General features: G+C 60.6%; 66 protein-coding genes (2 of these 66 cut by a window edge). 56 read left to right on the top strand and 10 right to left on the bottom strand.

From position 1 onward, the window contains the following. The 47 genes from K5E37_RS00855 to recX all read left to right on the top strand — a co-directional run. Positions 1-573 carry the 3' portion of an XRE family transcriptional regulator gene (locus tag K5E37_RS00855; protein WP_085605233.1) on the top strand. Its footprint begins 162 nt before the window's first position, so 573 of the gene's 735 nt are visible here — the last part of the coding sequence; its start codon lies beyond the left edge, outside the window; it ends in the stop codon at positions 571-573. 614 nt (positions 574-1,187) lie between these two features. Continuing rightward, positions 1,188-1,610, top strand: a complete 423-nt coding sequence (locus tag K5E37_RS00850) for a tail fiber assembly protein (RefSeq protein WP_085605235.1) — start codon at positions 1,188-1,190, stop codon at positions 1,608-1,610. 133 nt (positions 1,611-1,743) lie between these two features. Then, positions 1,744-2,160 carry a tail fiber assembly protein gene (locus K5E37_RS00845; protein ID WP_221532909.1) on the top strand — a complete coding sequence of 139 codons (417 nt, stop codon included), beginning with the start codon at positions 1,744-1,746 and terminating at the stop codon, positions 2,158-2,160. Between the two features lie 135 nt (positions 2,161-2,295). Continuing rightward, positions 2,296-2,700: a tail fiber assembly protein gene (locus K5E37_RS00840; RefSeq protein WP_221532908.1), complete on the top strand. Its 405-nt coding sequence runs from the start codon at positions 2,296-2,298 to the stop codon at positions 2,698-2,700. Positions 2,701-2,877: 177 nt separating this feature from the next. Continuing rightward, positions 2,878-3,216: a phage holin family protein gene (locus tag K5E37_RS00835; RefSeq protein ID WP_064593815.1), complete on the top strand. Its 339-nt coding sequence runs from the start codon at positions 2,878-2,880 to the stop codon at positions 3,214-3,216. A gap of 72 nt (positions 3,217-3,288) precedes the next feature. After that, positions 3,289-3,810, top strand: coding sequence for a hypothetical protein (locus tag K5E37_RS00830; protein ID WP_221532907.1), 522 nt, complete (start codon positions 3,289-3,291; stop codon positions 3,808-3,810). Between the two features lie 3 nt (positions 3,811-3,813). Beyond that, positions 3,814-4,422, top strand: coding sequence for a phage baseplate assembly protein V (locus K5E37_RS00825; protein WP_221532906.1), 609 nt, complete (start codon positions 3,814-3,816; stop codon positions 4,420-4,422). A 14-nt stretch (positions 4,423-4,436) separates the two neighbouring features. Then, a complete protein-coding gene (locus K5E37_RS00820) occupies positions 4,437-4,769 on the top strand; it encodes a phage baseplate protein (protein ID WP_221532905.1) in 333 nt (110 codons plus the stop codon). Continuing rightward, the gene (locus K5E37_RS00815; RefSeq protein WP_085605253.1) at positions 4,766-5,761 is read left to right on the top strand and encodes a baseplate J/gp47 family protein; all 996 of its coding nucleotides are present in this window, start codon (positions 4,766-4,768) and stop codon (positions 5,759-5,761) included. Before K5E37_RS00820 ends, K5E37_RS00815 begins: the two co-directional genes overlap by 4 nt. After that, the gene (locus K5E37_RS00810) at positions 5,758-6,393 is read left to right on the top strand and encodes a phage tail protein I (protein WP_221532904.1); all 636 of its coding nucleotides are present in this window, start codon (positions 5,758-5,760) and stop codon (positions 6,391-6,393) included. Before K5E37_RS00815 ends, K5E37_RS00810 begins: the two co-directional genes overlap by 4 nt. Continuing rightward, entirely contained in the window at positions 6,394-9,333 is a 2,940-nt protein-coding gene (locus K5E37_RS00805; RefSeq protein WP_260403870.1) for a tail fiber protein, read from the top strand. Positions 9,334-9,342: 9 nt separating this feature from the next. Then, on the top strand, positions 9,343-9,888 hold the full coding sequence (locus K5E37_RS00800; protein ID WP_221532903.1) for a DUF4376 domain-containing protein: 546 nt from the start codon (positions 9,343-9,345) through the stop codon (positions 9,886-9,888). Positions 9,889-9,989: 101 nt separating this feature from the next. After that, positions 9,990-10,175 (top strand): hypothetical protein, encoded by a 186-nt coding sequence (locus K5E37_RS00795; RefSeq protein ID WP_039771239.1) that lies wholly within the window; start codon positions 9,990-9,992, stop codon positions 10,173-10,175. A gap of 2 nt (positions 10,176-10,177) precedes the next feature. Beyond that, positions 10,178-11,344, top strand: coding sequence for a phage tail protein (locus K5E37_RS00790; protein WP_115076745.1), 1,167 nt, complete (start codon positions 10,178-10,180; stop codon positions 11,342-11,344). Next, the gene (locus K5E37_RS00785) at positions 11,344-11,850 is read left to right on the top strand and encodes a phage major tail tube protein (protein ID WP_007954868.1); all 507 of its coding nucleotides are present in this window, start codon (positions 11,344-11,346) and stop codon (positions 11,848-11,850) included. The genes K5E37_RS00790 and K5E37_RS00785 overlap by 1 nt, the downstream gene beginning before the upstream one ends. A gap of 98 nt (positions 11,851-11,948) precedes the next feature. Then, entirely contained in the window at positions 11,949-12,530 is a 582-nt protein-coding gene (locus tag K5E37_RS00780; RefSeq protein ID WP_221532902.1) for a phage tail assembly protein, read from the top strand. A gap of 128 nt (positions 12,531-12,658) precedes the next feature. Then, positions 12,659-14,908, top strand: coding sequence for a phage tail tape measure protein (locus K5E37_RS00775; protein WP_221532901.1), 2,250 nt, complete (start codon positions 12,659-12,661; stop codon positions 14,906-14,908). Beyond that, positions 14,908-15,291 (top strand): phage tail protein, encoded by a 384-nt coding sequence (locus tag K5E37_RS00770; RefSeq protein ID WP_221532900.1) that lies wholly within the window; start codon positions 14,908-14,910, stop codon positions 15,289-15,291. Before K5E37_RS00775 ends, K5E37_RS00770 begins: the two co-directional genes overlap by 1 nt. Then, positions 15,284-15,496: a tail protein X gene (locus tag K5E37_RS00765; protein WP_085605268.1), complete on the top strand. Its 213-nt coding sequence runs from the start codon at positions 15,284-15,286 to the stop codon at positions 15,494-15,496. Before K5E37_RS00770 ends, K5E37_RS00765 begins: the two co-directional genes overlap by 8 nt. Positions 15,497-15,505: 9 nt before the next feature. Further along, on the top strand, positions 15,506-16,534 hold the full coding sequence (locus K5E37_RS00760; RefSeq protein ID WP_221532899.1) for a phage late control D family protein: 1,029 nt from the start codon (positions 15,506-15,508) through the stop codon (positions 16,532-16,534). Positions 16,535-16,595: 61 nt separating this feature from the next. After that, on the top strand, positions 16,596-17,180 hold the full coding sequence (locus K5E37_RS00755) for a hypothetical protein (protein WP_221532898.1): 585 nt from the start codon (positions 16,596-16,598) through the stop codon (positions 17,178-17,180). Beyond that, entirely contained in the window at positions 17,177-17,356 is a 180-nt protein-coding gene (locus K5E37_RS00750; protein ID WP_007954893.1) for a DUF2635 domain-containing protein, read from the top strand. The genes K5E37_RS00755 and K5E37_RS00750 overlap by 4 nt, the downstream gene beginning before the upstream one ends. Continuing rightward, entirely contained in the window at positions 17,356-18,852 is a 1,497-nt protein-coding gene (locus K5E37_RS00745) for a phage tail sheath subtilisin-like domain-containing protein (protein ID WP_007954896.1), read from the top strand. Before K5E37_RS00750 ends, K5E37_RS00745 begins: the two co-directional genes overlap by 1 nt. A 67-nt stretch (positions 18,853-18,919) precedes the next feature. After that, entirely contained in the window at positions 18,920-19,267 is a 348-nt protein-coding gene (locus tag K5E37_RS00740) for a phage tail tube protein (protein ID WP_007908779.1), read from the top strand. Further along, a complete protein-coding gene (locus tag K5E37_RS00735) occupies positions 19,264-19,560 on the top strand; it encodes a phage tail assembly protein (RefSeq protein WP_003222226.1) in 297 nt (98 codons plus the stop codon). The genes K5E37_RS00740 and K5E37_RS00735 overlap by 4 nt, the downstream gene beginning before the upstream one ends. A gap of 130 nt (positions 19,561-19,690) precedes the next feature. Next, positions 19,691-21,799: a hypothetical protein gene (locus tag K5E37_RS00730; RefSeq protein ID WP_221532897.1), complete on the top strand. Its 2,109-nt coding sequence runs from the start codon at positions 19,691-19,693 to the stop codon at positions 21,797-21,799. Continuing rightward, complete coding sequence (locus K5E37_RS00725; protein ID WP_221532896.1) at positions 21,786-23,021, top strand: DNA circularization protein; 1,236 nt, start codon at positions 21,786-21,788, stop codon at positions 23,019-23,021. Before K5E37_RS00730 ends, K5E37_RS00725 begins: the two co-directional genes overlap by 14 nt. Before the next feature lie 3 nt (positions 23,022-23,024). After that, positions 23,025-24,068, top strand: coding sequence for a phage baseplate assembly protein (locus K5E37_RS00720; protein WP_007954902.1), 1,044 nt, complete (start codon positions 23,025-23,027; stop codon positions 24,066-24,068). 27 nt (positions 24,069-24,095) lie between these two features. Then, complete coding sequence (locus K5E37_RS00715; RefSeq protein WP_011332728.1) at positions 24,096-24,605, top strand: phage baseplate assembly protein V; 510 nt, start codon at positions 24,096-24,098, stop codon at positions 24,603-24,605. Further along, positions 24,605-25,003 carry a phage GP46 family protein gene (locus K5E37_RS00710; protein WP_169429101.1) on the top strand — a complete coding sequence of 133 codons (399 nt, stop codon included), beginning with the start codon at positions 24,605-24,607 and terminating at the stop codon, positions 25,001-25,003. Before K5E37_RS00715 ends, K5E37_RS00710 begins: the two co-directional genes overlap by 1 nt. Further along, a complete protein-coding gene (locus K5E37_RS00705; protein ID WP_127797091.1) occupies positions 24,993-26,036 on the top strand; it encodes a baseplate J/gp47 family protein in 1,044 nt (347 codons plus the stop codon). The genes K5E37_RS00710 and K5E37_RS00705 overlap by 11 nt, the downstream gene beginning before the upstream one ends. Further along, positions 26,024-26,623: a YmfQ family protein gene (locus K5E37_RS00700; RefSeq protein ID WP_039771270.1), complete on the top strand. Its 600-nt coding sequence runs from the start codon at positions 26,024-26,026 to the stop codon at positions 26,621-26,623. The genes K5E37_RS00705 and K5E37_RS00700 overlap by 13 nt, the downstream gene beginning before the upstream one ends. Before the next feature lie 11 nt (positions 26,624-26,634). Further along, positions 26,635-27,255, top strand: coding sequence for a hypothetical protein (locus tag K5E37_RS29350; RefSeq protein WP_258712972.1), 621 nt, complete (start codon positions 26,635-26,637; stop codon positions 27,253-27,255). Between the two features lie 8 nt (positions 27,256-27,263). Then, on the top strand, positions 27,264-27,725 hold the full coding sequence (locus K5E37_RS00690) for a phage tail assembly chaperone (RefSeq protein WP_221532895.1): 462 nt from the start codon (positions 27,264-27,266) through the stop codon (positions 27,723-27,725). Between the two features lie 33 nt (positions 27,726-27,758). Next, positions 27,759-28,853: a phage tail protein gene (locus tag K5E37_RS00685; protein WP_221532894.1), complete on the top strand. Its 1,095-nt coding sequence runs from the start codon at positions 27,759-27,761 to the stop codon at positions 28,851-28,853. A gap of 7 nt (positions 28,854-28,860) precedes the next feature. Then, positions 28,861-29,427 (top strand): tail fiber assembly protein, encoded by a 567-nt coding sequence (locus K5E37_RS00680; protein ID WP_221532893.1) that lies wholly within the window; start codon positions 28,861-28,863, stop codon positions 29,425-29,427. Positions 29,428-29,449: 22 nt separating this feature from the next. After that, complete coding sequence (locus K5E37_RS00675) at positions 29,450-30,376, top strand: hypothetical protein (RefSeq protein WP_221532892.1); 927 nt, start codon at positions 29,450-29,452, stop codon at positions 30,374-30,376. Further along, on the top strand, positions 30,376-30,843 hold the full coding sequence (locus tag K5E37_RS00670) for a phage tail assembly chaperone (protein ID WP_221532891.1): 468 nt from the start codon (positions 30,376-30,378) through the stop codon (positions 30,841-30,843). The genes K5E37_RS00675 and K5E37_RS00670 overlap by 1 nt, the downstream gene beginning before the upstream one ends. A 41-nt stretch (positions 30,844-30,884) precedes the next feature. Further along, entirely contained in the window at positions 30,885-31,784 is a 900-nt protein-coding gene (locus K5E37_RS00665) for a phage tail protein (RefSeq protein WP_221532890.1), read from the top strand. Next, complete coding sequence (locus K5E37_RS00660) at positions 31,785-32,231, top strand: phage tail assembly chaperone (protein WP_221532889.1); 447 nt, start codon at positions 31,785-31,787, stop codon at positions 32,229-32,231. An 18-nt stretch (positions 32,232-32,249) separates the two neighbouring features. After that, entirely contained in the window at positions 32,250-33,410 is a 1,161-nt protein-coding gene (locus K5E37_RS29545; RefSeq protein ID WP_221532888.1) for a hypothetical protein, read from the top strand. Beyond that, positions 33,410-33,664: a hypothetical protein gene (locus K5E37_RS00650; RefSeq protein WP_221532887.1), complete on the top strand. Its 255-nt coding sequence runs from the start codon at positions 33,410-33,412 to the stop codon at positions 33,662-33,664. The genes K5E37_RS29545 and K5E37_RS00650 overlap by 1 nt, the downstream gene beginning before the upstream one ends. Positions 33,665-33,697: 33 nt before the next feature. After that, complete coding sequence (locus K5E37_RS00645) at positions 33,698-34,261, top strand: glycoside hydrolase family 19 protein (protein WP_221532886.1); 564 nt, start codon at positions 33,698-33,700, stop codon at positions 34,259-34,261. Beyond that, a complete protein-coding gene (locus tag K5E37_RS00640) occupies positions 34,243-34,773 on the top strand; it encodes a lysis system i-spanin subunit Rz (RefSeq protein ID WP_221532885.1) in 531 nt (176 codons plus the stop codon). The genes K5E37_RS00645 and K5E37_RS00640 overlap by 19 nt, the downstream gene beginning before the upstream one ends. Positions 34,774-34,841: 68 nt before the next feature. After that, a complete protein-coding gene (locus tag K5E37_RS00635) occupies positions 34,842-35,342 on the top strand; it encodes a CinA family protein (protein WP_221532884.1) in 501 nt (166 codons plus the stop codon). A gap of 83 nt (positions 35,343-35,425) precedes the next feature. Further along, complete coding sequence (gene recA, locus K5E37_RS00630) at positions 35,426-36,484, top strand: recombinase RecA (RefSeq protein WP_003222269.1); 1,059 nt, start codon at positions 35,426-35,428, stop codon at positions 36,482-36,484. Positions 36,485-36,492: 8 nt separating this feature from the next. Beyond that, on the top strand, positions 36,493-36,963 hold the full coding sequence (gene recX / locus K5E37_RS00625; protein ID WP_085605307.1) for a recombination regulator RecX: 471 nt from the start codon (positions 36,493-36,495) through the stop codon (positions 36,961-36,963). Between the two features lie 80 nt (positions 36,964-37,043). Here the strand turns inward: recX and K5E37_RS00620 are convergent, their stop codons facing one another. Further along, complete coding sequence (locus K5E37_RS00620; protein WP_115076770.1) at positions 37,044-38,162, bottom strand: TIGR00730 family Rossman fold protein; 1,119 nt, start codon at positions 38,160-38,162, stop codon at positions 37,044-37,046. Positions 38,163-38,515: 353 nt separating this feature from the next. Between K5E37_RS00620 and K5E37_RS00615 the strand changes: the two genes are divergently transcribed. After that, positions 38,516-38,710, top strand: coding sequence for a hypothetical protein (locus tag K5E37_RS00615; protein WP_007954932.1), 195 nt, complete (start codon positions 38,516-38,518; stop codon positions 38,708-38,710). Here K5E37_RS00615 and K5E37_RS00610 read toward each other — a convergent pair whose 3' ends face one another. Then, complete coding sequence (locus K5E37_RS00610) at positions 38,711-39,136, bottom strand: PA3611 family quorum-sensing-regulated virulence factor (RefSeq protein ID WP_064593873.1); 426 nt, start codon at positions 39,134-39,136, stop codon at positions 38,711-38,713. A gap of 189 nt (positions 39,137-39,325) precedes the next feature. Between K5E37_RS00610 and K5E37_RS00605 the strand changes: the two genes are divergently transcribed. From K5E37_RS00605 to K5E37_RS00595, 3 genes are all read left to right on the top strand, one after another. Next, complete coding sequence (locus K5E37_RS00605) at positions 39,326-40,069, top strand: tRNA-uridine aminocarboxypropyltransferase (RefSeq protein WP_085605309.1); 744 nt, start codon at positions 39,326-39,328, stop codon at positions 40,067-40,069. A gap of 224 nt (positions 40,070-40,293) precedes the next feature. Beyond that, positions 40,294-40,944 carry a response regulator transcription factor ErdR gene (gene erdR / locus K5E37_RS00600; protein WP_102686582.1) on the top strand — a complete coding sequence of 217 codons (651 nt, stop codon included), beginning with the start codon at positions 40,294-40,296 and terminating at the stop codon, positions 40,942-40,944. A 75-nt stretch (positions 40,945-41,019) separates the two neighbouring features. Then, positions 41,020-41,382 (top strand): diacylglycerol kinase, encoded by a 363-nt coding sequence (locus K5E37_RS00595; protein ID WP_003222276.1) that lies wholly within the window; start codon positions 41,020-41,022, stop codon positions 41,380-41,382. On the opposite strand, the gene K5E37_RS00590 is transcribed toward K5E37_RS00595, so the two are convergent. Further along, positions 41,379-42,305 (bottom strand): LysR family transcriptional regulator, encoded by a 927-nt coding sequence (locus K5E37_RS00590; RefSeq protein WP_007954941.1) that lies wholly within the window; start codon positions 42,303-42,305, stop codon positions 41,379-41,381. The genes K5E37_RS00595 and K5E37_RS00590 overlap by 4 nt on opposite strands. 144 nt (positions 42,306-42,449) lie before the next feature. Here K5E37_RS00590 and fpr point away from each other — a divergent pair, with 144 nt between their 5' ends. Then, entirely contained in the window at positions 42,450-43,229 is a 780-nt protein-coding gene (fpr, locus tag K5E37_RS00585; protein ID WP_007908723.1) for a ferredoxin-NADP reductase, read from the top strand. A gap of 69 nt (positions 43,230-43,298) precedes the next feature. On the opposite strand, the gene tsaA is transcribed toward fpr, so the two are convergent. The 6 genes from tsaA to rimO form a co-directional block, all read right to left on the bottom strand. Next, positions 43,299-43,997 (bottom strand): tRNA (N6-threonylcarbamoyladenosine(37)-N6)-methyltransferase TrmO, encoded by a 699-nt coding sequence (gene tsaA, locus K5E37_RS00580; protein WP_371915878.1) that lies wholly within the window; start codon positions 43,995-43,997, stop codon positions 43,299-43,301. A gap of 157 nt (positions 43,998-44,154) precedes the next feature. After that, positions 44,155-44,925 (bottom strand): SDR family oxidoreductase, encoded by a 771-nt coding sequence (locus K5E37_RS00575; RefSeq protein ID WP_007954945.1) that lies wholly within the window; start codon positions 44,923-44,925, stop codon positions 44,155-44,157. Between the two features lie 127 nt (positions 44,926-45,052). Further along, a complete protein-coding gene (locus K5E37_RS00570) occupies positions 45,053-45,520 on the bottom strand; it encodes a DUF1456 family protein (RefSeq protein WP_007954948.1) in 468 nt (155 codons plus the stop codon). 73 nt (positions 45,521-45,593) lie between these two features. Beyond that, on the bottom strand, positions 45,594-46,304 hold the full coding sequence (locus K5E37_RS00565) for an rRNA pseudouridine synthase (RefSeq protein WP_221532883.1): 711 nt from the start codon (positions 46,302-46,304) through the stop codon (positions 45,594-45,596). Between the two features lie 83 nt (positions 46,305-46,387). Beyond that, positions 46,388-46,861, bottom strand: coding sequence for a GNAT family N-acetyltransferase (locus tag K5E37_RS00560; RefSeq protein ID WP_041475157.1), 474 nt, complete (start codon positions 46,859-46,861; stop codon positions 46,388-46,390). A gap of 111 nt (positions 46,862-46,972) precedes the next feature. Beyond that, positions 46,973-48,310 carry a 30S ribosomal protein S12 methylthiotransferase RimO gene (gene rimO / locus K5E37_RS00555; RefSeq protein WP_007954955.1) on the bottom strand — a complete coding sequence of 446 codons (1,338 nt, stop codon included), beginning with the start codon at positions 48,308-48,310 and terminating at the stop codon, positions 46,973-46,975. Between the two features lie 348 nt (positions 48,311-48,658). Between rimO and K5E37_RS00550 the strand changes: the two genes are divergently transcribed. From K5E37_RS00550 to K5E37_RS00535, 4 genes are all read left to right on the top strand, one after another. Further along, positions 48,659-50,500, top strand: a complete 1,842-nt coding sequence (locus K5E37_RS00550; RefSeq protein WP_371915879.1) for a potassium transporter Kup — start codon at positions 48,659-48,661, stop codon at positions 50,498-50,500. 323 nt (positions 50,501-50,823) lie between these two features. Further along, positions 50,824-51,591 (top strand): MarR family transcriptional regulator, encoded by a 768-nt coding sequence (locus tag K5E37_RS00545; RefSeq protein ID WP_085605319.1) that lies wholly within the window; start codon positions 50,824-50,826, stop codon positions 51,589-51,591. A gap of 1 nt (position 51,592) precedes the next feature. Continuing rightward, the gene (locus K5E37_RS00540; RefSeq protein ID WP_221532882.1) at positions 51,593-52,291 is read left to right on the top strand and encodes a hypothetical protein; all 699 of its coding nucleotides are present in this window, start codon (positions 51,593-51,595) and stop codon (positions 52,289-52,291) included. After that, positions 52,288-52,959, top strand: coding sequence for a PP2C family serine/threonine-protein phosphatase (locus tag K5E37_RS00535; protein ID WP_221532881.1), 672 nt, complete (start codon positions 52,288-52,290; stop codon positions 52,957-52,959). The genes K5E37_RS00540 and K5E37_RS00535 overlap by 4 nt, the downstream gene beginning before the upstream one ends. A 106-nt stretch (positions 52,960-53,065) precedes the next feature. On the opposite strand, the gene K5E37_RS00530 is transcribed toward K5E37_RS00535, so the two are convergent. Beyond that, positions 53,066-53,885, bottom strand: the 3' portion of a protein-coding gene (locus K5E37_RS00530; RefSeq protein ID WP_064593891.1) for a virulence factor family protein. It continues 476 nt past the right edge of the window; 820 of the gene's 1,296 nt are visible here — the last part of the coding sequence; the start codon falls outside the window, past its right edge; the stop codon is at positions 53,066-53,068.

The following is a 53,885-nucleotide window of genomic DNA, read 5'->3' as shown; positions in this document are numbered from 1 at the left end:
GCCGAGTACTTTGCCGTGAGCACCGATCAGTTGCGCGGGCGCGCGGATGTTGCGCCCGCCGCCAACGTCGGACGCGACGAGTTGCATTCCGAACTCAAGGACATAAGCCTGTGGGACGACGACACGCCAGTCGATGATGACGAGGTGTCGGTGCCCTTTCTTCGCGAGGTTGAATTGGCTGCTGGATCAGGAAGATTCGTCATCGAAGAGAGCGAACGCTCCAGCCTGCGCTTCGGCAAGCGCAGCCTGCGCCATAACGGTGTGCAGTTCGATCAGGCCAAATGCGTGACGGTACGTGGCAACAGCATGTTGCCGGTACTGCGCGACGGCGCCACGGTCGGCGTTAATGCCGGCAAGTGCGGGATCGGCGACATCATTGATGGCGACCTTTATGCGATCAACCACAACGGTCAATTACGGGTGAAGCAGCTCTATCGTCTGCCTACCGGTATCCGTCTGCGCAGCTTCAATCGCGATGAGCATCCGGACGAGGACTACAGCTTCCAGGATATGCAGGAAGAGCAGATCGTCATCCTCGGGCATGTCTTCTGGTGGGGCATGTACGCCCGATAACGATCCCTCTCTCAGACAAAACCCGCCTCGGCGGGTTTTTTTTCGCCCGAAGAAAACCGGCCAACCCTTGAATGGCGGGGCTTTCATGCGTCCGCGCATTTCTTGTGCATAAATAAATGCATTTACGCATTGACTGTATATGCATCAATGCATATTCTTGCCACCAAGCCGCTCGACAAAGCGGCTGGCAACAACAGCTCTTTAGTTCCACAAGAACAGGCAGCGATGAACCGGCCTCAACGGTTCAGAGGGTTGGCAACTGACCCGGGTGTGCAGCGTAAAGCACCAGAAGCAGTTATCCGGCGGGCAGGGACCGCGGTCGGAAAAACAATTTGAATGGACTCGTACCGCGCCAGTAGCGCCGAAAAGTCAGCTTCCTTCAGAAACACAGGATTGAAGGAAGGCAAAGGAGTGCATTACTGAAAAGCCCGGCGAGTTGCCGGGCTTTTTGGAATGCCTGCCAGATGTCATCGCGAACCTCCTCTGAAAAATAGCAGGCCGAGGAGGTTGGAAAAAACAGCCGGACTATCCGGCAAACAGTCTGTTCAGTCGTCTCGCACTGACAGACATCCACAAACCGGGTTCGCTTCAGAACTGCTTATAAGGAAATTGGAATGAATCGATATGCACTGACACTGACTGCGATGGGTTACACCGTCGTTCTCCAGGTTCTGGACACTGAAGGTGAAGCGCCAGCCGGCCCGGCTGCCGAACCGAGCGCGGGATGGCGGAACATCACCGGTAACGATGCTGTGCAACCGGGGATGAAGATGCAGTGGGGGCCTGCCGGTGAAGAGTATCTCGAGACAACGGCCGCAGAGCAGGAGCAATTCACCAACGGTCGCATGCAACTGCGCTTTGACGAAGCCGCACGCTGGCTGGATTTCAACCCACTGCAATACAAGCTGGATCTGGGAGTTGCCACCCCGGCAGAGGAAGCGGCACTGGTTGCCTACAAGCAGTATTTCATTGCGTTGAGTGAAGTGAAAAACAACGCAGTGTTTCCGCAGATCATTTGGCCGGTTGCTCCTTTCTGATTCGCAGCACCGATCAAATCCCGTTTCCGTGAATGCATTGCTGAAAAGCCCGGCGAGTTGCCGGGCTTTTTGGAATGCCTTCTGGGCAGGAACAGAAATGCCGGGAGACCGGCAATCAAAAGGGATGATGACCATGAAGAAGTACGTGCGTGTTGTGGATGGCAAGGTCGACAACATTTTCGAAACCAACAATCCGATCACCGACGATTTTCCGGCAAGCCAGGTCTGGGTGGATGTCACCGCATTGCCCAAGATCGACTACTCCTGGAACGCGGTAAATACCGATGGAGTCTGGACCTTTACCGACAGCGATATGTGGGGGCAGCCATCGCAGTTGTCCATGCAACTGCGCGCCGAACGATCCCGCCGGTTTGATCGCGTCAACGCCACTCTGGTTGCGACCGCGCTGGAGCAGAAGGTTGAACTGGGCCTGGCGACGCCTGCCGATATCGCGGGGTTGCAGGCCTATAAGCAGTTTTTCGTTGATATGAGCAACGTTAACAAGCAGCCAGGTTATCCGCTGGCAATCACTTGGCCTGAAGTTCCATAAACACCGTTTGATCGTTCGCAAGTGACCGCAGTGCATGACTGAATAGCCCGGCGGATTGCCGGGCTTTTTTTGGAATGCCTGCCAGGTTTCATCACCGCATGCATCTGGATCAACAACAAACCAAGGAGTTAAACCATGAATCTCTATGCACTGGTTGAATACGGCAAAGTCACCCAGCTGAGAGAAAGTGAGGTCATCCCGGACGCACCGGCTTCGCCGACGTCCTTCTGGGTTGATGTCACCGGTAACAGCGAAATTCGTGTGGGTTGGTCGGCGACCTTTAATGAGGTCTGGACATTTACCCCGCCGTCCGACGAAGAACTGCGTAACGAAGCCGAGCAACAGAAATGGCAATTGCTGAATTTTGCCGCCAACTGGCTTCTGCTGAATTCCCTGCAGTTCAAAGTTGACCTCGGCGTCGCTTCGGCCGCGGACGAGGCTCAGCTGCTGGCGCACAAGCAGTATTCGATTGCCGTCAGCGACATCGATAAGCAGCCGGGTTATCCGGCAAATATTGTCTGGCCAGTAGCTCCTTACTGACAGCCTGCGATATCAACTGACCGGATGCGACTGTCCCAGGCGCTCAGCCAGTTAAGTCATCGGGAGCGCATTACTGAAAAGCCCGGGCCCGTCGCCGGGCTTTTTGGAATGCCTGCCTAAAGAGAAAACGATTGAATCCAACACACACCACTCATCCATCACACCAGGAGGCGTGACATGACAAACGAGCAACAAGCGTTGGCGGACATGCCGATCTGGCTGGTCATTCTGCTCGCCCTGGTGGGCGGCGTATCCGGCGAAATGTGGCGCGCTGACAAGGAGGGCGCCCGCGGCTGGGCGTTGATCCGACGTCTCGCGTTGCGTTCCGGGGCCTGCGTTATCTGCGGGGTGTCGGCGATCATGCTGCTGTATGCCGCCGGTATGTCCATCTGGGCCGCGTGCGCGATCGGTTGCTTAACGGCAATGGCCGGCGCCGACGTGGCCATCGGTCTGTATGAACGCTGGGCCGCCAAGCGCATTGGCGTCTGCGAAATCCCGCCCCGCGACTCCCAGTAACCCTTCACTTTCCTGCCTCGTTGCACCTTGTGCGGCGGGACTTCGCGTGGACATCAGAAAAGGAGGTCAAGCATGCCCACACCGATCCAGCAGCCTTCGCAGCTGTTCACGGCGATGGCGACAGCCTTGCGCAACAGCTCCGAGCTGAACGTGCAGGTCGGCAATCACGATGACTTCACGGCTCCCGGCGACAAGGCCTGGGTGTTGATCGACATCGAGCGAAATGCACCGGGGGAGCGCGCCGCCAATGGGCGCATTGCCCATGTGCTGACGCTGTCGCTGCAAGTCATTCCGGCGCGGTCTGCCACGGCGTTTGCGGCGTGCGATTTGATCGCCGCACTGAAGAACCTGGTCACCGACAACCGCTGGGGCCTGCCCGGCGATCAATGCGATCTGCCGATGAATATCGATGGAATGCCGTCATTGCTCATCCGCGCCGATCAGCCGAACAAAGCCTGGACGCTGTCGTTCAACCAGACCCTCTACCTGGGCCCGACCTTGCTGGACGACCCGCTCGGCACACCGAAATTCGCCCGCACCTGGGAAGTCAGCGACATCGACGACCCCGACCAATACACCTCGCTGGAGGCCTGACCGATGTTCGACGCGTTACTGCGAATGCAGCTGGGCCCGATCATTGAACGCCTGGCGGAAATGGAAGCGGAGATCGAAGACCTGCACCGGCGTGCCGAAAGTTATTGCCGTATCGGCATCTGTCAGGAAGTCGATGCCGCCAGTAACACCTGCAAAGTCAGCCACGGTGGATTGCTGACACCCGCCATCAAGTTCTTCAACCCCAGCGCCGGCGCGCAGAGTGAGTCGCGGATCCCGACGGTGGGCGAACAGTGTCTGCTGTTCAACTACGGCAGCGGCGAAAGCGGCGCACAGAGCGTGGCGCTGTTCGGCCTGAACAGTGACCGTTTTCCGCCGACCTCGACGGTCCCGACGTTGACTCGTCGCGTCCATCAGGACGGCAGCGAAAGCGGCTACGACGACGCGACGCACACCCTGCATTGGCAAAACGGTCCGGCCGTCTTCAACGGTTCTCGCGAGTCGCTTGAGCTGAGCATAGGTCCGGCACGGCTGGCGATGACCCCGCAAGCGATCAACCTGCAACTGGGCGCGGTCGGCCTGACCATCGACGCCTCGGGCGTGCATTTCAGCGGCCCGTTGGTGGATCACCAGGGCCGCGTCATCAGCCCCTGAATCAAGAGCTTCCCATGATCGGAATCGATAGAGACAGCGGGGCCACGGTCGACGACTGGCTGCAATTCGTGCAGCGCGCGACCCGGGCCCTGACCACGCCGCTGGGCACCCGGCAAAAACGGCCCTTATACGGTTCGATGATCCCCACGCTGCTGGGGCAAAACCTGGGCGACGACATCCTGTTGCTCGCCCAGAGCCACGCAGCCCAGGCGTTTTACAACCCGCAGAACGGCATAGGCGATTTCCAGCCCGGCGTGATCGTCGCCACCCGGCAGGGCGCGGGATTGCTGTTGCGGTTTGCCGGCACCTGGAAAAACCGCCAACAGACTTTCGAGGTTGTGACATGAGCATGTTGATCCCCGGCCAGAACCAGTTGGCCGAACCCTCCTTGATCAAGGTCGATGCCTTCGAGGATCTGCTCGCCGAGTTCAAGACCTTCGTCATCGAGTACGTCGGCGCACGCTCGCCGCAAAGCGCGGAAAAACTCAAGACCAGTCTGGAAAACGAAAGCGAACTGCTGACCCTCGCGCTTGAGGCTTTTTGCGTCCGCCTGCAAACCCACGAACGCAAATACAACGCCCGGATCAAGCAGATGCTGGCGTGGTGGGCCACCGGCAGCAACCTTGATGCACGGCTGGCGGACATGGGCCTGGAGCGACAGTTGCTCGATCCGGGCGACCCGGCGGCATTCCCGCCGGTACCGGCGATTTACGAGAGCGACGATGACGCCCGGCTGCGCTATTACCTGGCGCCCCATGCGCCGGCGGCAGGTTCGCGGATGCAGTATCGCCGTGAGGTGTTCACCCTCGGTGAACGGCCGGCGGTGAAAGTCGAATCCACCGATGCCGGTGTGGTGAACGTCACTTACACCTTCGATCCGGACGGCCTCGCCGCGCAGGTCAAGGATGGCAATGGTCGCCGCACCGCGCCCGGCGAAGTGCAAGTCACCGTGCTTGCCCGCGAGGGCGACGGTACACCGTCCCCGACGCTGCTCGAAGGTGTACGCCAACACTTTGCCCGGCCCGATGTTTGTCCGGAGACAGACAAGGTCACAGTCAAAGGCGCCGAGATTCAGCGCTACAAAATCCGCGTCGTGGCGAAGATCAATTCCGGCCCGGATTCGGGCCTGACCAAGGTCGCCGCGCAGCAACACTTGCAGGCCTACGCCGACAGCTGCCATCGCCTGGAAGGCCGGGTCGATCCGAGCTGGATCGACTACACGCTGCACAGCGCCGGCGCCGTGCAATTGCAGATTCTTGAACCTCTGGATTCCGTTGTGTGCTCGGCGTTTCAAGCGCCGTACTGCACGGCGGTCGAAGTCGAGGTGCAGACGCTATGACCGATCAGACACCGCGTCCGACCCTGCTGCCGGCCAACAGCTCGGCGCTGGAACGGGCACTCGACATCGGCTTCGGCGCATTGCTTGATCGCGTCGCGCCGCCGTTTCCCGAGCTGATGAACCCGGCCTCGACACCCGTCACGTTCCTGCCGTATCTCGCAGCGGATCGTGGTGTTGCCGAATGGAGCACCGACGCACCGGAAGCGGAAAAGCGCCTGACCGTCGAACTGGCCTGGCCCACCGCGCGCCAGGCCGGCACTCGCAGGGCGCTGGAGAACGCCGCCAAGGGTTTACAGCTCAGGCCGGAAATCCGCGCCTGGTACGAACAGACCCCGCCCGGCGAGCCTTACAGTTTTTCCGTGCGAGCCTTCAGCGAACAACCCTACAGCGAAGAAATCGACGCCCGTCTCGACCGGCGCCTGGCTGATGCCAAGAGCGAGCGGGACGTGCTGTCGGTGTCGGTCGGCCTCAGCGCCTTCGGCAATCACGTCATCGGCGCCGCGACTTTCTGCGGTGAGCTGACCACGGTTTATCCGGTGTTCCTAGAAGGGCTCGAGACATCTGGCGAGGCCTTCATGGCGGCTGCGCTGTACACCGTCGAAACATCCACTATTTATCCTCAGGGGGCCTGAATGGCTGACTATTACACCCTGCTCACCAACGCAGGGATTGCCTACGAAACCGCCTGCAAGGCAGCGGGCGTACCGATCAAGCTGACGCAGATTTCCGTCGGCGACGGCGGCGGCGCGGTCTACAACCCGGCCGCGACGGCTACCGCGCTCAAACGCGAAGTCTGGCGCGGACCGCTCAACGCGCTGTTCCAGGACGAGAAAAATCCGAGCTGGCTGCTCGCCGAAGTCACCATCCCGCCGGACGTCGGTGGCTGGTACGTGCGTGAAGCCGGCCTGTGGACCGACACCGGGATTCTCTACGCGATCGTCAAATACCCGGAGTCGTTCAAGCCGGTGCTGGCCACCTCCGGCTCGGGCAAAGAGTTCTACATCCGCTCGATTTTCGAGACCAGCAATGCCTCGCTGGTGACGCTGCTGATCGACGACACGGTGGTCAAGGCCACTCGCGCCTGGGTCATGAGCTACCTCGCCGAAGAACTCGGCAAACTCGACGGCAAACAATCGGTACGTGTCGCCGCCACCGCCAACGTGGTGTTGAACGGTGCGCAGCAGATCGATGGCGTGGCAGTGATTGCCGGTGACCGCGTGTTGCTGCCGAATCAGACCCTGGCCAAGGACAACGGCCTATGGATCGTCGCCAACGGTAACTGGATTCGGGCGAATGATGCCAACGTCAGCGCCAAGGTCACGCCAGGCCTGACGGTGATGGTGGAAGAGGGCACGCTCAACGGCGATTCGCTGTGGCACCTGACCACCAACGCGCCGATCACGCTCGGCACTACCGCGCTGACATTCAAGATGCTGGCAGGGCGCACCGGGATTGCTGCCGGGACTTACAAGAGTCTGAGCGTCGACGAATATGGCCGTGCGACGGCCGGGTCGAATCCCGACACGTTGTCCGGGTTTGGCATCAAGGATTCGTACACCAAGGCTGAAGTCGAGGCGCTGATTGCCAAGGCATCGGCGTTGCCGGTGGGGTCGATTGTTGCGTTCCCGGTTGACTCGCCACCGCCGGGTTTCCTGGAGCTGGACAACAGCGTCAAGAGCAGCGCGACTTACCCGGACTTGAGCGCCTATCTGGGCGGCAAGTTCAACAAGGGGGATGAGGGTGTCGGGAACTTCCGCTTGCCGGAAGCGCGTGGGGAGTTCTTGCGAGGTTGGGATCATGGGCGGGGTGTGGATGCCGGGCGTGCATCTGGCAGTTCTCAGTCAGACAGTCTCAAGGCTCACTACCATTTCCTTCCGACAGGCTCGGGTGGCGGGCAGGCCACTGATCCGAATGGAGAGATTCCAACTGTTGTATTGAAGGATACAACCACGGATTGGGTATTGCGTACGGAAGGTGACAACCCTGACCTGACCATCGGTCGTGTAAGAACCTACAATTTCGGTGCCGCTACAGAAACCCGCCCCCGCAACATCGCCGTCATGTGGTGCATCAAAGCCTGGAACGCGCCGGTCAATCAGGGAAACATCGACGTAGCGGCACTGGTCAAGGAAGTCTCACGCCTCGGCTCGGCCGTTCCGGTCGGTGCTGTCATGGCGTTCCCGACGGGTATCGTTCCGCCGGGCTTTCTGGAGCTGGATGGCAGTGTGCAGAGCATTGCAACCTATCCGGATCTGGCGGCGTACCTGAGTACAAAATTCAACAAGGGCGATGAGGGCACCGGCAATTTCCGGTTGCCGGAGTCTCGCGGTGAGTTCCTGCGGGGCTGGGATCATGGTCGCGGGACTGATGTCGGTCGAGGGATCGGTAGCTGGCAGGCGGATGACAACAAGGCTCACGCCCACACCTACACCCGGATTCCCGTTTTCGGCAATACCGGTGGCGCCAACGCTGCGGGTATCGTTGCCGACAATGGAACGCAGACAGGCAGTTCCAACTTCGCCAGCTACATGAACACGTCGGGGGGCAGTGAGGCGCGACCACGCAACCTCGCCGTCATGTGGTGCATCAAAGCCTGGAACGCGCCGATCAATCAGGGAAACATCGACGTCGCCGCACTGGCCAATGAAGTCGCGCAGCTCAAATCCTCGGTTCCGGTCGGTGCTGTTCTGTCGTTTCCAACGGGTGTCGTTCCTGCCGGTTATCTGGAACTGGATGGCAGCGTGCAGAGCATTGCGACCTATCCGGATCTGGCGGCGTATCTCGGCACAAAGTTCAACAAGGGCGATGAGGGCGCGGGCAACTTCCGCTTGCCGGAGTCTCGCGGTGAGTTTCTGCGCGGCTGGGATCACGGACGTGGAATAGACGCCGGGCGAACTGTCGGCAGCTACCAGGCCGGTACGAAGATCCAGGGTGACAATGCCGAGGCGCCCGCCGTTCAGGGCATTGGCAACTCCGAAGCGATCGATGCCGATCCGGCGCCTGGTTTCAAAGGTGACATCTACTACACGTCCACCGGTGTCACTGCACTCAATACCGGCTCGTACTGGAAAACCGTGCGCCCACGCAACCTAGCCGTCATGTGGTGCATCAAAGCCTGGAACGCACCGGTCAATCAGGGAAGCATTGACGTCGCAGCGCTGGCTCCTCTGGCCCAGCAAGCGACCGAAATCAAGCAAGGAACGGCGAAGGTTGCAACCCAGGAGTTGACCGACACCGGGGCCGACGACACGACAATCGTGACGCCGAAAAAACTTCGTTGGGGATTCCAGATCCTCAAGGCCATCAACGGTTACATCGTTTTCCCGTCCTGGCTCGGTGGATTGATCATTCAGTGGGGCAGGGTCTCCGGAAATGGCGGTACGGACATCGCCACTGCCTTCCCGATCGCTTTTCCAAATGGCATGTACAGCCTGAACGCGACGTTGAACTACACACCAGGGTCGGCAGTGAACGGGTATGTGGATGTCGGTGTGTCAAGTCTCACCTCGTTTTATGGAAAACATACCTTTCCCGGGGTCACGGTCTTTCATTGGGTCGCGGTGGGCAGTTAAGGAGAGATCATGAAATACGCACTGTTTGACGAGAATTCGAACTTGCAAACCTGCCTGATTGAAGGGGTTCACCCGATCCCCGCTTCGGCAGTCAAAGTCGATGACAAGTTGTTTATCAGGTTGACCCAGGAAGCCGACGGCATCTGGCGTCGAGTAGGCGATGAAATTGTCAAAACGCCTTTCCCGCAAGTGACTCCTGATTATGCGCAACGGGTCGCCGACGAGCGCTATGAGCGGGAGGACGCGGTCGTTTCTGTGGAAGGTCTAACTGTTGCAACCTCCCGTGACAGCGCGGGGATGATCTATGGCGCTGGCATCTCGGCGATCCTCGATCCTGATTACCGCTGCAACTTCAAAACGCTCGAGGGTTTCATCGAGATCGGCGCGCAGCAGATTCTCGCGATTGCCAAAGCTGTCAGGGCGCACGTGCAGGCTTGTTTCGACCGCGAACTGGAATTGCTCCAGGCAATCGAGGACGGCACGTACTCCGATGAAATGCTCAAGGAAGGCTGGCCCGATTCCATGCCAGTTTCACCGACCACCGAGCCTCAATAAAACGCCCCGCACCCCGGGGCGTTTTATTGTCCGCCCAACACATTCAACACCCGCCAAGCCCCTCCCTTTGAGGGGCTTTCCCGTTTATGGAGAAACGAAAAATGGCAACCCGCCAAACCTACACCGTGCTCGTTCCATTCCCCACCGGCGGTGGGCACTGGTCGAGCGTCGGCCAGGAACTCGATCTGCTCGACGTCGAGGCCAGTGCGCTGCACAGCGCCGGTCGACTGGAGCTGAAAACACCTACCACCAAGGCCGTGAAGGCCGCTGCCAAGAAGGCTGACTGACTATGGCTGAGGTTCTGAACTTCGAGCACAACGGCATTACCGTCAATGCCACCGAATCCCCCGAGGCCATGGGTGGCCTGGGCGACAACGTCATCGGTCTGGTCGGCACCGCGCCGAAGGCCGATCCGCTGATTCCGCGCAACGCACCGTTTCGCATCAACAGCTTTACCACCCACGCGCTGCTCGATCCGACCGGTTCCGAAGAGGGCACCCTGTACCACGCCGTTTACCAGATCCTCAAAGTGGTCAAGGTGCCGGTGTACGTGGTGATCGTCGAAGCGGGCGCAACCCCGACCGACACCGTCAACGCAGTGATCGGCGGCGTCGAGCCAGTGACCGGCCGCAAGCTCGGTCTGGCGGCACTGGGCAGCGTCCCGGAAGACCTGACCATCATCGGCGCGCCGGGCTTCACCGGCACCAAGGCGGTGGCCAGCGAGTTCGCCTCGTTCGGCAAGCGCATCAAGGCCCGTGTGGTGCTGGACGGCAAGGACGTCTCGGTCGCCGATCAGGTGCTGTACAGCCAGGAACTGGGCGGCGCTGACCTCGGTTTCGACCGTTGCCTGGTGGTGCACAACATGCCGGCCGTGTACTCGAAAGCCGCTAAGAAAAACGTGTTCCTCGCGCCATCCAGTCTGGCGATTGCCGCGCTGGCCAAGGTCAAGCAATGGGAAAGCCCGGGCAACCAGGTGACCTATGCCGAAGACGTGTCGCGGGTCGTTGAGTACAACATCCTCGACACCTCCACCGAAGGCGATCTGCTCAACCGCTACGGCGTCAGCTACTACGCCCGCACCATCCTTGGCGGCTTCTCGCTGCTGGGCAACCGCTCGATCACCGGCAAGTTCATCAGCTACGTCGGTCTGGAAGACGCCATCAGCCGCAAGCTGGTGAAGGCCGGCCAGAAAGCCATGGCGAAGAACCTGACCAAGTCGTTCATGGATCAGGAAGTCAAACGTATCAACGACTGGCTGCAAACCCTGGTCGCCGACGAAACCATTCCCGGCGGCAGCGTGTATCTGCACCCGGAACTCAACAGCGTCGAGAAGTACAAGAACGGCACCTGGTACGTGGTCATCGACTACGGCCGCTACGCGCCGAACGAACACATGGTTTATCAACTCAACGCCCGCGATGAAATCATCGAGCAGTTCCTGGAGGACGTTCTCTAATGTTTACCAACCGCGTAAGACAGGCCATCGCGGCCACCCTGCAAGGCCTGCCGTTGTCGGCGACCGTTGAGGAATTCACTCCGCCGAAGATCGAATTCGATGTGGAAGAGATGCGTGGCGGCCGTTTCATCGTCGAAGAAATGGCCAAGGGCGGCAAAGCGCTCAATGCCAAGTTGACCCTGCAAGGCATGGGCACCGAAGTCATGCTCGCACTGGGTGTGAAGCTGGGCGACGACATCCTGCTGAACGTGCGTGAAGGCGGTCAGGATCAGGATGGCAACACCTGGTTCACCTACCACACCGTCGGCGGCAAGCTGAAATCCCTGGAGGAAACCGCGGTGAAGATGGGTGAAAAACCCAAGACCAACCTGGAGCTCTCCTGCCGCACCTACAACCGCCTTGAAAACGGCGTGCCGGTGATCGACATCGACGTGCGCACCCAGAAGTTCGTGCTCAACGGCGTCGACATCCTCGGTGATGCCCGTCGTGCGGTGCTGATGCCGTAAGCCTCGGCCAAAGGCAATCACAAACCCTGTGGGAGCGGGCAGACCCCGCTCCCACAAGGGACTGCAACACCCCTCAAGAATCACCAAGGAATTCATACATGTCGTGGATGCCACCCAAGCATGACCTGTTGTCGCCGATTACCGGCGACGACGGCTCGCAGATCGAATCGATCCAGCTCAAGCCGCTGTTCTACGCCGCCCAGAAAGAGGCGCTGGAACGCGCAGGCGACGATGAAGACGACCAGTTCTTCGAACTGGCGCTGCTGGCCACCGGCTTGTCGGTCAAGGAACTCGATCAGCTCAAGCGTCCGGACTACGTGACCATCGCGCAGTACGTGCACGAAGTCTCGACCCGTCCGGCGTCGTTCTTTCTCGACCAGGTCGAAGACGCGGAACAGTCCGATGATCCCGATCAGGTGCAACTGCTGTTGCCGCTCGCCGTCACCGGCCGCACCGTGACTTCGCTGAGCCTGGAAATGCCGGCGCTGCGGGCCACCAAAGTGATGAAGAAACTGAAAACGGCCAAGGAACGCGCCGAGTTCATCACCGCCCATTGCACCGGCCTGATGATCCCCGATCTGGCCCTGTTGAGCGTGCCGGACTGGACGCAATTGCAGGTGCGCATCGACGATTTTTTAAACCAGCCGGCGGCCTTCTTTCAGAACGCGACATCGAAGTAATCCTCGATATCGTGCCGCTCATTTACCCGGTAAGTGAGGCGGAAATTCTGGAGTGGGACGCCGAAAAGGCGTTGCGCCGCTACGACATAGCGATCACTCGCCTTGGCGTGAAAAAGGAGTAGAGCGGCATGGCAGATACCAAGTATGCGCCGATGCTCGCCGGCGAGAATGGAAGCATGGCGTTGGGCAACGTCAGCCTGACGGGTGGATCGATAGCACCCGAAAGCCTCGGCACACCGCTGGTGGATTTGAGCCTGGCACTGGCCATGGCCAGTGCCGATATCCGTTTGCTGACCCAGGAACAGGTCAAGCTTCGAGAAGTGCTGGCCGCCCAACAGTCGTTATTCAAGGCTGGCACTGCAGCACCTGCGACGAGCGAGCCGAAGTCCAAACTCAAGGCAGAGGTAGAGCAACGTTCACCGCTCAAGTTCATGCAGGCCTCAATGGCCAACCAAATGGCACTGCTTGAACTCAATCAGATCGTGAAGCTGGACAAGGATCAACTTCGGGCGCTGTCACAAGACACCCAGAAGATGACCAGTGACAAGCAGGTCGCTCCGAGCGGGGCGACTGCTGTGGATCTGCTGAAGGTTCAACTGGCAGCGGCCAGGTCCGGTGTTGGCGAAGGTCTTGAAGGCAAGGCGAAAGCCGACGCTCTGACCGGATTTGCTCGCGACGCCGCCATCAACGCCTCGGCATTCGGTGTTGATGTAAAAACGGCTAGCGAAATGATGCTGGCGTGGCAGTCGGCGATGAAACTTGATCGCACGCAAAGCCAGCGGTTGGCCGATGCGACCAACTTTCTGGGACACAGCGGGCTGGATGCCAAAGCCGCCGACATCGGCTCTGTCGTGCAGAGCTCAGGCGAGAAAGCAATCGCCACAGGGCTCAAGCCGGAAGAGGTCGCCGCATTGGCGGCCGCGTTTCTCAACAGTGGCGTGGACAAGGCCAATGCCGGCGCCGCGTTGAATTCGTTCACATCGGTACTGACCAAGGGTGAGGCTGCGACACAAGAGCAGCGCGCTGCCTGGGCACAGTTGGGCGTTGAAGGCCTGACACCAGAGACCGTGGCCAGCGGAATGCGCACGGACGCCCCGGCGACTATCAATCAGTTATTGGAAGCGCTCAAGGGCAAATCAGACGAGAAAGAGCGGGCGTCACTGACGAAGGCTCTCTTCGGTAACGATGATGCGATCGTTAAATTGCTGAACAAGCCTGAGGACGTGCAGAAGGCGTTTTCTCTGGTTCCTGGCCAGGACCCGAAGTCGGAATCGAAACCAGGGTACGTCGGTTCTGTGGCCAAAACGGCCACGGAGCTGGGTGAGACTTCACAAGGGCGATGGAATGCGCTCGACGGGACTGTGACCCGATTGACCACGGCTCTGGGTGGCTCACTGACCAATCTGTTTGATGGTGTGGTGGTCGGTCTGGACGTTGTAGCCGGTGGAATAAGCAGCTTTGCCGAAGAGCAACCAAAGGCCACGGCAGCCCTGCTCGCACTGGTTGGGGTGATCGCTGTTTCCCGGGGGGCGCAAATCAAGGTTGCGATGGCTTCGGCCATGCGTAATGCAGCAACGAAGCTTCTGGTGACGGCGGGGGCGGGTCCCATCATCGATGTGGTGGATCGTGCAGCCGGCGTTGGACCCGACGGCAAACCTGTTGCTGCTGGATCTACTGATAACGCCTCTGCCAATTCGCCTGAGCAAAAGACGAAAAAGTCGAAGAAGGGAGGGAAGGCAAAGTCCGGTGCGAAGGCGGATGTGAAGTTGGCTGCGAATGTGGATGCGTCGCCTCAGACATGGGGCAGTCGCTTTAAAGACGCGAACAGCGCAGCCAAAGGATTTACCAAGTCCAATGCGCTTTTGACGCTGGTCACCGCGGCTCCCGACGTGCTCAAAGGCATACAGGATGGCGACAACAAAGCGGTCGGCGGAGCAATCGGCTCGGCGGGCGGAAGCCTGGCGGGCGGCTATGCCGGCGCCGTGGCGGGCGCGATGATCGGCAGCTTCGTTCCCATTATCGGCACCGCGATCGGTGGCTTGGTGGGCGGCATCATCGGCAGCACCGCGGGCAGCGTAGGTGGTTCGTGGCTAGGCGAAAAACTTGCCCCCGAATCAGAAAAGGACAAGCTCGCTCCGCCAGCTGAAATCGCCAAGGACCTGTCCGCGGCGCAAATGCAAACACCAACGCCGACTCCGCTATTCACCTACGCCCCTTCAGTTCATGTCAGCGGCAGCGAACTGGTTAGTTCCGAGAAAGTCGGCACGATGCTTTCGCAGGTACTGGAGTCGCACTTCAATTCTCAATTTGTCCCGGGTGTGGCTACCAATGCCCTCGCCACTCGCCGTGATGCAGCCCTGACCGATGGAGTCGCCTGATGAAACAACAAATGGCATTGGGCAGTTTCATCTTCGGCCTGTCCCGGGATTTTGCGTACAGCACGCTGTCGCGAAAATCCGAGGGTGGCTGGACCGAGTTGCAGATCCTCAACAGCAAACCCAGATCCCATCAGACAGGACAGAAGCCTGAAACCCTGACCATCTCCGGCACCTCGATGTACGCCGTGGGGATGGAGCGGCTCGATGAGCTGCGTGCGCTGCAAGCGCTGCGAGTCCCGCTGCCGTTGATTGACGGCATCGGTCGCAACTGGGGTTTGTGGCGGATCAACAGCATCGACGAAAACCAGAGCGAGGTCATCGATGACGGCACCGCGATGGTGATCAAGTGGGTCATCGGATTGGCGGAGTTCAACAATGCGTAAGGTACGAAGCGTGGCCGGTGATTCGGTGAATCTTTTGCTGTACCGCGAAACCGGTCGCAGCGATGACAGCGCCGAGGAAGCCCTCTGGACACTCAACCCGACCCTGGCCGAGCACGGCCCGATCCTGCCGGCAGGTGTCTGGGTGACGCTGCCGGAGCTCGACAGCAGACCGGCCGCAATCAAACCGGTTCTGGCCTGGGATTAAGGAGGCTGCATGGCACAGGGATTTACGCCGGCGATCGAAATCTACGGCGCCCACAAGGACCTGCTGAACCAGCGCCTGATCAGTTGGGAACACATCGATGCCGCCGGCATGGAGTCCGATCAACTGACGCTGGTGCTCGACCTGGAAGGCCTTGAAGGCTTGCCGAGCCTGGGCGGAACCATCGGCCTGCAGGTGGGGTATCTGGAGACCGGGCTGGTCGAAAAGGGCCAGTTCAAGATCACTCGACTGACACCGACGCTGTTCCCGCTGCGTCTGACGCTGGTAGCGACCGCCGCGCCTTTCAGCGGCAAGGACGAAACCGGATTCAAGGAACGGCGCACGGCCAGTCATGGCCCCACGACGCTTGGCGGGCTGTTTCGCAAACTGGTTGAGCCGCACGGTTTCTCGCCACGGGTGGATCCCGAACTGGCGCTGATCAGGATTGCTCATGTCGACCAGTCGAACGAAACCGACATGGGCTTCATCACGCGCCTGGCGAAAAAGTACGACGCGGTGGCCAAGCCGTTCAACGACCTCTACGTACTGGCGAAACCGGCGCAGCTCAAAAACCTGTCGGGCCAGGTGATACCCAACGTCATGCTGTCGGTGACCCACAACAATCGGCCGGGCGATCACGCCTTCATCAGCGCCACGCTGGAAGAGACCGCCCGCACCCAGAATCAGGGTTGCAAAGTCTGCTGTTGGGACGCCAATGCCGGCAAACAAGTGGAAGTGAAAACCGGCTCGGCGCCCTACAAGGTCATTCGTCAGAAACAGGCCAGTGTGGAAGAAGCCAAGGCCATCGGCGAAGCCGAAGTGCGCAAGATGCTGCGCGAGAAATACACGCTGAAAGTCACCTGCCCGGGTGATCCGCTACTGGTTGCCGAAGGCCTGCTGGTGCTCGATGACACCTGGCCCGACTTCATGCGCGGTCGCTGGTCGATCGAGAAGGTCACTGCCAGCGGCAAGCCCGAAGAAAGCTATCGCTGCCTGATCGAAGCCAACGGCCGGGATCCCGAAGCAAAAGCCAAGGACTGATCCCCCGGTCTCACCGCCACACGCATCACTGTGGCCACTCACACATCCTGGAACGCTCCCCATGAAGATCTCCCCGATCCTCACGCAGCTGCGTGCGCAATGCCCAAGCCTTGCCGGCCATATCGCGACAGGTGTCGACCTGGCGCTGCTGCAAGGCGACCCGAATCTGCCGATGCCCTCGGCCCATGTTTTACCGCTGGCCGACGTGGCCAGCGTCAGCACTGCACAGAACTCCCCCAGCCAACCGATCCGCGACCGCTTCGAAATCATCCTGGCACTGAATGCCACGGACGCCACAAAAGCGCTGGATCTGTTGCACGACCTGCGCGCCGAACTGTGGCGCGCGCTGGTGGGTTTCAAACCCGCGAACGACTACAGCGCCATCGTTTATGACGGCGGCGAAACGGTCTCGATCAACAGCAGCCGCGCGTTCTACCGGCTGCGCTTTTTTGCCGAGTTCCAGCTCGGCCGCAATCTGCCAAGTCAGCCTGCGGAGAGTTGGCACGAACGCGAACTGGACGGTTTGTCGTCCTTTACCGGGGCCACCGTGCGGGTCGATGCGATCGACCCGGCCGACCCCAACCTGAAACGCCCGGGCCCTGACGGGCGCGTGGAAATGACTTTCTCTGGAGACGTAACCCCATGAGCAACCGCATCACCGTAGTGCCGGCCGCCGGCCGTGCCGTGCCGGACCCGGAAGCAGGCGACCTGCTGCCACTGGAAGGCCGTGAAGTGCTGGACAGCGCCTGGTGGCGCCGGCGTCTGGCCGACGGCGATATCACCCTCAAAACCGCAACAGCTAAACAAAAGGGAGCCAAATAATGGCGATCGGATTCAGCAACATCCCTGCGGACATTCGTGTACCGCTGTTCTATGCCGAAATGGACAACTCGGCCGCCAATAGCGCGTCCTCGTCCATGCGCCGCCTGATCGTGGCGCAGGTCAACGACAACATCGCTCCGACTGAAGTCGGCAAACTGGTGCTGGTCTCCAGCGTGGCGCTGGCCAAGAGCATTGGCGGCCAGGGTTCGATGCTCGCTTCGATGTACGAGACCTTCCGCAAGGCCGACCCGATCGGTGAGATCTGGTGCCTGCCGCTGCACAACGCCACCGGCGCCATCGCCAAAGGCGTGCTGACCCTGACCGGCACCGCGACTCAGGCGGGCGTGCTCAACCTGTATGTCGGCGGCGTCCGCGTCCAGGCCACCGTGGTCAACGGTGCCACCGCTGCCCAGGCGGCTACCGCCCTGGCACAGAAAATCAACGCCACCGCCGATCTGCCGGTGAGCGCAGCCGCCGCCGAAGGCGTCGTCACTCTGAACGCCAAATGGACCGGCGAGAGCGGCAACGACATCAGCCTGCAATTCAATCGCCTGGGCAAGAGCAATGGCGAAGAAACCCCGGCCGGCCTGACCACCGCCATCACCGCCATGACCGGCGGCGTCGGTGTGCCTGACCAGGTTGAAGCGGTTGCCGCACTGGGCGACGAGCCGTTCGAATTCATCGCGCTGCCATGGTCCGACCTGGCCACCCTCAACACCTGGCAAGCGGTGATGGATGACAGCACCGGTCGCTGGTCGTGGGCCAAGCAACTGTTCGGTCACGTCTACAGCGCCAAGCGCGGCACCGTCGGCACGCTGGTGGCAGCCGGTCAGGCTCGCAACGACCAGCACATGACCATTCAGGCGCTGGAGCCGGGCGTTCCGCAACCGGTGTGGGTACAAGCCGCCGCACTGGCTGCGCGCACTTCGGTGTTCATCTCGGCCGACGCCAGCCGTCCGACCCAGAGCGGCAGCCTGCCGGGCGTCGATCCGGCTCCGGCCAGCGAGCGCTTCACCCTGACCGAGCGTCAGTCGCTGCTCAACTACGGCATCGCCACCGCGTACTACGAAGGCGGCTACGTGCGCATCCAGCGCTCGATCACCACCTACCAGAAGAACGCTTACGGCCAGGCTGACAACTCGTACCTGGACAGCGAAACCATGCACCAGTCGGCGTTCATCGTGCGTCGCCTGCAAAGCGTGATCACCAGCAAATACGGTCGCCACAAACTGGCTTCCGACGGCACCCGTTTCGGCGCCGGCCAGCCGATCGTCACCCCGGCGACCATTCGCGGCGAGCTGATCGCCCAGTACGCCAAGCTTGAACTCGAAGGCCACGTGGAAAACGCCGAGCTGTTCGCCGAGCACCTGATCGTCGAGCGCGACGTGCAGGACCCGAGCCGCGTGAACGTGCTGTTCCCGCCGGATTACATCAACGGTCTGCGCGTGTTCGCACTGCTCAACCAGTTCCGTCTGCAGTACGACGACGTCGCCTGATCGGCCCGTTTGACACTGTGATTTCAGCCCACCTTGCGTGGGCTTTTTATTTGAAGGGAGTAACACCATGGGTCAACTGATTGCAGGCACCTGCTACGTCAAGGTCGACGGTGCACAACTGACTATCAATGGCGGCTGCGAAGCCCCGCTGATGGCCGTCAAACGCGAAACCGTCGTGCCGGGTTTCTACAAGGAAACCGACATCGCGCCATCGTTCAAGGTGACCGCGCTGCACACCGCCGACTTCCCGCTGAAGAAGCTGATCGAAGGCACCGACATCACCGTCACCTGCGAATTCAGCAACGGCAAAGTCTACGTACTGGCCGGTGCCTACCTGGTCGAAGAACCCGTCTCCAAAGGCGATGACGCCACCATCGAACTGAAATTCGAAGGCATCAAGGGGACCTGGCAATGAGCGGCGCCGTGAAGCTTCAGGTTGCGATCGAAGCTCACGGCGAGCCCCTGACCGAACTCGTCCTGCGCCGTCCGACGGTGCAGGAGGTACGAGCGATCAAGGCGCTGCCGTACAAGATCGACAAGAGCGAAGAGGTCAGCCTCGACATGGACGTGGCGGCCAAATACATCGCCGTGTGCGCCGGCATTCCGCCGTCGTCGGTCAACCAGCTGGATCTGGCTGACCTCAACGCGCTGAGCTGGGCCGTTGCGAGTTTTTTCATGAGTGCGGCGTCGGAGCCATCACCGACCTGATTTCGGTCGCCTATGACCTGGCCTGGTTCTGGAAGGTTGACCCCGAACAGATGATGGCCAGGCCACTGGATGTGCTTCGCGAATCGCTGGAGCACGCGCAACGGATCAATGCGATGCAGCAGGTGCAGTGATGGCTAATACACAATTGAGCCTGATCCCGCAGAACTTCCCCGTCACGGTCAACATGCTCGTGGTGCTCAAGGGCGCCGAGAAAATGGAGGCCGAGATGAAGGGGCTGCGCGGCAAGGTCGCAGCATTCAAGAAAAGCATGGAAGACAGCGGCCTCGAGCCGCTGGACGTCGCCGGATTCATCTCCGAAGGTGGGCTGCTCAAGCCGTTCCAGGACGGCATCAAAAAGGCCATCGAAGCGCAGGATGCACTGGCGAAAAAAGCAAGGGCGAACAAGGGGCTGAAAGTCCCCAAGGTTGTCCACGGCGAAACCTCGGCCAACCTCGAGAAATTCAACGAGGCGCTGGACAAGATTTCGCTGAATATCGGTCAGGCGCTATTGCCGGCCGTCAACGGTATCGTCACGGCGCTGACGCCGGTGATCACCTCGATCGGCCAGTTCGTCGCGAACAACCCGTATCTCGTCGAAGGACTGGCAGCTGCGGCCGTGGCGTTCACGGTAGTGACGGTCGGTGCGATGGGGCTGGTTGCGGTGCTGGGGATCCTGACGTCACCGATCGGCCTGATCGCTGCGGCCATTGCTGCAGCGGTGGCAGTCATCGTGATTGGCGCGCGGCTGATTACCGACAACTGGGGATCGATCAGCGGATTCTTCAGCGAGACCTGGCAATCGCTCAGCGCTTCGACCCGTCGCGGTATCGACAAGGTTCAAAAAGGCTGGGACGAAATGGCATCGGGCGCGAAGCTGAAATTCGACTCGATGCAAGCCTCGGCCAAACAGAAGTGGGAAGAAATGAAGGCTGACGCCGTTGCCGGTGCCAGTCGTCTTGCAGAGGGCGCGACCGCGCGCCTGAATGCGTTCGGGGCGATGATGGGCGAGCTGTGGGATTCGGCTGGCGCTGTCGTAAAGGATTACTGGAACGACGCCGTCGCCGGTAGCGTCGCCGGCCTGGAAGCACTGAAGGCCAATCTGTACACCTCGCCCAAGGCGAAACTGGCCGAGGTCTGGGGTGCGACGGCAACGGTATTCGGTGAGTTCTGGGACAGCGCGGCAGCAAAAGCCGCGACCGGCATGGAAGCGCTGAAGGCCAATCTGTACACCTCGCCGAAGGCGAAACTGGCCGAGGTCTGGGGTGCGACGGCAACGGTATTCGGTGAGTTCTGGGACAGCGCGGCAGCAAAAGCCGCGACCGGCATGGAAGCGCTGAAGGCCAATCTGTACACCTCGCCGAAGGCGAAACTGGCCGAAGTCTGGGATTCCACGCAAACGGTGTTCAGCGAGTTCTGGAACCGTGCAGCTACCAGCGCGACCACCGGTTGGGCCACGCTCAAGGCAACGTTCGACGGCTCGCTGGCCGACAGACTTTCCGGCGTGTGGGGTTCAGCTCTGGGGATGTTCTCCGGTGTGCTGGACAACATGAGAGCAACGGCTTCAGCCGGTTGGGAACAACTGAAGTCAACGTTCTCCTGGTCGCCGTTCAGCCTGATTCAAAGTAACTGGCAACCGCTGGGCGAGGTGTTTTCTGCGCTCTGGGATGTGCTGCGGGCGAGTGCGCTGACGCTGAAAAGCGAGTTCCAGAACCTGTTCAACTTCTCGCCGATGGAATCGGCGATCGCGCAGTGGGACGGTTTGAAAGGCTACTTTTCCGGTTTGTGGGCATCGTTGACCACAGAGGCACTATCGGTCGCGAACGCCTTCGGCACGCTGTTCAGCCAATCGCCGATGGAGTCGATCAAGCAAGCCTGGGAGCCGATTCTCGGCTGGTTCAGCGAACTGTGGGCAAAACTGCAGAGTGTCGTCGCACCCATCCGGGAATTGCTCAATGGCAATTTTTCCGGCGTTGTGGCGACGATTACCGGACAGTCTCCGGCGGCTGCTTCCGCCTCGTCGGCAATGACCAGTTCTTTGCCGCAATCCTCCAGCGCCCTGATCCAGCAAAGCGCCGCCAACAACCGCACACAACTCGAAGGCGGCCTGACGGTCCGCTTCGAAAATGCGCCGGCGGGGCTGCGCACCGATCAACCGCAAACCAATCAACCGGGGCTGGCGCTCAGTTCGCGCATCGGCTATCGCTCGCTCTCCATGGGAGGTTCCAATGAACTGGCGTGACCGTTTGTTGCCGGCATCCTTTCGCGGTGTCGGCTTCTGGATTGACCAGGCGAAAACCCCGGTCGGTCGCAAGGGGCAGTTGCACGAATACCCGCAACGCGACCTGCCGTTTTTCGAGGACCTCGGCCAGCAGGCCAAGACCCACGACCTGACGGCGTTTATCATCGGTGCCGATTGCCTGGAGCAGCGCGACAAGCTGCTCCAGGCCCTGGAGCAGGGCAGCGGCGAACTGGTGCATCCGTGGCTGGGGCGCTTGCAGGTCAAGGTCGGCGAATGCGACATGACCCATACCCGCCAGGACGGCGGGATGGTGACCTTCAGTCTGAAGTTCTACCCGGACCGACCGCTGCCGTTTCCGACGGCAACGGTCAGCACGCAAAAAGTCCTGCTGATCAAGGCCGAAGGTTTGCTCGGTTCGGCGGTGGCGCGCTTCGAACAGGCGATGACCCTGATCAAGGCGGCGCGGATCGGCATCGCCAATCTGCGCAACAGCCTCACCGGCGTGTACGACGTGATCAAGGAGCAGCTCAAGCCGCTGATCGCGCAGTACAAGCAGATCACCGAGCTGGTCAGGGCCGTGAAGGAGCTGCCCAAGGAAGTGGCGGCGGAGTTCAAGGGGTTGCTCGGCGATATCAAGGAGCTGAAGGCATTCGCGAAGGAGGGCTACCGTGGCGTGATTGCCGACGTGTCCCAACAACTCGAAGCCATCCGCAAGGCCGACGCGCCGAAAATCACCACCGGCAAGGACACCAATGCCGCCGCGCAAGCGATGGCCAACCTGGTACAGGACACCCTGATCGTCAAAGCGGCGCAATGGGTGGCCTCGATGCCGGTGGCGTCGACGCCGGTGAAACTGACTTCGACACCTTCGCTGGACCAGCAATCGAAGCAGCCGGTCACGCGCCAGGAAGTGCCGGTCACCGACGATCTGCAAACGCTGCAAAAAGAGTTGAACGAAGCGCTGCAAAAGGCCCAGGACAAGGCCGACCCCGCGCACTATCAAGCCATCGCCGATGTGAAGGAGGCGCTGATCGCGCACCTCAAGGCCGTGGCTTCGTCCGGTGTGCGACTGGTCAGCAAAACTTTCCAGGAAAGCTTTCCTGCCGTGGTTGTGGCCTACAAGCAGTTTGGCGACGCCACCCGGGTTACCGAGGTTATTCAACGCAACGGTCTGTCTCATCCGGGGTACTCGCCCAACGATGTGAAAGTCTCGGGGGAGTGAGCCATGAACGAGACTGACAACCGCGTCACGCTGACCGTCAACAACATGGAATACGGTGGCTGGAAAAGCGTGCAGATCACCGCGGACCTGGAGCGCCAGTTCCGCACCTTCAAACTCGACATCACCTGGCAATGGCCGGGGCAGACCGTGGATCAGCGGATCAAGGCCGGCGACCCGTGCGAAGTACGGATCGGCAAGGATCTGGTGCTCACCGGTTATGTGTTCAAGGCCCCGATCAGCTATGACGGGCGGCAGATCAGCCTGAGCATCGAAGGCAGTTCCAAGACCCAGGATCTGGTCGATTGTGCGGCGCGAAACATCCCCGGCCAATGGCAGGAGCAGCCGCTGTTGAACATAGTCCAGGCCCTGGCCGGGGAATACACGCAGTTTGTGGTCAACGAGATTCCCGAGACCGCACGCCTGAGCAAACACACCATCGTTCCGGGTGAAACGGTGTTTCAGTCGATCGACCGTCTGCTCTCGCTGTACCGGGTGTTTTCCACCGATGACGCCGAGGGTCGGCTGGTGCTGGCCAAACCGGGCAGCGGTGGTCGCGCCAGCGATGCGCTGGAGCTGGGCAAGAACATTCTGTCGGCCAATGCGCCGATGGATCACAGCCAGGTGTTCTCCGAATACCGGGTGATCGGCCAGCAAAAGGGCAACGACAAGAAGAGCGGGGCGGCGGTCAGCGAGGTTGAATCCAGCGCGACCGACCTGAGCTTCAAGCGTCGTCGCACCACGATCATCAATGAAGGCTCGCAACTGACGTTCGAACTGGCCCAGCAACGGGCCCAGTGGGAAAGCGCCACGCGCATGGGCCGTGCGCTGACCACCACTTATCAGGTGCAGGGCTGGCGCCAGTCCAACGGCGATCTGTGGCGCCACAACACGCTGGTGAAGGTCAAGGATCCGGTACTCGGCTTCGATGGCGACATGCTGATCTCCAAGGTGACGTACTCGCTGTCGGCGCAAGGCTCGGTGACCACGCTGCAAGTGGCGCCGCCGCATACCTTCGACGCCAATCCGACCCCGCCGAAAAAAGCCTGAGCCGGCACCTCCCTCCAAGGAAACCCTATGAGCCTACTGACACGCCTGCTGGCGCGCGGCACTGTCGTGCTCGCCAATTCGGCATCCAAGCTGCAATCGTTGCAAATGCGCCTCACCGCCGGTGAAGTGAACGACGACATGGAGCACTTCGAACCCTACGGTTTCACCAGCCACCCGCTGGCCGGTGCCGAAGGTGTCGTCACGTTTCTCGGCGGCGACCGTTCCCACGCCATCGCCCTGGTGGTCGCCGACCGCCGTTACCGCCTGCAATCGCTGGCGGCCGGCGAGGTGGCGATCTACACCGACGAAGGCGACAAAATTCACTTCAAGCGTGGACGGATCATCGACATCGAAACCGCCACGTTGAACATCCGCGCCAGCACCGCCGTGAACTTCGAGACGCCGGTGATCAACCAGACCGGCAAGATCGTTTCCAAAGGCGATCAGGTGGCCGGCGGCATCAGCCAGATCAAGCATGTGCATGTTGGCGTGCAGGCGGGCAGTGGCCAGACCGGCGCGCCGGCGGGAGGTCAGTGATGCTTTTCAGTCAGAACCTCCACGCCGCACTGACCCGTTCGGTGCTGATCAGCCTGTTTACCTGGCGCCGCGCCGCCGACGACGATGCCCTCGACGACGAGGAGCGTTTCGGCTGGTGGGGCGATACCTTTCCCACCGTGGCCGACGATCGTATCGGCTCGCGGCTGTGGCTGCTGCGCCGCGTCAAGCTGACCCGCCAGACCCAGATGGACGCCGAGTTCTATGCCCGCGAAGCCTTGCAGTGGCTGATCGACGACGGCCATTGCAGCGCCATCGACATCATCAGCGAACGCCTCGACGCCCAGCGCCTGAACCTGCGCACGGTCCTGACCCTGGCCGACGGCGAACGCCTGGACATCAACCCCGATAACAGTTGGCAGGTGATCTATGCCGTTTGAAACCCCTTCGCTGCCGGTGCTGATCAAGCGCACCCAAAGCGACCTGGCCGGCGATTCGCTGCGCCAGTCCGATGCGCAAGTCCTGGCCCGCACACTCGGCGGCGCCGCTTATGGCCTGTACGGCTACCTCGACTGGATTGCCGAGCAGATCCTGCCCGACACCGCCGACGAGTCGACCCTGGAACGCATCGCCGCGCTGCGCCTGAACCAGCCGCGCAAACCGGCGCAGGTCGCCACCGGCAACGTCAGCTTCAACGCGACGGCGGGCGCGGTGCTGGACGCTGATACGTTGCTGCAGGCGAGTGATGGCCGCACCTTCAAAGTCACTGCCGCGCGCACCACCGTCAATGGCGTCAACAGCACCAGCATCGCCGCGCTGGATGCCGGCAGTCTGGGTAACGCCGAGGCCGGGCTGGCGTTGACGCCGGTGCAGCCGATCGCCGGTGTGGTCGGCAACAGTTTTGTGGTGCTGGCGCCCGGACTGAACGGTGGCGTGGCACGTGAAAGCCTGGAGTCGTTGCGCTCGCGGGTGATCCGTTCCTATCGCGTGATCCCCCACGGCGGTTCCGCCAGCGACTATGAAACCTGGGCGCTGGAAGTGCCGGGTGTGACCCGCGCGTGGTGCCGTGGCGGCTTCCTCGGGCCGGGCACCGTCGGCGTGTACATCATGCGCGACGACGATCCGCAACCGGTGCCGAATGCCGATCAACTGGCCGAAGTGCAGGCCTACATTGAGCCGCTGCGCCCGGTGACCGCCGAAGTGCATGTACGTCCGCCGGTGCAGAAACCGGTGACCTATCAACTGAAGCTGACCCCCGACACCACCGCCGTGCGCGCCGCCGTCGAAACCCAGTTGCGCGATCTGCATAACCGTGAAGCCGACCTGGGCGAGGATCTGTTGATCAGCCATATCCGCGAAGCGATCAGCAGCGCGGCGGGTGAAACCGATCATGTGCTTTCGGCCCCGGTGGCGAACGTGGCCGCGGGTGACAGCGAACTGCTCACCTTCGGGGGTTGCGTATGGCTGCCATAAGAACCGCCGCGCAATACCAGGCGCAATTGCGTGCCTTGCTGCCGAGCGGCCCGGCATGGGATCCGGAGCGCGTGCCGGAGCTTGAGGAGGTGCTGGAAGGCGTCGCCGTCGAGCTCGCCCGCCTCGACGCCCGCGCCGCCGATCTGCTCAACGAGATGGACCCGGCCGGCGTCAGCGAACTGGTGCCGGACTGGGAACAGGTGATGAACCTGCCCGACCCGTGCCTCGGCGCCACGCCGCTGTTCGACGACCGTCGCCTCGCCGTGCGCCGCCGCTTGCTGGCGGTCGGCAGCCAGGCCGTCGGCTACTACCTGGAAATCGCCAAAAGCCAGGGTTACCCCAACGCCACCATCACTGAACTCGAAGCTCCGCGCATGGGCCGTTCGCGTTTCGGTGCGGCGCATTGGGGCACCTGGGAAGCGCAGTTCATGTGGACACTCAACACCGGCGGCCGGCTGCTGCTCGGCCGGCGTTATGGCGCGAGTTACTGGGGCGAGCGCTTTGGCGTGAATCCGGGCTCGGCGCTGGAATGCCTGATCCACCGGGCGGCACCGGCGCATACCAAGGTGCACATCAACTATGACTAGGGAGTAACGCAATGGATTATCCGAAGAGTGTGCCCAGCGCCGGTCTGGTGAATGGGAAATTTGTCGATGAGAACCCGATCAACGGGACACCAGGGTCATTGATTCCTGCTGCGTGGGGTAACGGCGTTACGGAAGAAATCGTCAATGTGATCAAGGCGGCTGCCATCGTGCCCGACGAACAGGATCACAGTCAGCTTCAGCAAGCGATCGCGAAAAGTATCAGCGATAAATTGCCTGTTCAGGCCGCAGAAACCAATGCAGGTGTGATGAAGGTCGCCACGCAGGATCAGGTCGCCGCCGGTGTGGATGACTCGGTGGCTGTTACCCCGAAAAAACTGAAGCTGGGTTTCAGTCTGGTCAATGGCACGTGGGGTGGTTACTTCGCGTTTCCGTTCTGGATGGGCGGCCTGGTCATTCAGTGGGGCTACGTCAACAGCGCAGCGACTGATGTCACCACCACTCTGCCGGTCAGCTTCAACTCTGCCTTTTATGGTCTGACGGTCTCTAACGGATACACCCCGACTTCCGGCTCCATTGGTTATCTCGCGGCGTCACCCAAAGGTCTTTCAGCCATTACGTCCAGAGGCTCCAGCGCTTTTCTGGGTGCCCAATTCATCGCCATCGGCAGATAGGTCTCGCTATGAAAATTTACTGGAGTCCTTCGACTCAAGGCTTTTTCGATTCTCGGGTCAACACGGCCATTCCCAAGGACGCCGTGGAAATATCGCCCGCGCATCGCGACGAGCTGATGGACGGCTGCAGGCGCAATCAAGTGATCGTCTGTCGGGCGAACGGCTTTCCGATTCTGGCCGATGCAGCTCCCATGACGCCGGAAGACTTAGCCAATGCCGAGCGCCATTGGCGCGATGCGCAATTGGTCAAAACAGACCCATTGATCACACGCCATCGCGACGAGTTGGAGACGATGGAAAAGACCACGCTGTCGGCTGAGAACTACACAACGTTGCAGCAGTACCGGCGCGATTTGCGCGATTGGCCTTCTTCCACGCAATTCCCTGCCATTGCCAATCGGCCCGACTGGTCGGTGATCGGCGACACAACGGTGAAGAAAACCCGAGCCAGAAAGACGGTCCGGCAATGATGCGCACGGCGTAAGAGAACAGGAGTCAAGAGAATGGATTATCCAAAGAGCGTCCCCAGCGTCGGCCTGGTCGATGGCCGGTTCGTCGATGAAAATCCTGTGGCGGGAACGCCGGGTTCATTGATTCCGGCGGTGTGGGGCAACAGCGTTACACAAGAAATACTCAACGTGATCAGCGGCGCCGGGCTGACAGCCGCCGAGGCCGATACCGGTCAGCTGCTCAAAGCCATTCAATCGATTGTCGGCAATGCCAGCCCGATGCGCTCGGTAGTAACGCGGCTGACTGCATCCAAGGCACTGACCGACCCGGAGCTGGGCCTGGTGCTGATCGATGGCGGATCCAGTGCCGTGACGGTGACGTTGCCACCGGCAAACGCGGCGCTGGGTGTGCGCGATGTGATTGTTCGTCGCATGGATAACAGCGGCAACCGCCTGATCGTTCAGGCGTCGGGTTCCGACCGTATTCGTTTCCACACTCACCTGTCACCCAGCGGCTATCCGTTTCTGGTGTTGATGGGCGGCGGCGACTGGTGGCATTTGCGCAGTGATGCTTCGGGTAGCTGGTGGCCGGTCGGTCGGTTTGACAACACTCCGCTTGGCCGGCCGTTTTTCGAGACCACCACCTTGCTCAGTCCCGGTGGTTACGGTGCGCTCAATGGTACGGTCATGAAACGTGCCGAGTGGCCCTGGCTGTGGGACCACGCCCAGCTTTCGGGAATGTTGGGCACTGAAGCGGCGCGTGCGGGCAACGAAGGTAAATGGACGTCGGGTGACGGCGCGTCAACCTTCCGTGGCCCTGAAGGGCGAGGCGAGTTTCTGCGGGTTCTGGACGAGGGCAGGGGCGTGGACACCGGCCGTGCCATGGGGGCCTTTCAGGCCGGATCGATTCACTCGTATGCCATGGGCTCCAATGGTGCCGGTGCGGTGGGCGCGTGGTGGTCGGACAGCCTGACCGGCTTCGGTGCCGAGTCTCGTGAAGAGCCGCAATACGTGTCCGGACTGGTCAACGGCGGCCCTGTCTTCCCTGCCAATACAACCTACCAACGAGATGCTGCCAACACTTTGCTGCTGGCGTTCAAGTCCCGCCCTCGCAACATTGCCTATCCCGGCCGTATCAAGCTCATCTGAGGTGCCTATGTTCAATTATCTGTTTGACGGCGCGGGCGTTTTGTCCGGGCCTGTCGAGTTTTTCGTGACCCCAGGCATCGGTATTCAACTGCCCGGCAACGCGGTGGAGTTGTCGTTCGAATTACCCGCGCCTGAAGCCGGTCGTACCTGGGCCCTGATCAACGGTGTACCGCGAGAAGTGATTGACCGGCGCGGTCCGGTTTTTCGCAAGGACGGCGGCGGGCAGCAGATCTGGAGTGAGTTGGGGGAGCTGCCCGAAACCTTGACAACGCAGCCCTGGCCCGGGGAATTCCATGTGTGGCGCGACAACGCATGGCAACTGGATGAGCAAGCCCGTTTGCACAGCGTCAGCCAACAGGTTCTGGAAAAGCGCGACACGCTGCTTCGCGACGCCGTCCTGCGCATTGCTCCGCTGCAATACGCCGAAGACATCGGCGACGCCAGCCACGAAGAGCAACTGCAATTGCTTGAATGGAAGCTCTACAGCGTCGAGCTGAACCGTATAGAAAAGCAGGCCGGTTTCCCCGGCGAAGTCACTTGGCCGGCAGTCCCCGGCGCAGGCGTAACCAACTGATTGCAGCACAGGGAACCGTGCAATGGATTATCCAAACAGTATTCCCGGCGTCGGCCTGGTCAATGGCGGTTTTGTCGATGAAAACCCGGTTGCCGGCACGCCCGGATCGTTGATCCCCGCCGCCTGGGGCAACAGTGTCACGCAAGAAATTCTCAACGCCATCAAGGCCGCCGGACTGACGCCGGACGAGAGCAAAACCAATCAGTTGGCAACGGCCATTGGCGCCCTTGTCGACTTCACCAAACTGAAGAACAACCCGACCACGCTGGCGGGCTACGGCATCACCGATGCAGTGGGAAGGTTGCTGGCGGTCCGGCAGATCGAGACGGTCGGCATCACGGTTTACCGCCCCAACCCCAATGCGAAAAGGATTCGTGTCCGGCTGGTCGGCGCGGGAGGTTCAGGGGGGGGATGTGCACCTGTCGAGGTGAGCACTCTGCGAATTGGCGGAGGCGGTGGCGCCGGTGCCTATGCGGAAGGTCTGTACGAAGTGACAACGGACATGCTCGCCGGCGTGCCGGTCACGCTGGGCGCCGGTGGCGCCTCCCGCACGGTGGCTGGCTTGGCGGGGGGCGGCGCTTCGTTCGGTTCTTTGATGAGTGCTGCCGGTGGCGCTGGCGGATCGGTTCTGGCTGTCGCCGTGGGACCCACGGCGAACGGCTTCGTCCAGGGCGGCCCCGGTGGTCAGGTGGTCACGGGCGGCAATCTGACCAACGCCCGCGGCATGAGCGGTGGGTTCGCGATGTTCAACAACAATTGGGGCGTGCTTTCCGGCACCGGGGGGGCCAGCCCGTTTGATGGCGGTGCGTCGTCCACCGGTGTCAACGGCAATGGCTATGCGGGGGTTCGAGGTTCCGGAGGTGGAGGTACCTGCTCCAACAACACGTCTGTGTCGTTTCTGAGCGGTGCCGGCGGCAACGCTTTCTGTGAAATCTGGGAGTACGCCTAATGGTCATGTATGCACGTATTGAAAACGGTGTTGCGATCGAAGTGATCGACACCGGTGACTACGCGATCGACCAACTCTTCGCGCCTGCTTTTGTCGCTGCGATGGTGCAGGTGCCCGAAGGTGTGAGCGTCGAAATCGGCGTGCCGATGCCCGAGGCGGCTCGCGCTATCGAGCCTTCGCGCGAACCGCAAAGTCCTGTCATCGCTCAACCCCCAATGGTCGAGGACAAGGAGCCTCTGGCGGCAGAGCGAATCTGGCGCCAGTCCGCAATCGCAGCCACTGAATGGCAGGTCACCCGCCATCGCGACGAGCAGGAACTGGGACGCGGAACAACGCTCAAGGCCCAGCACTATCTGGAGCTGCTTGAGTACCGCCAGGCGTTGCGCGACTGGCCTGGTGCCGGCGCATTTCCGTCATCCGTTTCACGGCCATCAGCGCCGCAGTGGTTGGTCGGCCAGATTGGCTGAGGCCCTCACGCAATCCATGTATTCAGATAAGGAGATAAATCTTGGACTACCCCAATAGTGTTCCCAGCGCAGGTCTGGTGAGCGGCAAGTTTGTCGATGAAGACCCGGTCACCGGCAAGCCGGGATCCTTGATCCCGGCCAGCTGGGGCAACGGCATCACTCAGGAGCTGCTGACGGTCATCCAGGCCGCTGGCCTCACGCCGTCCGAGACTCGAACCGATCAAGTATTGACGGCATTGCGCAGCAACAAGCTGTTTGCGACCCCACCGCAGTTCGACAACAGTCAGACGGTCGCCACTACCGCATTCGTGACCCGTAGCGGACTGCAGTATTCGGGGTTTGCTTCGTATGCAGCAGGTGTTGCGCTAACCGCGGCCAACGTCGGTGGAGTCGCCAGCTTTTCCAGTGCGACAGCGATTTCCACGACGTTGCCGGCCACGAGCAACATTGCCCACGGCAGCACCCTTCAGGTGATCAATGCCGGCACCGGCGTTTTGACCATCGCAACGGTCGGCAGCGATGTTATCAAGGCCTCCAATGGCGCTGGCGGGCCGATCGTCCTCGGGCTTGGCGATTGCGCCGAGTTCATCAAGCTCGACAACCAATGGCGGTTGATTGGCGGAACAATGAGTAACCGGTACTCGTCGCTGTTGAGCGGATCCAGCGGCAATAGCGGTTATCAGCGGCATGCGACCGGCAACATCGATCAGTGGGGCATGGCTGTTTCGGATGCAAACGGCGAAATCAGAGTTGTCTTCCCTATTTCCTTCCCCAACGCGTTCAGCTCGATCGTGGCGATTCATTCGGGGGGAGATGGTGCCATGGTCATTCTCACGGGCACTCCGGCTCCGAGCAAACAGGGATGCACTCTGAAAATCCGCAGTTACACCGGTGATGTCTCGCCTAACTGGACTGTCCTCTATCACGCAAAGGGCTATTGAATGAATCCGTTCAACGTTCTGTTCAGCGCCAGCACCCGGGGCGTTTATGTACCGGGTATCAATTCGTCGGACATTCCCGATGACGTCATCGAAATTCCCCAGGCGTACTGGGAATCGCTGCTGCAACAACTGACGGTGTCTGCAAAAGTGATCGGCGTGCGTGCGGACAACGGTTATCCGGTATTGGTCGATCCACCGCCTCCCTCTGCCGAAGTAGCGGCTGACGTAGAACGCCGCTGGCGCACGGCGCAATTGGCCGCGACCGACGGCCTGGTGGCCCGTGACCGCGATGAGCTGGAGGACGGCGGCGGCACCACCCTGACTACCGAGCAATACGCCGAACTGCAAACGTTCCGGCGGGCGTTGCGGGACTGGCCGCAGGCGTCGTTTTTCCCGTTCAGCGAGCATCGCCCGGTAGCGCCGCGCTGGTTGGCCTCGGCACTCTAATGGATCAAGGAAACTGAAATGGATTACCCGAAAAGCGTTCCCGGCATCGGGCTGGTGAACGGCAAGTTCGTCAATGAAGACGTTGTCGGTGGTTTGCCGGGGTCGCTGATTCCTGCGACCTGGGGCAACGGTGTCACCGATGAGCTGTTGAATGTCGTCAAGTCTGCGGGCCTTGAACCGAGCGAAAGCGATGCGACGCAGTTGTTGCAGGCGCTCAGGAAAATAAGCCAGGCCGGTGAGGACAAGCATGCAGCGGATATCGGCGCTGCCAATCTCTACATGGCCAACTACGTGCCCGCCATCACGACGTTGAAGGACGGTCTGGCGCTGCGTTTCACCGCAGGTAATGCCAATACAGGGGCGAGCACATTTGCGCCGAATGGTCTTCTGCCCAAACCGCTTTTGAGTCTGGCACAGAGTGCGTTGCGACCTGCCGAAATTGTCGGTGGCAGCGTGTGCTCGGTGGTGTTCAGCGCAGCACTGGACAGTTGGTTGCTGGTGTATGCCAGCGGTGGCAATGCCACCACTGGCCGATTGTTGGGTGTGCGCACCTTTACCGCGTCTGGCGTCTACGTGCCCAGCGTCGGGATGAAAAATGTGTGGGTCAAGGTCATCGGTGGCGGTGGCGGCAGTGCAGGGATTCCGGCGACCGGTTCCAATCAGATTTCCATGGCGGGTGGTGGTGCTTCGGGTGGTTACGCTGAAGCGTGGCTTGCATCCGCAGCGATTGGCAGCAGTCAGACGGTCACGGTAGGTAGCGGCGGAGCCGGTGGAGCTGTCGCGGAGGGAGGCGGGGGTGGCGGAACCAGCTCCTTCGGTTCGTTGGTTTCTGCTACCGGTGGCGGTGGATCGCCAGGGTTCTCGGCGTTGTCTCTGCCCTCGTTCGGCTTGAATACGGGCGGCTATCCAAGTCTCGCGCCTTCGGGCGGCAATATAGTCAATATGGCGGGAGCCGCAGGCAGTCCGGGCATTTGCGTCAATTTATCGGTGCTTGCAGGGCATGGTGGCAATTCACCATTGGGCAGTGGAGGGTATGGCAGCAGCGCGGCCTCTGCTCTGGCAGCACCGGGCTCCGGATACGGTTCCGGAGGGGGTGGTATCGCTAACGCGAACAACCAGGCAGCCCGCCCCGGTGGTGCTGGCGCGCGAGGCGTCGTGATCATTTACGAGTACGCCTGATGAAAACCTACGCACGCGTTGTTGAAAACACGGTGGTCGAGTTGTTTTCGACCGATGGAAACATGGTCGAGATGTTTCACCCGGATCTGCTCTGGGTCGACATCTCCGACGTAGCGCCCGCGCCACAAATCGACTGGTCGGCAAACTTCGGCACCCTTGGCTGGGTGTTTTCGTCGCCGGAAGAAAGTGCCCCGGAAGGAACCCTGAAAACCCTGGCAAAGAAATGGCTGACCGGTCTTGGCCGTCAGTCGTGATTCAATCGGGACATCCAGGGAGGACCGAGCATTATGCAAATTACTGAAGACAACCTACTCAACATCATGCCCAACGCCCGCCGCCAAGCGGGCGTTTTTGTTTCTGCACTCAACGATGCCATGGCTCGCCATCGCATCGACACACCTAAACGCGTGGCTGCGTTTCTCGCCCAGATCGGACACGAGTCGGGGCAATTGCAGTACGTGCGTGAACTGGGCAACAACCAATACCTGAGCAAGTACGACACCGGTACGCTGTCCTTGCGATTGGGCAACACGCCCGAGGCCGATGGCGACGGGCAGAAGTATCGCGGGCGCGGGCTGATCCAGATTACCGGCCGCGCCAACTATCGCCAGTGCAGCCTCGGGCTGTTCGGTGACGAGCGCTTGCTGGCGCTGCCGGAACTGCTGGAACAACCGCAATGGGCGGCCGAGTCCGCCGCATGGTTCTGGGCGCAGAACGGCCTGAACGCGCTGGCGGATCAGGATCAGTTCAACAGCATTACCCGGCGGATCAACGGCGGGTTGAACGGCTTGCAGGATCGCCTGGAACTTTGGGGGCGGGCGAGGGCGTTGCTATGCCTGCCTTCGGTCTGAGCGTCTGGCGGCTGATCGGCCTGATGCTGCTGGCCGCAGGTTCGGCAGCGCTGGCGTGGCAGTTTCAGGACTGGCGCTACGGCCGCCAACTGGCCGAACAGGCGCGGTTGCACGCCGAAACCCTTAATCAACTGACTCTGACGGCCGCCACCGCGCAACAGGCCGAACAGGACAAGCGTCTGGCCCTGGAGCAACGGCTCGCGGTCAGCGAACAAACCCATTACCGAGCACTGAACGATGCCCAACGTGATCAGGATCGCCTGCGCGATCGTCTTGCCACTGCTGATCTGCGCCTGTCAGTCCTCATCGACGCAGGCGACACTGCCCAAGGTTGCGGTGTGCCAGCCACCTCCAGCGCCGGCGGCGTGGATCATGCAGCCGTACGCGCCCGACTTGACCCGGCGCATGCTCGACGAATTGTCGCCATCACCGGCGAAGGCGACCGTGGACTGATCGCCTTGCAGGCTTGTCAGGCCTATATCAGAGCGCTGGCGCCTGCACATTTTGAATAAGCTTGTGTATTGAAAGCGCAACCGGCTCGTGTACGGTGGTACCCATTCCATCCGATCCGGAGCGCGCCGTGAAAGAAATCACCCAACTGGCGGCCGAACTTGGCCGACGTCTGCAATTGCTCAATGCCCACGTCACTACGGCCGAGTCCTGTACCGGTGGTGGGATTGCCGAAGCCATCACCCGCATTCCTGGGAGTTCGGCGTGGTTCGAAGCGGGTTACGTGACCTACTCCAATCGCCAGAAAACCCAGCAACTGAATGTACCGACGGAGCTGTTCGGCACCGTGGGTGCGGTCAGTCGCGAAGTGGTCGAGGCCATGGTGCGCGGCGCCCAGGAGAAAAGCCTGGCGCGGTTTGCCGTGGCGGTCAGTGGCGTGGCCGGGCCGGACGGTGGTTCGCCGAACAAACCGGTGGGCACCGTATGGCTGGCGTGGGGCGTGGGCGACCAGATTTCCAGTGAGGTCCAGCACTTCGCCGGTAACCGCGACGACGTCCGCCGACAAACGGTGAAGGCCGCGCTAGAGGGCTTGCTGCGACTAGCGGCACGAGAAATCGAAAATCAGGGGTAGGCGATCCGTGAACGCTGTGGAATAATACTGGCTACTTATACAGGTGTTGGCCGTCAGGCCTTATTGATTACGTGAGGACTTTAATGGACGACAACAAGAAGAAAGCCTTGGCTGCGGCCCTGGGTCAGATCGAACGTCAATTCGGCAAGGGTGCCGTAATGCGTATGGGCGATCAGGACCGTCAGGCGATCCCGGCCATTTCCACCGGCTCTCTGGGTCTGGACATCGCACTCGGCATCGGCGGCCTGCCAAAAGGCCGTATCGTTGAAATCTACGGTCCTGAATCTTCCGGTAAAACCACACTGACGCTGTCCGTGATCGCCCAGGCTCAAAAAGCCGGTGCGACCTGCGCCTTCGTCGACGCCGAACACGCCCTCGACCCTGAGTACGCCGGCAAACTGGGCGTCAACGTCGACGACCTGCTGGTTTCCCAGCCGGACACCGGCGAACAGGCCCTGGAAATCACCGACATGCTGGTGCGCTCCAACGCCGTTGACGTGATCATCGTCGACTCCGTGGCCGCTCTGGTGCCAAAGGCTGAAATCGAAGGCGAAATGGGTGACATGCACGTGGGCCTGCAAGCCCGTCTGATGTCCCAGGCGCTGCGTAAAATCACCGGTAACATCAAGAACGCCAACTGCCTGGTGATCTTCATCAACCAGATCCGCATGAAGATCGGCGTGATGTTCGGCAGCCCGGAAACCACCACCGGTGGTAACGCGCTGAAGTTCTACGCCTCGGTTCGTCTCGACATCCGCCGTACCGGCGCGGTGAAGGAAGGCGACGAAGTGGTCGGCAGCGAAACCCGCGTCAAGGTTGTGAAGAACAAGGTCGCTTCGCCGTTCCGTCAGGCCGAGTTCCAGATTCTTTACGGCAAGGGCATCTACCTGAACGGCGAGATGATCGACCTGGGCGTACTGCACGGTTTCGTCGAGAAGTCCGGCGCCTGGTATGCCTACGAAGGCACCAAGATCGGTCAGGGCAAGGCCAACTCGGCCAAGTTCCTGGCGGACAACCCGGAAGTCGCGGCCAAGCTCGAGAAGCAACTGCGTGACAAACTGCTGTCGCCAGCCGTGATCGCCGACTCCAAGGCTTCTGCGGTCAAAGAGACCGAAGACGACCTGGCTGACGCTGACATCTGATTGCACCGATGACAACCGCCGTACTCGATACCCTCGTCGCGGTGCGGCGAACCGCCATGGACCTGCTCGCACGCCGCGAGCATGGTCGAGTCGAGCTGACGCGCAAACTGCGTCAGCGTGGCGCTCCCCCCGAGATGATCGAAACAGCCCTCGACCGTTTGACGGAAGAAGGGCTGCTTTCCGAAGCCCGTTATCTTGAAAGCTTTGTTTCCTATCGCGCCCGTTCCGGTTACGGCCCACTGCGGATTCGCGAAGAACTGAGCCAGCGCGGGTTGCAACGCGCCGATATCGAACTCGCCTTGCGCGAGAGCGGTATCAACTGGCAGGAGCAGCTAACGGACACGTGGCGACGGAAGTTTTCCGGACAGCTTCCCGGCGATGCCAAGGAACGCGCCAGACAAGGTCGATTCCTGGCGTACCGGGGATTTTCGATGGAGATGATCAACCGCTTGTTCAGCGGCAGAGGGATGGACGATTAAATCGCTCCAGCTTCAGCTCAGCTTCATCTGAAAAATAAAAACGGCCCGCTATTTCGATAGCGGGCCGTTTTTTTTTGCCTTCACGTTACCTTCGACGGTTCGCGGGTGCGTTGCGCGGTTTGGGGTTTTGACTGGGCCCAGTTTTCCGGCAGGTTGATGTAGTCCACCAGCTCCCGCAGACGCCCGTGATCCCGGGCATTGAAGGCGAATGCCAGGCGCGTGAGATGACTGAATTGAGCCTCGTCGTGTTCTTCGCCGGCGTAGGCGTGTTGATGGAACTGGTCGCTCAGGCACAGATCGGCAAAGGCTTCCTGCATATGGTCCAGGGCCTGGTCGCTCAATTTGTGGTTCATGCGAATGACAAACTGGCGCTTGAGCCAGCGGCTGGAGTGGAAGTTGCCGTAGAACTGGTTGATCTGCTCCACCGCCTCTTCAACGTTGTAGACCAGGCGCATCAGCTTCAGGTCGGTTGGCAGGATGTAGCGGTTTTCCTCCAGTTGCTGGCGGATGAAGTCCAGCGCGCCTTGCCAGAACGTCCCGCCCGGTGCGTCCAGCAGAACCACCGGCACCAGAGGGCTTTTGCCGGTCTGGATCAATGTCAGCACTTCGAGTGCTTCGTCCAGCGTGCCAAACCCGCCAGGGCACAGCACCAGCGCATCGGCTTCCTTGACGAAGAACAGCTTGCGGGTGAAGAAGAAATGGAACGGCAGCAGGTTGTTGGTGCCGTCCACGGTGGGATTGGCATGTTGTTCGAAGGGCAGGGTGATGTTGAAGCCCAGGCTGTGATCGCGACCGGCCCCTTCATGAGCCGCGGCCATGATTCCGCCGCCGGCACCGGTGATGACCATCATGTTCGAGCGGGCCAGCGATGCCCCGAGCTCCCGAGCCATGGCGTAAAGGGGATGTTCGACCGGGGTGCGAGCCGAACCGAACACTGTGACCTTGCGTCGCCCCTTGAACTGTTCAAGCGTGCGAAACGCCTGCTCCAGTTCGCGCAGGGCTTGCAGGGTGATCTTGGCGTTCCAGCGGTTGTGGTCTTCCTGGGCCATGCGCAGCACGGTCAGGATCATGTCGCGGTAGATGGGGGAATTCGGGCTGTTGGGTGATACCAGGTTGAGTTGTTCTTCGACCTTGCTGATGAGGTCGTGGCCGCTTTCCTGAAAATGACGGCTGAGCAGGTCATTCGGTTGGTAAGGCATGCAACTTCTCCTTCTGCACAGAGCTTTCGGCCCTGACGTGCGGCGTCAGTGCCGCGCTGCAAGAAAACAAACGTCCGACAGCTCCTTTCCTGCCGTTAATAAAATGAACGGGAATACGTTGAATCTAGACCCTCAAAGCATTTTTCGCTCATTGAGCATTGAGCCGCAAAGTCTTTCCTGGCAACTGCTTATTGCTGCTTTGCGAAGTGTTTTCACCGCTCGTCCGATGCCACGTCGAGGGCTGAATGCTCTGATTTACTAAGTTAAAGGCGCCGTACGACAACTTTGCGTCAACGACCGTACGCAAGGTGCACGCTATTCAAGGATTTGCGGGTGGCAAGGAGGCAGGACACATGACCAGAGTGATTCTGGAGATCGATACGCAGCTGTATCGGTTGTTGAAAGCATCGGCCGAGACCAACCATGTGAGTCTCGAAGAGGAGTGCTGCCGACGCCTGGCGGGAGGGGATCGCCGCTCGCGGTACTTGCAGGCCTTGCTGGCCGAATTGCGCGCCGAGGATGAACAGCGGCGCGCCACGTCTCGATGATTACTTCTTCTTCGCTGGAGCCGCTTTCGGGCAATCCGATTCCTGGTAGCTGGCGGAGCCGATCGCCTTGTTGCTTTTCACTTCGGTGAAGTCGTAACGCATGATCGCACCCTTGGCCATCAGCTTGCGGTACGACGGGTTGTTGCAGACCGAGGCGCCCAGCTGGAAATACACGGCTTTGGGATCGGCGCGCATTTTGTCGGCGTGGCTCTTTTGCACGCTCAGGTGATTGACCAGCGTGGTGCCTTCGACGGTGTAGCCCTGATCAAGAATGTCTTCGTTGATCGCCCGTGGCGTGCCGACGCTGCTTTGTGCGGCGACATTGCGCAGCTCTCGGTTCAGATTCTGCTCACTCAGGGATGCAGCCTGAGCGCTGAAGGACGAAGCCAGCAGAATGGCAGCGGTGGGAACGATAAGGCGCAGCATGAAACTCTCCTGGTTCAGTGACTGGTGGTTCGACCAGCCACGTGACTGTGCGTTCAGTGGCGGCGAATTATAGGGGAGCCGGTCGGGAGGGTACAGGCTTGTGCCCGTCGCTCTGTTAAACTGCCGGCCTTTATTGCCCTGCCGAGTGTCGTTCGTGTCGAGTTTTCCTGTCTGCCGGTGCCGCCTGCGATGAATCATGCCCCCAACGCCGTGGCCCGCCTGCGCGACCAGCGCGAGGACGAAGGCATCAAGCCGATCCAGGCCCGTGGTTTTCGCTCTCCGCGTTGCCGCGATTGCCGGGTGATCATCAGCCATTGCCTGTGCGCCTGGCGGCCAACCGTCGATACACGCTCGGGTGTTTGCCTGATCATGACCGGCAAGGAAGTGTTCAAACCCAGCAATACCGGCTGGCTGATCGCCGACATCGTGCGCGACAACCATGCCTTCATCTGGTCGCGGACAGAGCCCGACGAACAACTGCTGGCGCTGCTGAACGACCCGCAATGGCAGCCGTATCTGGTGTTCCCCGGTGAGTACGTCGAACCTTCGCGGGTGACCAACACCGTGGATCTCGATAGCAGCAAGCGTCCGCTGTTCATCCTGCTGGACGCGACCTGGACCGAAGCCCGGAAGATTTTCCGCAAGAGCCCGTATTTCGACCGTTTGCCGATCCTCAGCCTGTTGCCTGACAAGCTGTCGCGCTATCGCCTGCGGCGCTCGACCCGCAGCGAGCACCTATGCACTGCCGAAGTGGCGGCGCTGTGCCTGGAACTGGCCGGCGATTCGGACGCGGCGTCGGCGCTGGATGCCTATTTCGATGTGTTCAGCCAGCATTACCTGGGGGCCAAGCAGCAACTGGAGGTCAACGTGTCGACGCCCGCCCACGCTGAATTGCTGCCCTATATCCGAAACGCGGCGCCAGTACCGGCCTGATCCTGGCCCATACTGCTAAAGCAGTGGCCGTGCGGCTTGACCACCTAGGCTTCGCTGGTCATGCTTGGCGCCGATTGGGGTGCGGCCAAGGTTTGAAACGCCGTTTTTGTTCGTGATTGGCGTTGAACGTGCCCCTGTGGATGCCGCTGCCGGGCGGTATCTGGATTTGCTTTGGTGAGGCCCGAATGCGCGGGCCCGCCATCAAAAACAGGATCATTTGAAAAATGGCCACATACGACATCCTGATTGCCGATGATCACCCTCTTTTTCGTAGCGCACTGCATCAAGCGGTGACGATGGGCCTTGGCCCGGACGTACGCATGGTGGAGGTGGCGAGCATCGCCGAGCTGGAATCCCGCCTGACCGAAAAGGCTGACTGGGATCTGGTGCTGCTGGACCTGAACATGCCGGGCGCTTTCGGGTTTTCCGGGCTGGTGATGCTGCGCGGTCAGTACCCGCAGATTCCGGTGGTGATGGTTTCGGCCCAGGAAGAAGCCTCGGTGATGGTCAAGTCCCGGGAATTCGGCGCCAGTGGCTTCATTCCCAAGTCCAGCGACCTGAGCGTGATTCAGGAAGCGGTGCGCAAAGTGCTGGATGGCGACGTGTTCTGGCCGCCCCAGGCGTTCGAAGCGGTCAGCGTTTCGGATGAAGCCAAAGCCGCCAGCGATGGCCTCGCCAGCCTGACGCCGCAGCAGTTCCGGGTGTTGACCATGGTCTGCGAAGGCTTGCTGAACAAGCAGATCGCCTACGAGCTGAGCGTGTCCGAAGCGACCATCAAGGCCCACGTCACGGCGATTTTTCGCAAGTTGAACGTGCGGACCCGGACCCAGGCAGCTTTACTGCTGCAACAACTTGAGTCAATTCCGAGCCAGTAAGCACTGGCGTCTTCACGCTTTTTTGACTTTCGTTGATCTAGCTTCCCCACTTCCTTTCGGTCGGTTATCTACTTTATGTCACCTTTCAAGGGCCAGACGGGCCTGAAACGCATCCTCAACGCTTCCGGTTACTCGCTGGACGGCTTGCGCGCCGCCTTCACCGGCGAAGCCGCATTCCGCCAATTGGTGCTGCTTAACGTGGTACTGATTCCGCTGACGTTTTTCCTGAATGTCAGCCGGGTCGAGCAGGCGTTGCTGATCGCCGTGTGCCTGCTGGCTTTGATCGTCGAGCTGTTGAATTCGGCGGTGGAGGCGGCCATCGACCGCATCTCGCTGGAGTTGCACCCGCTGTCCAAGAACGCCAAGGACATGGGCAGTGCCGCGCAATTCGTGGCACTGAGCATGATCGCCCTGGTGTGGGCGGTGATTCTGCTTTAAGCGATGCTCGGCAGAACGATCTCGTCGCTGCGCTGCACCCCGGCGGTGAAGGCGCGGCACAGGTCGAGGAATTCGCGCATGGCGGAGGTCTGGTACTTCTGCTTGTGCCAGATGAAGTAGAACTGTCGGGCCAGATCCAGATCCGGCGTCTCCACCGGCACCAGGCTGCCGCGCCGGAAGGCGTCACGCAGCGCCAGACGTGAAATACAGCCAATCCCCAGACCTGATTCCACCGCGCGTTTGATCGCTTCGGTGTGTTCCAGCTCCAGCCGGATGTTCAGCGCACTGCGGTGATGCCGCATCGCCTGATCGAAGGTCAGGCGCGTCCCCGAACCCTGTTCCCGCAAAATCCACGCTTCGTGCGTCAACTCTTCCATGGTCGCGCTGCCGCGCTTGGCCAACGGATGCTGTGGGGCGCAGAACACCACCAGTTCATCCTCGACCCAGCTCTGCACTTCGATGTCCGGGTGGCTGCAATCGCCTTCGATTAGACCCAGATCAATTTCGTAATGAGCCACTTGTTGCACGATATTGGCAGTGTTCTGCACGTGCAGCTTCACCTGGCTTTCGGGGTGGCGCTGCATGAAACCGCCGATCAGCAGAGTCGCCAGGTAATTGCCAATGGTCAGGGTCGCGCCCACTGACAGCGAGCCGAAACCGGATTTGCCGTTGAGCAGGTCTTCGATTTCCTTGGCCTGATCGAGCATGGCCACCGCTTGCGGCAACAACTGTTTGCCGAGGGCGTTGAGGCTCAGGCGTTTACCGGCGCGGTCGAACAGCTGGCAGCTGGACTGGCGCTCCAGTTCGGTGATGGAAGTGCTGGCGGCAGATTGCGACAGGTTGAGCAGACCCGCAGCACGGGACACGCTTTCCTGCTGGGCGACAGCGACGAAGACTTGCAGTTGACGAAGAGTAAATCGCATATCGATATAACCGATAACCCTTATCTTAATAATCCAGTTAACAGATATTGTCGGCGCTATTAGAATGCGATGCAATTGCGCACCGTCGGCATTCTTCAACACGAGCCGGGCAGGCGCAGATCAATCTCCAGGAGTCCCACGTACATGAGCAACATGAACCACGAGCGTGTCCTCAGTGTTCATCACTGGAACGACACTCTGTTCAGCTTCAAGTGCACCCGCGATCCGGGCCTGCGCTTCGAGAACGGTCAGTTCGTGATGATCGGCCTGCAACAGCCAAACGGCCGCCCGCTTATGCGCGCTTACTCGATCGCCAGCCCGAACTGGGAAGAGCATCTCGAGTTCTTCAGCATCAAGGTGCAGGACGGTCCGCTGACCTCCCAGCTGCAGCACCTGAAGGAAGGCGACGAGATCATCATCTCGAAAAAACCGACCGGCACCCTGGTGCTGGACGACCTGAACCCGGGCAAGCACCTGTACCTGCTGAGCACCGGCACCGGTCTGGCGCCGTTCATGAGCGTGATCCAGGACCCGGAAACCTACGAGCGCTTCGAAAAAGTGATCCTGGTTCACGGTGTTCGCTACGTCAACGAAGTCGCCTACCGCGAATTCATCACCGAGCACCTGCCGCAGAACGAGTTCTTCGGCGAAGCGCTGCGTGACAAGCTGATCTACTACCCGACCGTGACTCGCGAGCCGTTCGAGAATCAGGGCCGTCTGACCGACCTGATGCGCAGCGGGAAGCTGTTCAGCGACATCGGCCTGCCACCGATCAACCCGCAGGACGACCGCGCGATGATCTGCGGCAGCCCGAGCATGCTCGACGAGACCAGCGAAGTGCTCGACAGCTTCGGCCTGAAGATCTCGGCGCGTATGCGCGAGCCGGGTGACTACCTGATCGAGCGCGCATTCGTCGAGAAATAATCCTGACGATGCCGACAGAAAAGCCCGCGTTGCCTGAGAAGGCAGCGCGGGCTTTTTCGTTTTTGGAATTCAGTCAGCGGCGGGGATGACTTCCAGGACGCGGATCTGCTCAGGCACAGGGTAATGCCAGCGCACGTCCAGATCCCAGAACTGCGCGCCGTATTCGCGCTCTGGCGCGGGCGTCTGATACGCCGGACGCGGATCCTGGGCCAGGCACTGCTCGATCAATTCGACCAGCGGCTCGGCAAGGCGCTGAGCGTGGGTGTGCGCCTGTTGCAGCGCCGTGTCCGTCCATTGCACGTCGATCAGGTGCGGCGCGGCACTGGCGATGCTGTTGGAGGCGTCAGCAATGATGTCGGCGTACGGCACGTAGGGTTTGATGTCGAGAATCGGCGTGCCATCCAGCAAGTCGATGCCGGAGATGAACAGGCGATTGGCTACGACCTTGTCCAGCTTCACCACCGACTGGCCGATGCCGTTCGGCCGGTGCGTGGCGCGGGTGGCGAACACGCCCATGGACTTGTTGCCACCGAGGCGCGGAGGGCGGACCTTGAGGCGCGGCTTTTCTTCCAGCGCCTGATGGAACAGGAACAGCAGCCAGACATGGCTGACCTGCTCCAGCCCCTGCACCGCGTCACCCTGATCGAACGGTGCCACCAGTTCCAGCACGCCACGGGCGGCGGGGGCCAGTTGCGGCTGGCGCGGGATGGCGAACTTCTCCTTGAAGCAGGAGCGGACGAAGCCGATGGGGGAGACGCTGTAAGTCATGGTGTGCATTCGAAGCGGAGCAGGGCGGGCATGATAACCCGGCAGGCTTCAAGTCTGGTGCTGACAGATCGGGCCTCTTCGCGAGCAGGCTCGCTCCCACAGGGGAACGCATTCCAAATGTGGGAGCGAGCCTGCTCGCGAATGCCGCGCCGCTGATCTACAGACTGAAGCCGCCATCCAGCGGAATGATATTCCCGGTCATGTACGCCCCGGCAGTACTCGCCAGGCTGATCGCCAGTGCCGCCATCTCCTCCTCACGGCCCCAGCGTTTCATCGGGATCAGCGCGGTGTCTTCGGCCAGCGCCTGCTGGTCACTGCCGATGTGCTGGGTCATCTTGCTCGGGAAGCGCCCCGGCGCGATGACGTTGACGTTGATGTGCTGACTCACCAGTTCCCGGGCGAGAATTCGTGACAGCTGATGCAGGGCCGCCTTGCTCGGCCCGTAGGCGTAGGCCTGTTCGCCGAAGGAAGAAATCCCCGCCACCGAACCGATGTTGATGATCCGCGCCGGATTGGCCGCCGACCCGGATTGGCGCAGCAACGGCAGAAACTGCTGGATGCAACTGAACACCGAGGTCACGTTGAGCTGCATGACTTTCTCCCAGCCCTTGACCGGGTAGCTCTCCAGCGGCGCGCCCCAGGTGGTGCCGGCGTTATTCACCAGAATGTCCAGATGAGTGATCTGCTCGCCCAGTCGCGCTGCCAGCTCCTTCACGCCTTCTTCCGTCGCCAGATTCGCCGCCACGCCATGACACGTGCCCAGGGCACTTAGCTCTTCAGCGGTTTGATGACAGGCTTCAGCGTCACGGGAGCAGACGTACACGCGGGCGCCGGCTTCGACAAAGGCCTTGGCGATCATTTTGCCGATACCACGGGTGCCGCCGGTCACCAGGGCGGTGCGGCCTTGCAGGGAGAAATACGGGTGCATGGCGAATCCTGAGGGCTAGGGTTCAGTACACCCTAGTCGCCGGCCGCGAAAAGCGGAGCCACTATTTTTTGAGGGAATGGAGGGCTATGCATGAAAACGGCGACCGAAGTCGCCGTGATCGAATGGGTCAACCGCGAACGCGCAGGGTCAGGCCCTTGAGAAAATTGCGCAGCAACTGATCGCCGCACGGGCGGTAGTTGGTGTGGCCGACCTTGCGGAACAACGCGCTCAGCTCAGGCTTGGATACCGGGAACTCGGCGGCCTTGAGGATCGCGTGCATGTCGTCTTCTTTCAGCTCGAAGGCCACGCGCAGCTTTTTCAGGATGATGTTGTTGGTCACCGGCAGTTCGATCGGCAGCGGCGGACGGCTTTCGTCCTTGCCGCGCTTGAAGATCACCAGACCGTCGAGGAAGTGCGCGATGACTTCGTCCGGGCAGCGCACGAAACCTTCTTCGTCTTCTTCTTTCTTGTCGAGGTACGTCACGACATCGGCAAGCGTGACGTCCAGGCCGCCGAGTTTGATGATCTCGACCACTTTCTTGTCGCTGATATCGAGCATGTAGCGCACGCTGCGCAGAACGTCGTTGTGAACCATGTGTGCAATCCTGATTGTTCGCTGTGGGCACCGAGCGGGACGCGATGCCGGAATGTAGGGTGGCTTGCGAGCCTTAGAATTTCTCTTTACCGGACAGGTAGCGCCACTGGCCGATCGGCACCTTGCCGATGGACACGCCGCCGATGCGGATGCGGCGAATGCCGATCACCTTCAGGCCGACCGCTTCGCAGAACTGGGCGATGATCCCAGGCTGCGGGTTCTTCATGGCGAAGCGCAGGCGGTTTTCGTTCTGCCAACTGGCCTTGACCGGCGGCAGCTCCTTGCCCTTGTGGGTGAGGCCGTGCTGCAGGCGGTTGAGGCCGTGGGCAACCATGTCGCCTTCGACTTCGACCACGTATTCCTGCTCGATCTTGGCCGCGTCGGCGGTGAGCTTGCGCAGTACCTTCCAGTCCTGGGTGAACACCAGCAGGCCGCTGGCCTTGGGTTGCAGGTCGGCGCTGGCGGTCAGGCGCAAGAAATGCCCGCGCAGCGGACGCTTGCCGTAGCGGTGTTCTTCACTGAGGGTTTCGGCGTTCAGCGACTGCATGGCGCTGTCGACATCCATGCCGGCCGGCACGTTGAGCAGGATGGTCACCGGCTCCGGCGCGGTGGCCTTGGCGTCCTTGTCGAGTTCGACCTTTTGGTCGCCGACCTTGAACTGCGGCTCGTCGATGACTTCGCCGTCCACGGTGACCCAGCCGCCCTCGATGAACAGCTCGGCCTCCCGGCGGGAGCAACCGACCAGCTCGATGAGGCGTTTGGAGAGGCGAATCGGGTCAGTCATGACAGGGGCCGTAACGAAAAAGGGGTGGGCATTGTACCTGCCTGGGGCCGGTTAAGCCCGATTGCATTTGCGCCGTGTGGCTTTTAGCCGCGTACCGCGCGCTGCTCCGGTTGTTTCAGACGCATGTGCAACAACGGATACGGCTGGCCCATGCCATCGACTTCCGAGCGGCCGATCACCTCGAACCCTTGCTTGAAGTAAAACCCCAGGGCCTGCGGGTTCTGTTCGTTGACGTCCAGTTCGTCGGCGTTCAGGTGTTCCATCGCGTACTTCAGCAGTTTCTTGCCAAGGCCCTGGCCGCGATGGGCCGGGTCGATGAACAGCATTTCGATCTTGCCCGCCGCGACCCCGGCGAACCCGGTGATGCGCTGATGGCTGTCCCGTGTGCAGATCAGCATCACCGCGTCGAGGTAGCGGGTCAGCACCAGATTCTTCAGCAGCTCGATGTAGGATTCCGGCAGGAAATCATGAGTCGCGCGGACCGAGGCCTCCCAGACCCGGGTCAGTTCCTGATAATCGCTGAGTTTCGGCGTGTGGATGACCGAGTGGTGACGCATGCCCGATAGCCTCTTTGTCATGGATGAGGGAGTCCTTCCCACCCCAAACTCTAGCCGTAAAAAAGCCCCGCATCTCGTAAAAGAGAGCGGGGCTTTCTGTATTTTTCGCGCTTAGATCTGTTCGGCCCAGAGGTCGTATTCGTCGGCGTCGGTCACCTTGCACCAGACCTTGTCGCCCGGCTTGAGGTTGCTGCCGTTGTCGATGAACACGTTGCCGTCGATTTCCGGGGCATCGAAGAAGCAACGGCCGACCGCGCCTTGCTCGTCGACTTCGTCGACCAACACTTCGATTTCACGGCCGATGCGCATTTGCAGGCGCGCCGAGCTGATGGCCTGCTGGTGCGCCATGAAACGCTCCCAGCGATCCTGCTTGACGTCGTCCGGAACGATGTCGAGGTTCAGGTCATTGGCCGGTGCGCCTTCGACCGGCGAGTACTGGAAGCAGCCGACGCGGTCGAGCTGGGCTTCGGTCAGCCAGTCCAGCAGGTACTGGAAGTCTTCTTCGGTTTCGCCGGGGAAGCCGACGATGAAGGTCGAACGGATGATCAGGTCCGGGCAGATTTCGCGCCAGTTCTTGATCCGCGCCAGGGTCTTGTCTTCGAACGCCGGACGTTTCATCGACTTCAGGACTTTCGGGCTGGCGTGCTGGAATGGGATGTCCAGGTACGGCAGGATCTTGCCGGCGGCCATCAGCGGGATCAGTTCGTCGACGTGCGGGTACGGGTAAACGTAGTGCAGACGGACCCAGACGCCGAGGGTGCTCAGCGCTTCGCACAGTTCGGTCATGCGGGTTTTCACCGGCGCGCCGTTCCAGAAACCGGTGCGGTATTTGACGTCAACGCCGTAGGCGCTGGTGTCCTGGGAAATCACCAGCAGTTCCTTCACGCCGGATTTGACCAGACGCTGGGCTTCGTCGAGCACGTCGCCCACCGGACGGCTGACCAGTTTGCCGCGCATCGACGGGATGATGCAGAAGCTGCAGCTGTGGTTGCAGCCTTCGGAAATCTTCAGGTACGCGTAGTGACGCGGGGTCAGCTTGATGCCTTGCGGCGGCACCAGGTCGATCAGCGGGTTGTGATCCTGCTTCGGCGGCACGACTTCGTGCACCGCGTTGACCACTTGTTCGTACTGCTGCGGACCGGTGACGGCCAGCACGCTCGGGTGCACGTCACGGATGTTGCCTTCTTCCACGCCCATGCAGCCGGTCACGATGACCTTGCCGTTTTCCTTGATCGCTTCACCGATGACTTCCAGCGATTCGGCCTTCGCCGAGTCGATGAAGCCGCAGGTGTTGACCACGACCACGTCGGCGTCCTGATAGGTGGACACCACGTCATAGCCTTCCATGCGCAGCTGGGTCAGGATGCGCTCGGAGTCGACCAGTGCTTTCGGGCAACCAAGAGAAACGAAGCCAACCTTTGGATTGGCCGGCGCAGGAGTGGTGGACATGTCTAACCTCGGTGTTTTGTGACGCCGCTTGCCTGATGGCAGAAGCCGACGGACGGGCGCTTGAAGTGCGCCTCTGATCAAAAAGTGCGCAATTCTAGCGACGAGCAGCGCACTTGACCAGCTTTATGCAGGGAAATACGACGAGTGCTGCGCTATGCTTCGCGCCGTTGCGCTTTACTGAATTTTTACAGTCAAGAAAACGTCTGTTACAGGGCGTAAAAACGCGCATGCTGCACACAAAGCATAGTGCTTCATATAAGAAGCCGGTCTGGGAATCAGGAGTGTTGGATGGGTCAGGCAAGTAGTCACGCGGCGGGCGCCGAAGGTTCGGCCACCAAGCCGCTGAGCATGCTGGTCGCGGCGGTCGGGGTAGTTTACGGCGACATCGGCACGAGCCCGTTGTACACCCTCAAAGAAGTGTTTTCCGGCGCTTACGGTGTGCCCGTCAATCACGACGGAGTGCTCGGCATTCTGTCGCTGATTTTCTGGTCGCTGATCTGGGTCGTTTCAATCAAGTACATGATGTTCGTGCTGCGCGCCGACAACCAGGGCGAAGGCGGGATCATGGCGCTTACCGCGCTGGCCCGTCGGGCAGCGGCGGGGCGCAAGCGGTTGCGCACGCTTTTGGTGGTCTGCGGGCTGATCGGCGCGGCGCTGTTCTATGGCGACAGCATGATCACCCCGGCGATTTCCGTGCTCTCGGCCATTGAAGGTCTGGGCCTGGCCTTCGACGGCATCGACCACTGGGTGGTGCCGCTGTCGCTGGTGGTGCTGGTGGCGCTGTTTCTGATCCAGAAGCACGGCACGGCGCGGATCGGCATTCTGTTCGGGCCGATCATGGTCACCTGGTTCCTGGTCCTCGGCGCCCTCGGCGTCTACGGCATCAGCCACACCCCGGAAGTGCTGCACGCGATGAATCCTGTGTGGGCAGTGCGGTTCTTTACCGTTCATCCAGGCATGGGCGTGGCGATCCTCGGCGCCGTGGTGCTGGCACTGACCGGTGCCGAAGCGCTGTACGCCGACATGGGCCACTTCGGCCGCAAGCCGATTGCCCGTGCGTGGTTCCTGTTGGTGCTGCCGGCGCTGGTGCTCAACTACTTCGGTCAGGGCGCCTTGCTGCTGGACAACCCGGAAGCGGCGCGCAACCCGTTCTACCTGCTGGCCCCGAGCTGGGCGCTGATTCCGCTGGTCGGTCTGTCGACCCTGGCCACGGTGATCGCCTCCCAGGCGGTGATTTCCGGCGCGTTCTCCCTGACCCGTCAGGCGATCCAGCTCGGTTACATCCCGCGCATGTACATCCAGCACACCTCGAGCGACGAGCAGGGCCAGATCTACATCGGTGCCGTGAATTGGTCGCTGATGGTCGGCGTGGTCTTGCTGGTGATCGGCTTCGAATCTTCCGGCGCGCTGGCCTCGGCCTACGGCGTGGCCGTGACTGGCACGATGTTGATGACCACGATCCTGGTGTCGGCAGTGATGCTGCTGCTGTGGAAATGGCCACCGATTCTGGCGGTGCCGGTGCTGCTCGGCTTCCTGTTGGTGGACGGCCTGTACTTCGCCGCCAACGTGCCGAAGATCGTGCAGGGCGGTGCCTTCCCGGTGATCGCCGGTATCGCGCTGTTCGTGCTGATGACCACCTGGAAACGTGGCAAGCAACTGCTGGTCGAGCGCCTCGACGAAGGCGCATTGCCGCTGCCGATCTTCATCAGCAGCATCCGCGTCCAGCCACCGCACCGCGTGCAGGGCACCGCCGTGTTCCTCACCGCCCGTTCCGACGCGGTGCCGCACGCGCTGTTGCACAACCTGCTGCACAACCAGGTTCTGCATGAGCAAGTGGTGTTGCTGACCGTCGTCTACGAAGACATCCCGCGCGTCCCGCCATCCCGACGTTTCGAAGTCGAAGCCCACGGCGAAGGCTTCTTCCGGGTGATCCTGCACTTCGGGTTTACCGACGAGCCGGACGTGCCGCAGGCACTGAAGCTGTGCCATCTGGATGATCTGGACTTCAGCCCGATGCGCACCACCTACTTCCTCAGCCGCGAAACGGTCATCGCCTCGAAACTCGAAGGCATGGCCCGTTGGCGTGAAGCGCTGTTTGCGTTCATGTTGAAGAATGCCAACGGGAACCTGCGGTTCTTCAATCTCCCACTGAACCGGGTGATTGAGTTGGGGACGCAGGTGGAGATGTAGGTCCCGCCACAACTGAAAAGCCCCCGTCAGCTTCACGGCTGGCGGGGGCTTTTTCGTTGCTGTGTATCCCGTCGAAAAACAGCGTAATAGGGCGGCAAAGTGCTCAAGCACGAGATTAGGAGTTTGCCTACAAGGTATGCGGACGTCATCTGATATTGCGACACCGGTCAGCGAAACTAAGGTGACGAGCAATTTCAGGGACGGCGGATTTTGTACGGGCGCTACAGCAAGTGAGGCCGAACAAAGGGCTTGACGATCAGATATTTTGAATGAGACAAGTGTCCACGTTTTATGGAATGTGGACACTTGGAGTTTTACGCTTCATGAAGAGTCAAGATATTTTGCTTTTATTCAAGATGGCCAGCCTTCACGCTCAGGAGGAAAACCTCCTTGGTGTAATGGAGTCAGAGTCGAATTCGAACAGGGTTGAGGAGTTGTTGAAGCCTTATGTGGTCAGCCAAATGACCGCAGGTGGGCGGGTGGGGCAGCCATTGGTCACCTACTCCACTGACGGTGAAGATACTGTTTTCCGGCGACAGGATTTCGATTCGGCCTTGAACGATGAGGCAGGATGGGAGGGGTGGTCGGAGCCTGTGGCTGTTCCGCCCCTGACAAGCTGGAGTGAGGGTTACTCGTTGCGTGCGTTGTCTGCTGCTCTCGGGCTAAGCAAAAGCGAGGTTTCAAATTCCATCGCCAGGTGTCGTGAGTCCGGCCTGCTCACCAATGACTATGAGACAGGGCTGGCGAAGGTTAATCGGCGGCAGCTACTGAGCATCACCGAGCACGCTCTGAAATACTTCTTTCCTGTAAAGCCCGGTGCAATGGTTCGCGGTATCCCGACGGGTTTCGCAGCACCGGCACTGTCCAAAAGCATCAAAAGTGCTGGTGGACTGATTCCGGTCTGGCCTGATGCATTTGGAACGGAGCGTGGTCAGGCAATAGAGCCGCTCTACAAGACAGTGCCGGAAGCGGTGAAGAAGGACAGGATTCTTTATCACTATCTTGCGCTTGCTGATGCGATCCGCCTTGGAGGCCCGCGAGAGTGCGGTGTCGCAGTCAACATTCTAAAAGCAGGAATGGGACTGAAATAACATGTCATCAAACGCTGATCACAACTACGAGCTAATAGAGTTTGTCGCCGAAGGCTTGGGAGAGGCGTTTCTCGCTGAGGTTGCCTTTGTCGGAGGTTGCACCACAGCCATGCTGGTAACGGATGCTGTTGTGCTGGACGACATTCGTTTCACCGATGACGTTGACCTGGTGATCGAGCTGGCAGGTATTAGCGCCTGGCAGCAGCTTACCGAACGGTTGGCAGCCAGGAATTTCAAGATTACCGGCGAGGATGAAGTCAACTGTCGTTTCCGCTTCAACGATATCGTCGTTGACGTGATGCCTTCTGATCCCGAAGTTCTCGGATACGCCAACCGCTGGTTTGTAGAGGGGTTGGCACGGGCTGATAAATTTACGTTGCCCAGCGGTACCGTCATCCAGATATTCAAACCGACCTATTTTCTCGCGACAAAACTGGAAGCCTTCAGCGGTCGGGGCGGTGGCGATCCATACCATAAAGATGTCGAAGACATCATTATCTTGATTGATGGACGTCCAGAGCTTTTAGAAGAGGTTCGCCAAGCGGAGTCCGAGCTCAAGGAGTTCATCACGACTGGAGTTCGAGCACTCAGGCGGCTCGGTGGCATCGACTATGTGATTGAAAGCTCGGGCTCGGTACAGGCCAATCCAGGAAGAGGGCAAATCATTCATGGGCGCATGAAAGAACTGGGCAGCGCATGAAATACCACGCCAGATCGGTAACGGGGCGAGCCAGGCAAACCAATCATGACTTTGCTGGAGCGCTCTGTGATGGAGAGAGCGGCGTATTTGTTATCACAGACGGTACTTCGAGGGTTGGCAGTGGCCAGTTGGCTGAATCCTTTGTGGAAGGTGTTTTAGCGATCTGGTCAAAACATTTTGATCAGGGCCTCGATATCACTGAGTACGGAGCGGTTGAACAGGTACTGGTTTCTATGCTGGCCGACCTCCATCCCGTCTTGTTTGCAAGCCAGACAGGCGCCGCTTGTTATGTGGTGGGTGTCGCTGCTCATGGCAAACTCACGCTTGCGTATGAGGGTGATTGTTCATGCGGTGTTGTGACGTCGGCAGGCACGATCGAATGGATTACGTCGCCGCACTGTAAAGCCAATTGGAGACGTGACCGTTCCCACTTCGAGCTGGCGCAAGATCCCGCTCGGCACCGGGTGACTCGATGCTTGAAGGTGAGTCGCGCGCCGAACCCTGATTTTGTGTTTTATCCATTGGCTTTAAGTGAGCGACTGGTGTTTGCAACCGATGGCTTTTGGGCGGAGCTAACCGAGTCGCAGCAAAGCAGCTTGTTAGCAGAGCCAGATGGCAGCTGTATCGAAGTTGAAGATGACATCACATGGATAGATGTTCAGTTTTAGTCTTGGCATCGATATAAGGTTTGACTGGCAGGAAGTGTTTCAAGTTTGCGTAAAAAAGCCCCCACAACCCTAAGGTTGCGGGGGCTTTTCGTTGGTGCGCTTCAGATCACTCTTCCGCCACCTGCGCCGTGTTCTGGCGTTTCTCGATCAAGTCCACCAAGCGCTTGGCCAGTGCCGGGTAGTTTTCGTCGAAGTGGTGGCCACCAGGCAGTTTCACCGCTTCGCCCACCGCGGTCTTGTCGGTGCAGCCGCTTTCGTCGGTTTCTTCTTCACCATAGATGCACACGACCTTGGCCGGGGGCAGCTTGGCCATTTCCGGGCCGGTGGCGGCTTCTTTGCCGGCGTTGCCGAGCCAGCCTTCGACTTCGATTTCGAAGCTGCCGGTGCGGGCGAAGGCCAGCAGGATGATTGCGTCGACGCGTTGCTGCTCGGTTTCCGGCAGGCGGTTGTAGATCGCCGGCAGGACGTCGGCGCCGAACGAGTAGCCGGTCAGGATGAAGCGCTTGGTGCCCCATTTCTGGCGGTAGTGCTGCATCAGTTCGGTCAAGTCGAGGGCGCTCTGTTCCGGGCTCTTGTGCTGCCAGTAGTAGCGCAGGGTGTCGATGCCGACGACCGGGTAGCCGATCTTGGCCATTTCACCGGCCACGTCGCGGTCCAGATCGCGCCAGCCGCCGTCACCGGACAGGAACAGGGTGACGGTGTCCTTGGCCTGGCCGGCCGGGACTTCCACCACCGGAATCTGCAGGCCGCCGTTGGCCTTGTCGCCGCCGACGAGGATCTTGCGCAGTTCGTTGTTCAGCACTTGCGGCAGGTTGATGTCGTAGTCGCTGATGCTGGTTTCGGCGTTCGGTTGATCGCGCACGAAACCGGCGCTGGTGTCGTCCGGGTTGTCGTTCCACGCCACCAGCCAGTGGCCGTGGGCGGCG

This window comes from Pseudomonas sp. RIT778 (assembly GCF_019718735.1).
Lineage (GTDB): Bacteria > Pseudomonadota > Gammaproteobacteria > Pseudomonadales > Pseudomonadaceae > Aquipseudomonas > Aquipseudomonas aphyarum.
This window is presented reverse-complemented; position numbering and strand designations above follow the sequence as displayed.

What these genes read in the sequence shown, in the direction of transcription:
- K5E37_RS00850 (WP_085605235.1), top strand. Translation starts at nt 1,188, where the DNA reads ATGAATCGATATGCACTGACACTGACTGCGATGGGTTACACCGTCGTT.
- K5E37_RS00845 (WP_221532909.1), top strand. Translation starts at nt 1,744, where the DNA reads ATGAAGAAGTACGTGCGTGTTGTGGATGGCAAGGTCGACAACATTTTC.
- K5E37_RS00840 (WP_221532908.1), top strand. Translation starts at nt 2,296, where the DNA reads ATGAATCTCTATGCACTGGTTGAATACGGCAAAGTCACCCAGCTGAGA.
- K5E37_RS00835 (WP_064593815.1), top strand. Translation starts at nt 2,878, where the DNA reads ATGACAAACGAGCAACAAGCGTTGGCGGACATGCCGATCTGGCTGGTC.
- K5E37_RS00830 (WP_221532907.1), top strand. Translation starts at nt 3,289, where the DNA reads ATGCCCACACCGATCCAGCAGCCTTCGCAGCTGTTCACGGCGATGGCG.
- K5E37_RS00825 (WP_221532906.1), top strand. Translation starts at nt 3,814, where the DNA reads ATGTTCGACGCGTTACTGCGAATGCAGCTGGGCCCGATCATTGAACGC.
- K5E37_RS00820 (WP_221532905.1), top strand. Translation starts at nt 4,437, where the DNA reads ATGATCGGAATCGATAGAGACAGCGGGGCCACGGTCGACGACTGGCTG.
- K5E37_RS00815 (WP_085605253.1), top strand. Translation starts at nt 4,766, where the DNA reads ATGAGCATGTTGATCCCCGGCCAGAACCAGTTGGCCGAACCCTCCTTG.
- K5E37_RS00810 (WP_221532904.1), top strand. Translation starts at nt 5,758, where the DNA reads ATGACCGATCAGACACCGCGTCCGACCCTGCTGCCGGCCAACAGCTCG.
- K5E37_RS00805 (WP_260403870.1), top strand. Translation starts at nt 6,394, where the DNA reads ATGGCTGACTATTACACCCTGCTCACCAACGCAGGGATTGCCTACGAA.
- K5E37_RS00800 (WP_221532903.1), top strand. Translation starts at nt 9,343, where the DNA reads ATGAAATACGCACTGTTTGACGAGAATTCGAACTTGCAAACCTGCCTG.
- K5E37_RS00795 (WP_039771239.1), top strand. Translation starts at nt 9,990, where the DNA reads ATGGCAACCCGCCAAACCTACACCGTGCTCGTTCCATTCCCCACCGGC.
- K5E37_RS00790 (WP_115076745.1), top strand. Translation starts at nt 10,178, where the DNA reads ATGGCTGAGGTTCTGAACTTCGAGCACAACGGCATTACCGTCAATGCC.
- K5E37_RS00785 (WP_007954868.1), top strand. Translation starts at nt 11,344, where the DNA reads ATGTTTACCAACCGCGTAAGACAGGCCATCGCGGCCACCCTGCAAGGC.
- K5E37_RS00780 (WP_221532902.1), top strand. Translation starts at nt 11,949, where the DNA reads ATGTCGTGGATGCCACCCAAGCATGACCTGTTGTCGCCGATTACCGGC.
- K5E37_RS00775 (WP_221532901.1), top strand. Translation starts at nt 12,659, where the DNA reads ATGGCAGATACCAAGTATGCGCCGATGCTCGCCGGCGAGAATGGAAGC.
- K5E37_RS00770 (WP_221532900.1), top strand. Translation starts at nt 14,908, where the DNA reads ATGAAACAACAAATGGCATTGGGCAGTTTCATCTTCGGCCTGTCCCGG.
- K5E37_RS00765 (WP_085605268.1), top strand. Translation starts at nt 15,284, where the DNA reads ATGCGTAAGGTACGAAGCGTGGCCGGTGATTCGGTGAATCTTTTGCTG.
- K5E37_RS00760 (WP_221532899.1), top strand. Translation starts at nt 15,506, where the DNA reads ATGGCACAGGGATTTACGCCGGCGATCGAAATCTACGGCGCCCACAAG.
- K5E37_RS00755 (WP_221532898.1), top strand. Translation starts at nt 16,596, where the DNA reads ATGAAGATCTCCCCGATCCTCACGCAGCTGCGTGCGCAATGCCCAAGC.
- K5E37_RS00750 (WP_007954893.1), top strand. Translation starts at nt 17,177, where the DNA reads ATGAGCAACCGCATCACCGTAGTGCCGGCCGCCGGCCGTGCCGTGCCG.
- K5E37_RS00745 (WP_007954896.1), top strand. Translation starts at nt 17,356, where the DNA reads ATGGCGATCGGATTCAGCAACATCCCTGCGGACATTCGTGTACCGCTG.
- K5E37_RS00740 (WP_007908779.1), top strand. Translation starts at nt 18,920, where the DNA reads ATGGGTCAACTGATTGCAGGCACCTGCTACGTCAAGGTCGACGGTGCA.
- K5E37_RS00735 (WP_003222226.1), top strand. Translation starts at nt 19,264, where the DNA reads ATGAGCGGCGCCGTGAAGCTTCAGGTTGCGATCGAAGCTCACGGCGAG.
- K5E37_RS00730 (WP_221532897.1), top strand. Translation starts at nt 19,691, where the DNA reads ATGGCTAATACACAATTGAGCCTGATCCCGCAGAACTTCCCCGTCACG.
- K5E37_RS00725 (WP_221532896.1), top strand. Translation starts at nt 21,786, where the DNA reads ATGAACTGGCGTGACCGTTTGTTGCCGGCATCCTTTCGCGGTGTCGGC.
- K5E37_RS00720 (WP_007954902.1), top strand. Translation starts at nt 23,025, where the DNA reads ATGAACGAGACTGACAACCGCGTCACGCTGACCGTCAACAACATGGAA.
- K5E37_RS00715 (WP_011332728.1), top strand. Translation starts at nt 24,096, where the DNA reads ATGAGCCTACTGACACGCCTGCTGGCGCGCGGCACTGTCGTGCTCGCC.
- K5E37_RS00710 (WP_169429101.1), top strand. Translation starts at nt 24,605, where the DNA reads ATGCTTTTCAGTCAGAACCTCCACGCCGCACTGACCCGTTCGGTGCTG.
- K5E37_RS00705 (WP_127797091.1), top strand. Translation starts at nt 24,993, where the DNA reads ATGCCGTTTGAAACCCCTTCGCTGCCGGTGCTGATCAAGCGCACCCAA.
- K5E37_RS00700 (WP_039771270.1), top strand. Translation starts at nt 26,024, where the DNA reads ATGGCTGCCATAAGAACCGCCGCGCAATACCAGGCGCAATTGCGTGCC.
- K5E37_RS29350 (WP_258712972.1), top strand. Translation starts at nt 26,635, where the DNA reads ATGGATTATCCGAAGAGTGTGCCCAGCGCCGGTCTGGTGAATGGGAAA.
- K5E37_RS00690 (WP_221532895.1), top strand. Translation starts at nt 27,264, where the DNA reads ATGAAAATTTACTGGAGTCCTTCGACTCAAGGCTTTTTCGATTCTCGG.
- K5E37_RS00685 (WP_221532894.1), top strand. Translation starts at nt 27,759, where the DNA reads ATGGATTATCCAAAGAGCGTCCCCAGCGTCGGCCTGGTCGATGGCCGG.
- K5E37_RS00680 (WP_221532893.1), top strand. Translation starts at nt 28,861, where the DNA reads ATGTTCAATTATCTGTTTGACGGCGCGGGCGTTTTGTCCGGGCCTGTC.
- K5E37_RS00675 (WP_221532892.1), top strand. Translation starts at nt 29,450, where the DNA reads ATGGATTATCCAAACAGTATTCCCGGCGTCGGCCTGGTCAATGGCGGT.
- K5E37_RS00670 (WP_221532891.1), top strand. Translation starts at nt 30,376, where the DNA reads ATGGTCATGTATGCACGTATTGAAAACGGTGTTGCGATCGAAGTGATC.
- K5E37_RS00660 (WP_221532889.1), top strand. Translation starts at nt 31,785, where the DNA reads ATGAATCCGTTCAACGTTCTGTTCAGCGCCAGCACCCGGGGCGTTTAT.
- K5E37_RS29545 (WP_221532888.1), top strand. Translation starts at nt 32,250, where the DNA reads ATGGATTACCCGAAAAGCGTTCCCGGCATCGGGCTGGTGAACGGCAAG.
- K5E37_RS00650 (WP_221532887.1), top strand. Translation starts at nt 33,410, where the DNA reads ATGAAAACCTACGCACGCGTTGTTGAAAACACGGTGGTCGAGTTGTTT.
- K5E37_RS00645 (WP_221532886.1), top strand. Translation starts at nt 33,698, where the DNA reads ATGCAAATTACTGAAGACAACCTACTCAACATCATGCCCAACGCCCGC.
- K5E37_RS00640 (WP_221532885.1), top strand. Translation starts at nt 34,243, where the DNA reads ATGCCTGCCTTCGGTCTGAGCGTCTGGCGGCTGATCGGCCTGATGCTG.
- recA (WP_003222269.1), top strand. Translation starts at nt 35,426, where the DNA reads ATGGACGACAACAAGAAGAAAGCCTTGGCTGCGGCCCTGGGTCAGATC.
- recX (WP_085605307.1), top strand. Translation starts at nt 36,493, where the DNA reads ATGACAACCGCCGTACTCGATACCCTCGTCGCGGTGCGGCGAACCGCC.
- K5E37_RS00620 (WP_115076770.1), bottom strand. Translation starts at nt 38,162, where the DNA reads ATGCCTTACCAACCGAATGACCTGCTCAGCCGTCATTTTCAGGAAAGC.
- K5E37_RS00615 (WP_007954932.1), top strand. Translation starts at nt 38,516, where the DNA reads ATGACCAGAGTGATTCTGGAGATCGATACGCAGCTGTATCGGTTGTTG.
- K5E37_RS00610 (WP_064593873.1), bottom strand. Translation starts at nt 39,136, where the DNA reads ATGCTGCGCCTTATCGTTCCCACCGCTGCCATTCTGCTGGCTTCGTCC.
- K5E37_RS00605 (WP_085605309.1), top strand. Translation starts at nt 39,326, where the DNA reads ATGAATCATGCCCCCAACGCCGTGGCCCGCCTGCGCGACCAGCGCGAG.
- erdR (WP_102686582.1), top strand. Translation starts at nt 40,294, where the DNA reads ATGGCCACATACGACATCCTGATTGCCGATGATCACCCTCTTTTTCGT.
- K5E37_RS00595 (WP_003222276.1), top strand. Translation starts at nt 41,020, where the DNA reads ATGTCACCTTTCAAGGGCCAGACGGGCCTGAAACGCATCCTCAACGCT.
- K5E37_RS00590 (WP_007954941.1), bottom strand. Translation starts at nt 42,305, where the DNA reads ATGCGATTTACTCTTCGTCAACTGCAAGTCTTCGTCGCTGTCGCCCAG.
- fpr (WP_007908723.1), top strand. Translation starts at nt 42,450, where the DNA reads ATGAGCAACATGAACCACGAGCGTGTCCTCAGTGTTCATCACTGGAAC.
- tsaA (WP_371915878.1), bottom strand. Translation starts at nt 43,997, where the DNA reads ATGACTTACAGCGTCTCCCCCATCGGCTTCGTCCGCTCCTGCTTCAAG.
- K5E37_RS00575 (WP_007954945.1), bottom strand. Translation starts at nt 44,925, where the DNA reads ATGCACCCGTATTTCTCCCTGCAAGGCCGCACCGCCCTGGTGACCGGC.
- K5E37_RS00570 (WP_007954948.1), bottom strand. Translation starts at nt 45,520, where the DNA reads ATGGTTCACAACGACGTTCTGCGCAGCGTGCGCTACATGCTCGATATC.
- K5E37_RS00565 (WP_221532883.1), bottom strand. Translation starts at nt 46,304, where the DNA reads ATGACTGACCCGATTCGCCTCTCCAAACGCCTCATCGAGCTGGTCGGT.
- K5E37_RS00560 (WP_041475157.1), bottom strand. Translation starts at nt 46,861, where the DNA reads ATGCGTCACCACTCGGTCATCCACACGCCGAAACTCAGCGATTATCAG.
- rimO (WP_007954955.1), bottom strand. Translation starts at nt 48,310, where the DNA reads ATGTCCACCACTCCTGCGCCGGCCAATCCAAAGGTTGGCTTCGTTTCT.
- K5E37_RS00550 (WP_371915879.1), top strand. Translation starts at nt 48,659, where the DNA reads ATGCTGGTCGCGGCGGTCGGGGTAGTTTACGGCGACATCGGCACGAGC.
- K5E37_RS00545 (WP_085605319.1), top strand. Translation starts at nt 50,824, where the DNA reads ATGAAGAGTCAAGATATTTTGCTTTTATTCAAGATGGCCAGCCTTCAC.
- K5E37_RS00540 (WP_221532882.1), top strand. Translation starts at nt 51,593, where the DNA reads ATGTCATCAAACGCTGATCACAACTACGAGCTAATAGAGTTTGTCGCC.
- K5E37_RS00535 (WP_221532881.1), top strand. Translation starts at nt 52,288, where the DNA reads ATGAAATACCACGCCAGATCGGTAACGGGGCGAGCCAGGCAAACCAAT.